This window comes from Sphingomonas sp. NIC1 (genome assembly GCF_001638925.1).
GTDB classification, from domain to species: domain Bacteria; phylum Pseudomonadota; class Alphaproteobacteria; order Sphingomonadales; family Sphingomonadaceae; genus Sphingomonas; species Sphingomonas aquatilis.
The window spans coordinates 3,296,610-3,352,617 of record NZ_CP015521.1 but is presented as its reverse complement, the minus strand read 5'-3'; the positions used below and the strand labels follow the sequence as shown (position 1 = coordinate 3,352,617).

The 56,008-nt window shown below is 67.5% G+C and carries 54 protein-coding genes and 1 tRNA gene (2 of these 55 only partly in view); 17 read left to right on the top strand and 38 right to left on the bottom strand.

Annotation, left to right across the window (positions count from 1 at the left end):
• Together A7E77_RS15660 and A7E77_RS15655 are read left to right on the top strand one after the other, a co-directional pair.
• On the top strand, nt 1-829 hold the 3' portion of the coding sequence (locus A7E77_RS15660) for an MFS transporter (RefSeq protein WP_063689514.1). It extends 680 nt beyond the left edge of the window; the window shows 829 of its 1,509 coding nt (coding positions 681-1,509); the start codon falls outside the window, past its left edge; it ends in the stop codon at nt 827-829.
• A gap of 30 nt (nt 830-859) precedes the next feature.
• Nucleotides 860-1,861, top strand: a complete 1,002-nt coding sequence (locus tag A7E77_RS15655; protein ID WP_063689511.1) for an NAD-dependent epimerase/dehydratase family protein — start codon at nt 860-862, stop codon at nt 1,859-1,861.
• 22 nt (nt 1,862-1,883) lie between these two features.
• On the opposite strand, the gene A7E77_RS15650 is transcribed toward A7E77_RS15655, so the two are convergent.
• Complete coding sequence (locus A7E77_RS15650) at nt 1,884-3,962, bottom strand: malate synthase G (protein WP_063689508.1); 2,079 nt, start codon at nt 3,960-3,962, stop codon at nt 1,884-1,886.
• A 100-nt stretch (nt 3,963-4,062) separates the two neighbouring features.
• Here A7E77_RS15650 and A7E77_RS15645 point away from each other — a divergent pair, with 100 nt between their 5' ends.
• Nucleotides 4,063-4,953, top strand: coding sequence for a LysR family transcriptional regulator (locus A7E77_RS15645; RefSeq protein ID WP_063689505.1), 891 nt, complete (start codon nt 4,063-4,065; stop codon nt 4,951-4,953).
• Between the two features lie 3 nt (nt 4,954-4,956).
• Here A7E77_RS15645 and A7E77_RS15640 read toward each other — a convergent pair whose 3' ends face one another.
• Entirely contained in the window at nt 4,957-6,321 is a 1,365-nt protein-coding gene (locus A7E77_RS15640) for a cryptochrome/photolyase family protein (RefSeq protein ID WP_063689503.1), read from the bottom strand.
• A gap of 83 nt (nt 6,322-6,404) precedes the next feature.
• Here A7E77_RS15640 and A7E77_RS15635 point away from each other — a divergent pair, with 83 nt between their 5' ends.
• Nucleotides 6,405-6,833 (top strand): hypothetical protein, encoded by a 429-nt coding sequence (locus tag A7E77_RS15635; protein ID WP_063689500.1) that lies wholly within the window; start codon nt 6,405-6,407, stop codon nt 6,831-6,833.
• Here the strand turns inward: A7E77_RS15635 and A7E77_RS15630 are convergent.
• Nucleotides 6,817-7,695 (bottom strand): diacylglycerol/lipid kinase family protein, encoded by an 879-nt coding sequence (locus A7E77_RS15630; protein ID WP_063689498.1) that lies wholly within the window; start codon nt 7,693-7,695, stop codon nt 6,817-6,819. The two genes, A7E77_RS15635 and A7E77_RS15630, sit on opposite strands and share 17 nt — an antisense overlap.
• A gap of 90 nt (nt 7,696-7,785) precedes the next feature.
• Between A7E77_RS15630 and hemB the strand changes: the two genes are divergently transcribed.
• The 3 genes from hemB to A7E77_RS15615 are packed head-to-tail and all read left to right on the top strand — an operon-like array spanning nt 7,786 to nt 11,518.
• Nucleotides 7,786-8,778, top strand: coding sequence for a porphobilinogen synthase (gene hemB, locus A7E77_RS15625; RefSeq protein WP_063689495.1), 993 nt, complete (start codon nt 7,786-7,788; stop codon nt 8,776-8,778).
• On the top strand, nt 8,775-9,308 hold the full coding sequence (locus tag A7E77_RS15620; RefSeq protein ID WP_063689493.1) for a GNAT family N-acetyltransferase: 534 nt from the start codon (nt 8,775-8,777) through the stop codon (nt 9,306-9,308). The genes hemB and A7E77_RS15620 overlap by 4 nt, the downstream gene beginning before the upstream one ends.
• On the top strand, nt 9,305-11,518 hold the full coding sequence (locus tag A7E77_RS15615; RefSeq protein WP_063689490.1) for a spermidine synthase: 2,214 nt from the start codon (nt 9,305-9,307) through the stop codon (nt 11,516-11,518). The genes A7E77_RS15620 and A7E77_RS15615 overlap by 4 nt, the downstream gene beginning before the upstream one ends.
• Here the strand turns inward: A7E77_RS15615 and A7E77_RS15610 are convergent.
• A complete protein-coding gene (locus A7E77_RS15610) occupies nt 11,515-12,012 on the bottom strand; it encodes a hypothetical protein (RefSeq protein WP_063689487.1) in 498 nt (165 codons plus the stop codon). The genes A7E77_RS15615 and A7E77_RS15610 overlap by 4 nt on opposite strands.
• A gap of 84 nt (nt 12,013-12,096) precedes the next feature.
• On the opposite strand from A7E77_RS15610, the gene A7E77_RS15605 reads away from it, so the two are divergent.
• Nucleotides 12,097-12,173 (top strand) — tRNA-Arg (locus A7E77_RS15605).
• Between the two features lie 79 nt (nt 12,174-12,252).
• Entirely contained in the window at nt 12,253-13,245 is a 993-nt protein-coding gene (locus A7E77_RS15600) for a bile acid:sodium symporter family protein (RefSeq protein WP_063689484.1), read from the top strand.
• Here the strand turns inward: A7E77_RS15600 and A7E77_RS15595 are convergent.
• From A7E77_RS15595 to A7E77_RS15550, 10 genes are all read right to left on the bottom strand, one after another.
• Nucleotides 13,237-13,971, bottom strand: a complete 735-nt coding sequence (locus A7E77_RS15595; RefSeq protein ID WP_226341898.1) for a 3'(2'),5'-bisphosphate nucleotidase CysQ — start codon at nt 13,969-13,971, stop codon at nt 13,237-13,239. The two genes, A7E77_RS15600 and A7E77_RS15595, sit on opposite strands and share 9 nt — an antisense overlap.
• 2 nt (nt 13,972-13,973) lie before the next feature.
• A complete protein-coding gene (gene cysN, locus A7E77_RS15590; RefSeq protein ID WP_063689479.1) occupies nt 13,974-15,887 on the bottom strand; it encodes a sulfate adenylyltransferase subunit CysN in 1,914 nt (637 codons plus the stop codon).
• Between the two features lie 357 nt (nt 15,888-16,244).
• Nucleotides 16,245-17,144 carry a sulfate adenylyltransferase subunit CysD gene (cysD, locus tag A7E77_RS15585; RefSeq protein ID WP_063689476.1) on the bottom strand — a complete coding sequence of 300 codons (900 nt, stop codon included), beginning with the start codon at nt 17,142-17,144 and terminating at the stop codon, nt 16,245-16,247.
• Between the two features lie 58 nt (nt 17,145-17,202).
• Complete coding sequence (locus A7E77_RS15580; RefSeq protein ID WP_063689472.1) at nt 17,203-17,436, bottom strand: hypothetical protein; 234 nt, start codon at nt 17,434-17,436, stop codon at nt 17,203-17,205.
• A 53-nt stretch (nt 17,437-17,489) separates the two neighbouring features.
• Nucleotides 17,490-18,752 carry an N-succinylarginine dihydrolase gene (locus A7E77_RS15575; RefSeq protein ID WP_063689469.1) on the bottom strand — a complete coding sequence of 421 codons (1,263 nt, stop codon included), beginning with the start codon at nt 18,750-18,752 and terminating at the stop codon, nt 17,490-17,492.
• 2 nt (nt 18,753-18,754) lie between these two features.
• Nucleotides 18,755-19,771, bottom strand: coding sequence for an arginine N-succinyltransferase (locus A7E77_RS15570; RefSeq protein ID WP_063689466.1), 1,017 nt, complete (start codon nt 19,769-19,771; stop codon nt 18,755-18,757).
• Nucleotides 19,768-20,973, bottom strand: a complete 1,206-nt coding sequence (locus A7E77_RS15565) for a hydrolase (RefSeq protein ID WP_192929990.1) — start codon at nt 20,971-20,973, stop codon at nt 19,768-19,770. The genes A7E77_RS15570 and A7E77_RS15565 overlap by 4 nt, the downstream gene beginning before the upstream one ends.
• A gap of 42 nt (nt 20,974-21,015) precedes the next feature.
• Complete coding sequence (locus tag A7E77_RS15560; RefSeq protein WP_063689460.1) at nt 21,016-21,945, bottom strand: YdiY family protein; 930 nt, start codon at nt 21,943-21,945, stop codon at nt 21,016-21,018.
• A 49-nt stretch (nt 21,946-21,994) separates the two neighbouring features.
• Complete coding sequence (locus A7E77_RS15555) at nt 21,995-22,489, bottom strand: RNA pyrophosphohydrolase (RefSeq protein WP_063689457.1); 495 nt, start codon at nt 22,487-22,489, stop codon at nt 21,995-21,997.
• Complete coding sequence (locus A7E77_RS15550; RefSeq protein WP_063689454.1) at nt 22,486-23,508, bottom strand: alpha/beta hydrolase; 1,023 nt, start codon at nt 23,506-23,508, stop codon at nt 22,486-22,488. Before A7E77_RS15550 ends, A7E77_RS15555 begins: the two co-directional genes overlap by 4 nt.
• A gap of 59 nt (nt 23,509-23,567) precedes the next feature.
• Between A7E77_RS15550 and A7E77_RS15545 the strand changes: the two genes are divergently transcribed.
• Entirely contained in the window at nt 23,568-24,476 is a 909-nt protein-coding gene (locus tag A7E77_RS15545) for a histone deacetylase (RefSeq protein ID WP_063689452.1), read from the top strand.
• A 28-nt stretch (nt 24,477-24,504) separates the two neighbouring features.
• Nucleotides 24,505-25,710 (top strand): SAM-dependent methyltransferase, encoded by a 1,206-nt coding sequence (locus A7E77_RS15540; RefSeq protein ID WP_063689449.1) that lies wholly within the window; start codon nt 24,505-24,507, stop codon nt 25,708-25,710.
• 195 nt (nt 25,711-25,905) lie between these two features.
• Here the strand turns inward: A7E77_RS15540 and A7E77_RS15535 are convergent, their stop codons facing one another.
• The 14 genes from A7E77_RS15535 to purF form a co-directional block, all read right to left on the bottom strand.
• A complete protein-coding gene (locus A7E77_RS15535) occupies nt 25,906-26,814 on the bottom strand; it encodes a hemolysin family protein (protein WP_063689446.1) in 909 nt (302 codons plus the stop codon).
• Between the two features lie 11 nt (nt 26,815-26,825).
• Nucleotides 26,826-27,338, bottom strand: coding sequence for an rRNA maturation RNase YbeY (ybeY, locus tag A7E77_RS15530; protein ID WP_063689443.1), 513 nt, complete (start codon nt 27,336-27,338; stop codon nt 26,826-26,828).
• On the bottom strand, nt 27,335-27,745 hold the full coding sequence (locus tag A7E77_RS15525) for a type II toxin-antitoxin system VapC family toxin (protein ID WP_063689440.1): 411 nt from the start codon (nt 27,743-27,745) through the stop codon (nt 27,335-27,337). The genes ybeY and A7E77_RS15525 overlap by 4 nt, the downstream gene beginning before the upstream one ends.
• Nucleotides 27,742-28,029: a CopG family transcriptional regulator gene (locus A7E77_RS15520; RefSeq protein ID WP_063689437.1), complete on the bottom strand. Its 288-nt coding sequence runs from the start codon at nt 28,027-28,029 to the stop codon at nt 27,742-27,744. The genes A7E77_RS15525 and A7E77_RS15520 overlap by 4 nt, the downstream gene beginning before the upstream one ends.
• A gap of 10 nt (nt 28,030-28,039) precedes the next feature.
• On the bottom strand, nt 28,040-29,038 hold the full coding sequence (locus tag A7E77_RS15515) for a PhoH family protein (RefSeq protein ID WP_017978919.1): 999 nt from the start codon (nt 29,036-29,038) through the stop codon (nt 28,040-28,042).
• A 78-nt stretch (nt 29,039-29,116) separates the two neighbouring features.
• Nucleotides 29,117-30,457, bottom strand: a complete 1,341-nt coding sequence (gene miaB / locus A7E77_RS15510) for a tRNA (N6-isopentenyl adenosine(37)-C2)-methylthiotransferase MiaB (RefSeq protein WP_078462319.1) — start codon at nt 30,455-30,457, stop codon at nt 29,117-29,119.
• Between the two features lie 55 nt (nt 30,458-30,512).
• Nucleotides 30,513-31,229, bottom strand: a complete 717-nt coding sequence (locus tag A7E77_RS15505) for a lysophospholipid acyltransferase family protein (RefSeq protein ID WP_063689435.1) — start codon at nt 31,227-31,229, stop codon at nt 30,513-30,515.
• Nucleotides 31,230-31,239: 10 nt separating this feature from the next.
• Nucleotides 31,240-31,662: a Fur family transcriptional regulator gene (locus tag A7E77_RS15500; RefSeq protein WP_017978916.1), complete on the bottom strand. Its 423-nt coding sequence runs from the start codon at nt 31,660-31,662 to the stop codon at nt 31,240-31,242.
• Nucleotides 31,663-31,752: 90 nt separating this feature from the next.
• On the bottom strand, nt 31,753-32,220 hold the full coding sequence (gene rimI / locus A7E77_RS15495; RefSeq protein WP_063689428.1) for a ribosomal protein S18-alanine N-acetyltransferase: 468 nt from the start codon (nt 32,218-32,220) through the stop codon (nt 31,753-31,755).
• On the bottom strand, nt 32,220-32,861 hold the full coding sequence (gene tsaB, locus A7E77_RS15490; RefSeq protein WP_063689426.1) for a tRNA (adenosine(37)-N6)-threonylcarbamoyltransferase complex dimerization subunit type 1 TsaB: 642 nt from the start codon (nt 32,859-32,861) through the stop codon (nt 32,220-32,222). Before tsaB ends, rimI begins: the two co-directional genes overlap by 1 nt.
• 223 nt (nt 32,862-33,084) lie before the next feature.
• The gene (locus A7E77_RS15485; RefSeq protein ID WP_063689425.1) at nt 33,085-33,678 is read right to left on the bottom strand and encodes a malonic semialdehyde reductase; all 594 of its coding nucleotides are present in this window, start codon (nt 33,676-33,678) and stop codon (nt 33,085-33,087) included.
• Entirely contained in the window at nt 33,678-34,256 is a 579-nt protein-coding gene (locus tag A7E77_RS15480) for a NifU family protein (protein ID WP_024310548.1), read from the bottom strand. Before A7E77_RS15480 ends, A7E77_RS15485 begins: the two co-directional genes overlap by 1 nt.
• A gap of 81 nt (nt 34,257-34,337) precedes the next feature.
• Entirely contained in the window at nt 34,338-35,045 is a 708-nt protein-coding gene (locus A7E77_RS15475) for an SDR family NAD(P)-dependent oxidoreductase (RefSeq protein WP_063689423.1), read from the bottom strand.
• Nucleotides 35,045-36,517, bottom strand: coding sequence for an amidophosphoribosyltransferase (gene purF / locus A7E77_RS15470; RefSeq protein ID WP_043059267.1), 1,473 nt, complete (start codon nt 36,515-36,517; stop codon nt 35,045-35,047). The genes A7E77_RS15475 and purF overlap by 1 nt, the downstream gene beginning before the upstream one ends.
• A gap of 131 nt (nt 36,518-36,648) precedes the next feature.
• Here purF and A7E77_RS15465 point away from each other — a divergent pair, with 131 nt between their 5' ends.
• A complete protein-coding gene (locus tag A7E77_RS15465) occupies nt 36,649-36,900 on the top strand; it encodes a hypothetical protein (RefSeq protein WP_063689420.1) in 252 nt (83 codons plus the stop codon).
• Between the two features lie 147 nt (nt 36,901-37,047).
• Here the strand turns inward: A7E77_RS15465 and A7E77_RS15460 are convergent, their stop codons facing one another.
• The 3 genes from A7E77_RS15460 to A7E77_RS15450 form a co-directional block, all read right to left on the bottom strand.
• Entirely contained in the window at nt 37,048-38,352 is a 1,305-nt protein-coding gene (locus tag A7E77_RS15460; protein ID WP_063689417.1) for a cell wall hydrolase, read from the bottom strand.
• 158 nt (nt 38,353-38,510) lie between these two features.
• Nucleotides 38,511-39,431: a cysteine synthase A gene (cysK, locus tag A7E77_RS15455; RefSeq protein ID WP_017978907.1), complete on the bottom strand. Its 921-nt coding sequence runs from the start codon at nt 39,429-39,431 to the stop codon at nt 38,511-38,513.
• On the bottom strand, nt 39,428-40,783 hold the full coding sequence (locus A7E77_RS15450) for an MFS transporter (protein WP_063689414.1): 1,356 nt from the start codon (nt 40,781-40,783) through the stop codon (nt 39,428-39,430). Before A7E77_RS15450 ends, cysK begins: the two co-directional genes overlap by 4 nt.
• A 277-nt stretch (nt 40,784-41,060) precedes the next feature.
• Between A7E77_RS15450 and pdhA the strand changes: the two genes are divergently transcribed.
• Together pdhA and A7E77_RS15440 are read left to right on the top strand one after the other, a co-directional pair.
• On the top strand, nt 41,061-42,101 hold the full coding sequence (gene pdhA, locus A7E77_RS15445; protein ID WP_017978905.1) for a pyruvate dehydrogenase (acetyl-transferring) E1 component subunit alpha: 1,041 nt from the start codon (nt 41,061-41,063) through the stop codon (nt 42,099-42,101).
• A 1-nt stretch (nt 42,102) separates the two neighbouring features.
• Nucleotides 42,103-43,503, top strand: a complete 1,401-nt coding sequence (locus tag A7E77_RS15440) for a pyruvate dehydrogenase complex E1 component subunit beta (RefSeq protein ID WP_043059271.1) — start codon at nt 42,103-42,105, stop codon at nt 43,501-43,503.
• Between the two features lie 42 nt (nt 43,504-43,545).
• Here the strand turns inward: A7E77_RS15440 and A7E77_RS15435 are convergent, their stop codons facing one another.
• From A7E77_RS15435 to A7E77_RS15425, 3 genes are read right to left on the bottom strand one after another with little or no spacing between them, the layout of a single operon-like run.
• Nucleotides 43,546-44,265: a TadE/TadG family type IV pilus assembly protein gene (locus tag A7E77_RS15435; RefSeq protein ID WP_063689411.1), complete on the bottom strand. Its 720-nt coding sequence runs from the start codon at nt 44,263-44,265 to the stop codon at nt 43,546-43,548.
• Nucleotides 44,256-44,885 (bottom strand): TadE/TadG family type IV pilus assembly protein, encoded by a 630-nt coding sequence (locus A7E77_RS15430; protein WP_063689409.1) that lies wholly within the window; start codon nt 44,883-44,885, stop codon nt 44,256-44,258. The genes A7E77_RS15435 and A7E77_RS15430 overlap by 10 nt, the downstream gene beginning before the upstream one ends.
• Nucleotides 44,882-46,858 (bottom strand): TadE/TadG family type IV pilus assembly protein, encoded by a 1,977-nt coding sequence (locus tag A7E77_RS15425; RefSeq protein WP_063689406.1) that lies wholly within the window; start codon nt 46,856-46,858, stop codon nt 44,882-44,884. Before A7E77_RS15425 ends, A7E77_RS15430 begins: the two co-directional genes overlap by 4 nt.
• Before the next feature lie 155 nt (nt 46,859-47,013).
• Here A7E77_RS15425 and A7E77_RS15420 point away from each other — a divergent pair, with 155 nt between their 5' ends.
• On the top strand, nt 47,014-47,670 hold the full coding sequence (locus tag A7E77_RS15420) for a squalene/phytoene synthase family protein (protein ID WP_063689403.1): 657 nt from the start codon (nt 47,014-47,016) through the stop codon (nt 47,668-47,670).
• A gap of 58 nt (nt 47,671-47,728) precedes the next feature.
• A complete protein-coding gene (locus A7E77_RS15415; RefSeq protein WP_063689400.1) occupies nt 47,729-48,199 on the top strand; it encodes an EF-hand domain-containing protein in 471 nt (156 codons plus the stop codon).
• On the opposite strand, the gene trmFO is transcribed toward A7E77_RS15415, so the two are convergent.
• Nucleotides 48,132-49,499: a methylenetetrahydrofolate--tRNA-(uracil(54)-C(5))-methyltransferase (FADH(2)-oxidizing) TrmFO gene (trmFO, locus tag A7E77_RS15410; RefSeq protein ID WP_063689398.1), complete on the bottom strand. Its 1,368-nt coding sequence runs from the start codon at nt 49,497-49,499 to the stop codon at nt 48,132-48,134. The two genes, A7E77_RS15415 and trmFO, sit on opposite strands and share 68 nt — an antisense overlap.
• A gap of 67 nt (nt 49,500-49,566) precedes the next feature.
• Between trmFO and A7E77_RS15405 the strand changes: the two genes are divergently transcribed.
• The gene (locus tag A7E77_RS15405; RefSeq protein WP_063689395.1) at nt 49,567-50,001 is read left to right on the top strand and encodes a DUF488 family protein; all 435 of its coding nucleotides are present in this window, start codon (nt 49,567-49,569) and stop codon (nt 49,999-50,001) included.
• A gap of 2 nt (nt 50,002-50,003) precedes the next feature.
• Here A7E77_RS15405 and A7E77_RS15400 read toward each other — a convergent pair whose 3' ends face one another.
• The 3 genes from A7E77_RS15400 to A7E77_RS15390 all read right to left on the bottom strand — a co-directional run.
• Entirely contained in the window at nt 50,004-51,776 is a 1,773-nt protein-coding gene (locus tag A7E77_RS15400) for a cation:proton antiporter (protein ID WP_063689392.1), read from the bottom strand.
• Nucleotides 51,777-52,153: 377 nt separating this feature from the next.
• Nucleotides 52,154-53,743 carry a long-chain fatty acid--CoA ligase gene (locus A7E77_RS15395; RefSeq protein ID WP_063689389.1) on the bottom strand — a complete coding sequence of 530 codons (1,590 nt, stop codon included), beginning with the start codon at nt 53,741-53,743 and terminating at the stop codon, nt 52,154-52,156.
• A gap of 648 nt (nt 53,744-54,391) precedes the next feature.
• Nucleotides 54,392-56,008: the 3' portion of a lytic transglycosylase domain-containing protein gene (locus tag A7E77_RS15390; RefSeq protein WP_063689386.1), read on the bottom strand. It continues 189 nt past the right edge of the window; the window shows 1,617 of its 1,806 coding nt (coding positions 190-1,806); the start codon falls outside the window, past its right edge; it ends in the stop codon at nt 54,392-54,394.

Sequence of the window (56,008 nt, the reverse complement as noted above, 5' to 3'; positions counted from 1 at the left end):
CACGCTCCGTATCCTCGCCGCGCGCCGCTACGGCACCAGCATCGCCTGGATCGTCGCGGGGGCGATCGTGATCGTCGCCGTCGCCGCGATGCGGCTGGAGAAGGAGGTGTACCTGCTCGGCGCGTTGCTGGCCGGCTATGGTCTCGCCAGCATCGTCGCGATCGCCCGCGCTCGGGCGGGGCATGCGGCGGGCATGCTGGGCCATATCGTTGGCGATTTTGGCGGGATGCCGCTGCTGATGAAGCGACTGGCGGTCGCGCAATTCTTCAGCTGGTCGGCATTGTTCATCATGTGGATCAACACCACGCCGATCGTCGCGGGCGCCTTCTACGGCGCGCCTGACGCGAAGAGCCCGCTGTATCAGGAGGGCGCGAACTGGGTCGACGTGCTGTTCGCAACCTATAACGGCATCGCCGCGGTCGCCGCGCTCACGCTGCTGCCGGTACTGGCCAAGCGGATCGGGCAGGCGAAGACGCACATCATCGGGCTGCTGTGCGGCGCGGCGGGCTTTGCCAGCTTCTTCGTCATCACCGATCCCAAATGGCTGCTCGCCAGCGAGATCGGCATCGGCATCGCCTGGGCGTCGATCCTCGCCATGCCATACGCGATCCTCGCGTCCAGCCTGCCGCAGCGCAAGCTCGGTATCTACATGGGCCTGTTCAACGTCTTCGTCGTCGTGCCGCAGCTGCTGGTCGCGACGGTGATGGGGTCGATCACCAAGCATTTCTTCCCGACAGCGCCGATCTGGACGCTCGCCTTTGCGGCCGGAGCGCTGCTGCTCGCGGCGATCGCGATGACGCGGGTGGAGGCGGCGCGCGTCCCCGGCTAGAGCGGCGGCAGACTGCAAACGGGGACGACGATGCCGACGACATTGGTGACGGGCGTGGCGGGGTTCATCGGCATGAGCACCGCAGACGCCCTAATGGCGCGCGGCACGCGGGTGATCGGCGTGGATTCGATCAACGATTACTACGACCCCGCCCTCAAGCACGCGCGCCTTGCCCGCCTGACCGAACGCTATGGCGACCTGTTCACTTTCCTCCGCCTCGACTTTGCCGATGCCGCGGCGTTGAAGTCCGCGCTGGAACCGCACGATTTCGATCGCATCGTCCACCTCGGCGCCCAGCCGGGGGTGCGCTATTCGATCGAGCATCCCGAGGCCTATGGCCAGTCGAACCTCGTCGGGCATCTCAACCTGCTCGAGGTCGCGCGCCACCGCGGCGTCGCGCATATGGTCTATGCTTCGTCGTCGTCAGTCTACGGCGGCAACACTGCCGTACCGTTCCGCGTCGAGGATCGCGTCGATCGCCCCGTCTCGCTCTATGCCGCCACCAAGCGCGCGAACGAGGTGATGAGCGAAAGCTACGCGCATCTCTATCGGCTCCCGCTCACCGGCCTGCGCTTCTTCACCGTCTATGGTCCATGGGGGCGGCCGGACATGATGATGTGGATCTTCACCCGCGCGATGTTCGCGGGCGAGCCGATCCCGGTGTTCAACGACGGCCAGATGGAGCGTGACTTCACCTTCATCGCGGACATCGTCGCCGGCGTGATCGCGGCGCACGACAATCCACCGCCCGACGACGGGGCGGAGAAAGCCGGCGGCAGCGTCGCGCCGCATCGTCTCTACAATATCGGCAACAACCGGTCGGAGCCGTTGGGCCGCGTGATCGAGGTGCTGGAACGGGCGACGGGCCGCCAGGCGATCCGCCACAATCTGCCGATGCAGCCCGGCGACGTCGTCCGCACCGCGGCGGATATCGACGCGATCGCGGGCGATCTCGGCTACCGGCCGACGACGTCGATCGATGTCGGCGTGCCGGCGTTCGTCGACTGGTATCGCGCCTACCACCGCCTGTAGGCGGCGCCTCTCAGCCGACGCCTCAACCGGCCGCCTTCGCCTCGGCGCGATAGCGGTGAAGCAGCGGTTCGGTGTAGCCGTTCGGCTGCGCGACACCCTCGAACACCAGCGCGCGCGCCGCCTGCCAGGCGAGGCTGTCCGGATGCCCGCTCATCGGCCGATACAGGGGATCGTCGGCATTCTGGGCATCGACCTTCGCCGCCATGCGCGTGAAGGCGGCATCGACCTCGGCCGGCGTCGCGACGCCGTGGAGCAGCCAGTTCGCCATATGCTGCGAGGAGATACGCAGCGTCGCGCGATCCTCCATCAGGCCGATGTCGTGGATGTCCGGCACCTTCGAACAGCCGATGCCCTGATCGATCCAGCGCACGACATAGCCCAATATGCCCTGCGCATTGTTGTCGAGTTCGGCGCGCACCTCGTCCGGCGTCCAGTTCCGTCCCGCCTCGGCGACCGGAATGGTCAGGAGGTCGCGGAGCGGCGCGACCGGCTCGGCGGCGCGCTCGCGTTGGCGGGCGAAGACGTCGACGCGGTGATAGTGCGTCGCGTGCAGCGTCGCCGCGGTGGGCGAGGGGACCCAAGCGGTGTTCGCGCCGGTCTGCGGATGGCCGATCTTCTGATCGAGCATGTCCGCCATCCGATCGGGCGCGGCCCACATGCCCTTGCCGATCTGCGCCTTGCCCGACAGGCCGCAGGCGAGCCCGATCTGCACGTTGCGGTTTTCATAGGCCGCGATCCAGCGGCTCGCCTTCATCTCGCCCTTTGGGATCATCGGACCGGCGTGCATCGATGTGTGCATCTCGTCGCCGGTACGGTCGAGGAAGCCGGTGTTGATGAAGACCAGCCGGTGACGGACGGCGTGGATGCACGCGGCCAGGTTCGTGCTGGTCCGCCGTTCTTCATCCATCAGTCCGACCTTGATCGTGTGCCGATCGAGGCCCAGCAAATCCTCGACCGCGTCGAACAGCGCGTTGGTCAGCGCCGCTTCGTCCGGCCCGTGCATCTTGGGCTTGACGATGTAGATCGATCCGGCGCGGCTGTTGCGACGCTGCCCCCGCACGTCATGCAGCCCGATCAGGCTGGTCACGATCGCGTCGAGGATGCCTTCGGGCGCCTCGCTGCCGTCGGGCAGGCGCACGGCCGGTGTCGTCATCAGATGGCCGACGTTGCGGACGAACAGCAGGCTGCGGCCGGGCAAAGTGATCGTGCCGCCGTCGAGCGCGATATAGGTGCGATCCTCGGCCAGCGTCCGGCTCACCGTCTGCCCGCCCTTGTCGAAGCTCGCCGTCAGGTCGCCGCGCATCAGCCCCAGCCAATTGGCATAGCCTGCGACCTTGTCCGCGGCATCGACCGCCGCAACCGAATCCTCAAGGTCGCAGATCGTCGTCAACGCGGATTCGAGGACGACGTCGGCGATACCCGCGGGATCGTCGCGACCGATCGGGTGGCCGCGATCGACGACCACCTCGATATGCAGGCCGTTGTGCCGGAAGAGCAACGTGTCGCCGGCGTTGCCCACCCGTTGCCCGGGATCGGCGAGCGAGGGCGTGCCGCCGGTCCAATCCGCCCAGCGGCCGTCGGCCAGCGGCACCGCCTCGTCCAGAAACGCCTTGGCCCAAGCGATGACCTGGCTCCCCCGCGCCGCGTCATAGCCGCCGGACGCGGCCGCGCCGGGCAGCGCATCGGTGCCGTACAGCGCATCGTACAGGCTGCCCCAGCGCGCATTGGCGGCATTCAGCAGGAAGCGGGCGTTGAGGATCGGGACGACCAGCTGCGGCCCTGCGCGCTGGGCGATTTCCGGATCGACATTGGCGGGGTCGACCGCAAAGGGGCCCGGCTCGGGCAGCAGATAGCCGATCTCGCGCAGGAATGCCTCATAGGCGGCGGGCTCGAACGCATGGTCGCGATGCCATGCGTCGATCGCTGCCTGAATCCGGTCCCGCGTCGCCAGCAGCGCGCGGTTCTGTGGCGTAAAGCGTTCGAAGATCGCCGCCACGCCCGACCAGAAAACGTCGGGCGCAATACCGGTGCCCGGCAATGCCTCGCGCTCGAGGAAGTCGGCAAGTTCGGGGGCGATGCCAAGGCCGGCGCGCACGATCATGAGGTCATCCTTCGCTATTGTCTTGCCGGCAGTCCTAGACCGATCGCTATCCGTTCGGTAGCAGCAAAGATATTGAAGCAGTTTATCGTAAGAGGAACGAATGGCCTTCGATCCCGATTATGCGCTGTTCGTCGCCGTGGCCGAAGCCGGCAGCCTTTCCGCTGCCGCACGGGCGCTGCGCCTATCGCCCGCGATGGTCTCCAAGCGGCTGCAACGCCTTGAGCAACGGCTCGGCGTCACGCTGGTGCATCGCACCACCCGACGGCTGGCGCTGACGACGGCGGGCGAGCGGTTCCGCGCCGATCTGGGCGACATTCTCGGCGCGCTGGATGCGGCGGAGGCGCGGGTGACCGGTGCCCGCACCGCGCCAGCGGGACCGCTCCACGTGTCGGCGCCGACCTCGTTCGGGCGGCTGCACGTCGCGCCTCACCTCGGCCGGTTCGTGGCCGCCTGCCCGGCGGTCGAGCTGCGCTTCGATCTGGACGACGGCTTCGTCGACCTGTTCGGGGCGCGGGTCGACTGCGCGATCCGCATCGTGGCAGAAGTGCCCGAGACCGTCGTGGCGCACCGGCTCGCGACCAGCCGTCGCATCCTCTGCGCGGCGCCGTCCTATCTCGCCGACATCGGCACGCCTGAACAGGTGGACGACCTGTCCGCGCATCGTTTGCTGGCGGCCGATGGGCAGATGCCTTGGCGTCTCGTCTCCGGCGGACGCGCGACGCTCGTCACCCAACCCAGCTACGTCCGCACCAACTCCAGCGAAATGGTGCGCGAACTCGCGTTGGGCGGCGTCGGTATCGCATTGCGCTCGTTATGGGATGTTGGCGATGACCTCGCCTCGGGCCGACTCGTGCGCGTGCTGCCCGAATGGGAGGGGTCCGCCGACGTCGGTATCTACGCGGTCCACCTGCGCAGCCCCGCGGTCCCGGCCGCCGTCACCGCCTTCATCGATTTCCTGCGCGACACGATCGATCCCGCCGCCTGGGCCTGACGCTCAGCGTAGCGTCTTGGCAGCCGTCAGTGCGCGATCGCGCGCCTCGCGGTGACCGATGATTTTGGGCGGATAGCCCTTAGGCCGGGCGTCGTGCGCATCGGGATCGTGGATCGCGGCATCGGAGAGGTCCGCCAGCTCGGGCACCCATTGCCGGATGTAATCGGCCGCGTCGAACTTCTCCGACTGGCTGAGCGGCGCCATGATCCGCCCGAACATGTTGGCATCGACGCCGGTCCCCGCGATCCACTGCCAATTGACCGCATTATTCCCGTAATCGGCATCGACCAGGCAGTCCCAATACCAGCGCTCGCCCTCACGCCAGTCGAGCAACAGATGTTTGACGAGGAAGCTCGCCGCGATCATCCGCACGCGGTTGTGGATCCAGCCGCTCGTCCAAAGCTGGCGCATACCCGCATCGACGATCGGATAGCCGGTCTGCCCCTGTTGCCACGCCTTCAGGTCGCGTTTTGCCGCTGCGCCCGTCCGCCATGGCATCGCGTCATATTGCCGCCGCCCGTTGACCGTGCCGTAATCGGGCATGGCGAGCAGCACGCCCGCGGTAAAATCGCGCCACGCGATCTCGCGCAGGTACGGCATCGTGTCCGCCTTGCCCCGCAGCGCATGGTACAGCGTCCGCGGCGAAACCTCACCATGATGCAGGTGCGGTGACAGGCGCGACGTGCCCTCTTCCGATGGCAGGTTGCGGCGCCGGTCGTAGTCACCGACCTCTTCGGGCCAGTGTTTCACCTTGGCCAGCGCCTCGGCTTCGCCCGGCACCCAATCCTCGCCGAACCCGCCCGACCAGTCCGGCTTCGACGGCAGCAGAGCCCAATCGGACAGCGTGTCGCTGTTCGGCCAATGGTCTGGCGCCGAGATAGTGCGCGGCATCGGCACGGGCTCGGGGGGCGGCAGATGCTCCTGCAACGCCTTCCAGAACGACGAAAAGACTTTGAAGGGCGTGCCCGACCCGGTGGTCACATCCTCGACGCGCGCCAATCGGTCGCCATCGTGCAGCACCAGGCGGTCGCCCAGCGCCGCCTCAGCGTCGCGCCACCACGGCTCGTAATGCCGCGTGGCGTGGATCTCGTCTGCGCCGGTCTCCTCGCACATTTGGCGCAACACGCTCACCGCATCGCCGCGTCGCAGGATCAGCCGGCTATGCTTTGTCTCCAGGCTCTTGGCCAACGCAGCGAGGCTGTGATGCAGCCACCACCGCTGCGCCCCGCCGATCCGCCATTCGCCCGGCGCGTCGTCATCGAGGATGTAGACCGGAATGACCGGCCCCGCATGGGCAGCGGCGGCGAGGGCGGGCTGGTCGTGCAGGCGCAGGTCCTGCCGCAGCCACAACAGGCTAGGGGCGTTCATCGATCGCTCCAATCGGCGGAACACAGGTTAAGTTCCTGCGCGGGCTTGCCGGGCGCGAAGACCGCCCGCAAAAGTCATGCGTGATGATCCGTCCGCTTACTTTCGCCGTAACACTGGTGCTCGCCGCCTGTTCGCCCTCCGCGCCGGATCCTGCGCCGCCGCGCCTGCCGGTCCCGATCCGCGATAGCGCAACGCTGACGCTGATCCGCGGGCAGGCGCTGGAGCAGTTGGTGCGCGGCAGCGTCCAGACCCGCCCCGGCACCGGCGGTCGCCCTGGCCCGACCGAGCGCTTTGCCGCGACCGGCGATGCCTACACGCTCGCTTACGATCGCCCCGACACGAGCGGCCGCTACCGCATCACGCCCGATCGCGTCTGCCTGCGCTTCGTCGATGAGCGCAGCATCTTCTGCCGCTTCTACCTCCGCGACACGAAGGGCGGCATCGTAATGGCGGAGGACGACCGCGACTATCCGCTCCACACGGCGCCGGTGACGATCACGCGGGCGCCATGACCTCGATCGCCCCCGCTGCGACCCGCGCGGTGATGGGCGTATGCGCCAGCACCTCGCCATCGATCGAAATCGGCAATGATGGGCGCGTATCCACCTTCAGCGCGGTGCCGCGGAAGCTCACCGTATCCTGGTGCCGCGCCTTCAGCCCCAGGAAGCTCGCCGCCCAGTTCTTGACCAGCGTCCGCTTGTAACGCCCCGTCACCGCCTGCACGACGATACGGCCCGACTGCACCGACGCCTCGTCCACCAGCCACGTGCCGCCATGATACGGCCCGTTGCTGATCCGCACCTCGACCACGCGCAGCCGGTGCGTTTCGACGCCGTCGTCGACCGTCAGCATGAACGGCTTGAACCGGACGAACTGCCACGCCGCCCAGCCGAGGTAGCCGATCCGGCCCAGAACCTTTTTGAGGCCGTGCGGCACCGTCTCGGCAATCTGCGGGCTGATCCCCATCGCCGCGCAATTGGCGAAATAATCGTCGTCGATCATGCCGAGGTCGATGCACTTGGGCACGCCCGTGCGGATCACCTCGATCGCGCCTTCGACATCGATCGGCAGGCCCAATGTCCGCGCGAAGCTGTTCGCTGTGCCGAGCGGCAGCACCGCCAGCGTCACCCCCTTGCCGACCAGCAGGTCGACGAGGCCGCTGACCGTCCCATCACCCCCGCCCAGGATCACCAGGTCGGGTTTCTTCGCCAGCGCGCGCTCGACCGTCGCCTCCAGATCGTCGGGATCTTCGACGGCATGGGCGTCGACCGGAAAGTCCAGCCCGTCCATCGCCGCGCAGGCTCGCTGGAAAAGCTTCTGCCCTTTCCGCGACTTGGCATTGACGATCATCGCGGCGGATCGGAATTGCACCATGTCGCAAAATTCCCCAGAACTTCCATGCGGATAAGGATTACGCCTGCGTAACGCTTGCGAGTACGCCTACGATCCCGCAAAGCCAAATCCATGTCCGCATCCTATCCCGCGCTTCGCCTTCGTCGCACCCGTGCGAGCGACTGGAGCCGCCGGCTCCACGCCGAAACCGTCCTGACGCCGGCCGATCTGATCTGGCCGCTGTTCGTGGTCGAAGGGCAGGAGGTGGAGCAGCCGATCGCCAGCCTGCCCGGCGTGTCGCGCTGGTCGGTCGACGGCATCGTCGCGCGCGCGAAGGAGGCGAGGGACTTCGGCATCCCATGCGTCGCGCTCTTCCCCTATACCCCCGCGCACCTCAAGACGGAGGATGGGCGGGAGGCGCTCAACCCCGACAATCTGATGTGCCAGGCCACCCGCGCGATCAAGGAGGCGGTGCCCGAGGTCGGCGTGCTGACCGACGTCGCGCTCGATCCCTATACCAGCCACGGCCATGACGGGCTGGTCGATGCGGCGGGCTATGTCGTCAACGACAGCACGGCTGACCTGCTGGTGCAGCAAGCGGTTAACCAGATGCGGGCCGGTGCGGATATCATCGCACCATCCGACATGATGGACGGCCGTATCGGCATGATCCGCGCGGCTTTGGAGGGTGAGGGTGCCCACAACGTCCAGATCATGAGCTATGCCGCCAAATACGCCAGCGGCTTCTACGGCCCGTTCCGCGACGCGGTCGGCAGCCGCGGCCTGCTGAAGGGCGACAAGAAGACCTACCAGATGGATCATGCGAACGCCGAGGAAGCGCTGCGCGAGGTCGCGCTGGACCTTGCCGAGGGCGCCGACACGGTGATGGTGAAGCCGGGCCTGCCCTATCTCGACATCATCGTCCGCGTGAAGCAGCGCTTCGAGGTGCCGGTCTTCGCCTATCAGGTGTCCGGCGAATATGCGATGATCGAGGCTTCGGTCGCCGCCGGCGCAGGCGATCGCGACGCGCTGGTGCTGGAAACGCTGATGGCCTTCAAGCGCGCCGGCTGTTCGGGCGTCCTGACCTATCATGCGGCGCACGCCGCGCGGTTGCTCGGCGCGTGATCAAGACCGAGCGGCTGACTTTGCGGCCGTGGCGCGAGGAGGATCGCGCGCTGTTCCATCGGCTTGGCAATGATCCGGATACGATGCGCTATCTCGGGCCGTTGCCGTCGCGTGAGGAGGATGATCAGGCCTTCGATCGCCAGCAAGCGTTCTTCGCGACGGGCGGCACCTGTGGCTGGCTGGTCGAGCGCCGCGCCGACCGCCGGCCGATTGGCATGTGCGGCACGAAGCCGGCGCGTCCGGGCTTGCCGATCGCGGGCGAGATGGAGATCGGCTGGCGGTTCGAACCCGATTATCGTGGTCAGGGCTATGCGCTGGAAGCCGCGCAGGCGAGCCTGATCTATGCTTGGGAGAAGACCGGCGCTCCTCGCGTCGTTGCGATCACCGTGCAAGACAATATCCCCAGCCGCCGCCTGATGGAGCGGCTTGGAATGCGTCACGTCATGCAGGCGGATTTTGACCATCCCTTCCTCCCGGAAGACAGCCCGCTGCGCCGGCACGTCCTCTATCGGATCGACCGTCCCGCGTGAGTGACGCTGAAAGTACTGCCATCGGCCGTAGCGGCCGCCTGCTGTTCGTCGCGACGATCCTGACGGGATCGTTCCTGCTGTTCCTAGTCCAGCCCATGGTGGCGCGCATGGCGTTGCCGCGGCTGGGCGGGGCGCCGGCGGTGTGGAATTCGGCGATGCTCGTCTACCAGACGCTGCTGCTCGCCGGCTATGCCTATGCCCATGCGCTGGGGCGCATCCGGCCGATGGCGCAGGCGGCGGTGCATCTTGGCGTGCTGCTCCTCGCGGGGGCGTGGCTGCCGATCGGGCTGGCGCTGGGGGCGGGGCCTGCCGGCGTGTCGCTGGCGGTCTGGGTGCCGTGGCTGCTCGGCGCGTCGATCGGGCCGCTGTTCTTCGCCGTTTCCGCCCAGGCGCCGCTGGTGCAACGCTGGTTCAGCATGGCGAGCCGGGGAGGCGATCCCTATGCGCTCTACGCCGCCTCGAACCTCGGCAGCTTCGCCGGCCTGATCGCCTATCCGCTCGTCGTCGAGCCGCTGCTGACGCTGCGCACGCAGAGCCTCGTCTGGAGCGCGGGCTACGTCCTGCTGATCGCGCTCGTCGTCGGCTGTGCCTGGCATCTGCCGCGTGGGGAAGGCAAAGCCGCGGCGCGCCCGACCAGCGAACCCGCGACCCGCCGCCGTATCGCCCACTGGATCGCGCTCGCGCTGGTGCCCTCGGGGCTGATGCTCGCGACGTCGACCTATATCACAACCGATATCGTCGCGATGCCGCTGCTGTGGGTCCTGCCGCTCGGCCTGTATCTGCTGAGCTTTTCCGTCGCCTTCGCCACCGACCGGTTCCTCGCCGACCTTCTGACGCGGATCGCGCCGATCACCATCTTGCTGTTCGGCGGTGTGATGGTCGGCGGGTTCAACGAATCGCCGTTGGTCAATCTCGCCATCGCGCTGACCCTGCTGTTCATGGCCTCGGTCGCGCTGCACACGCAGCTCTATCGCCTGCGCCCCGCGCCCGATCGTCTGACCGGCTTCTACCTCGCCATGGCGGTGGGCGGTGCATTGGGCGGCGTGTTCGCGGCCTTGATCGCGCCGGTCGTGTTCGACTGGACGTACGAATATCCCATCCTGATCTTCGCCGCCGGGCTGCTGGTGCCGCAACTGTACCTGACGCGCGGCATCCGGTCGCTGTGGACCACGCCGCGGCGTCGCCTCTTGGCCTATGCGGTCGTCACTGTCCTGCTCGCGATATTGGCGGGTTTGACCTTCCGCGGCCCGGGCGATCTGTTCGGCGATGGCCATCAGGGGCTGACCTTCATCGTCATCGCGCTGATCGGCGTGATCGCGATCGGCGCCCGTCCGGCCTATGCGCTCACCCTCGTCGTGGCGCTGGTGATCTTCGGCGGCTGGCGTGCGGTCGAATTGTCGCTGGAACAGGGTGCGCGCACCCGCAGCTATTTCGGCGTCTATACCGTCCGCGACCGCCCCGGCGTGCGCGAGCTCGACCATGGCACGACCGTCCACGGCATCCAGTTCATCGGCAATCCGATCCTCGAACGTCTGCCGACCACCTATTATGCGCCGCCCTCCGGCATCGGCCGCGCGATGAGCGCGCTCGGTCCGCTGTATGGACCGCGCGCGCGCGTCGGTGTCGTCGGGCTCGGGACGGGTACGCTCGCCTGCTACGCGCAGCCCGGCCAGCGCTGGCGCTTCTATGAGATCGATCCCGTCGTCGTGCATATCGCGCGCGACACCGGCCAGTTCACCTATTTGCGCAACTGCCTGCCCAACCCCACGATTCGCATCGGCGACGCACGCCTCAGCCTGGAGCAGGACGCACCCGACAGCCTCGATCTGCTCGCGCTCGACGCCTTTTCCTCGGATGCGATCCCCGCGCATCTGATGACGCGCGAAGCGTTCCGCGCCTACGCCCGCGTGCTCCAGCCCAAGGGGCTGTTGCTCGTCCACATCTCGAACCGGTTCCTCGATCTCGAACCCGTCGTCGCGGCGCTGGCGCGGGACGGCGGCTGGCATGCGGCGAAGCTCTTCTATCAGCCGCCCCGCTACACAGCGATCGCTTCGGCCAGCCAGTGGATCGCGCTGTCTCGCGACCCCGCGACGCTAGCCGCTCTCGCGAAACGGGGCGGCCAGTGGCAACCGCTGACACCGCGCGCCGGCCTCACCCCATGGACCGACGATTATTCGACGATCCTGCCGCTGCTGAAATGGGGGCCTTAGGCGGCGGGAAGCGACGCCTGGATGCGGTCGATCGTCGCGGCCTGCTTGGCAGCCTCCGCCGCAATGCGCTCGCGGATCGTGCCGAGCGTAGGATAGGCCGGCTCCAGCTTTGCCGCGCGATCGGCGGCGATCACGTCGATATCGCTCAACAGCGACGACGTCTGCGCCCGCCAGTCGTCGAGCTGGGCGAGCGCGGTCTGCGCATCCAGCCACGCATCGCTCCCCACGGCCTTGCCCTTGGCCTTCGCCGCGGCGGCATCCGCCTTGGCGGCGTCGCCGGCAAAGCCTTTGGCCAAGCGGTCGAGCTTAACGCCGAACTCGGCGATCTTCGCATCCAGCGCCGGATCGGGCTTCGCCTTGACCACCGGCACCTCGGGCTCCGCAAAGCCCAACTTCTCCACCGCCCGCGGCGCCAGCGAGGGATAGCGGGTCGTGTCGCGCGAACAGGCCGACAGAGAGGCGAGGGCAACGGCGAGCGACAGAGCGACTTTCATGGGGCTCGGCTGTAGGGGGTGCAAGAAAATGGCGCAACGCACTTGCGCGTTTCGAAGCGTCTGCTATCAGCGCGCCTCCAATGCGCGCCCGTAGCTCAGCTGGATAGAGCATCAGACTACGAATCTGAGGGTCGGACGTTCGAATCGTTCCGGGCGCGCCAGGATTTCCCCCGCTCACATCACTGATGTGGCGGGGGTTATCGTTTGTGGCGCAGCGAAACGCGCTTTAGGGCGACCGGCATGATCCGCCGTATCCTCAGCTTTGTCGAACCCTTCATCCTTATGCTGCTCGGCACCGTCGTGCTGGCCAGCGTGCTGCCCGCGCGCGGCGAATGGGCGCGTGTGGCGGGGATCGTCGCGGATGCGGGGATCGTGCTGCTGTTCTTCCTGCACGGCGCCAAGCTGTCGCGCGAGGCGATCTGGCAGGGCGCGCGCAACTGGCGGCTGCACTTGGCCGTCCTCGCAACGACCTTTGCGGTGTTTCCGCTCCTGGGGCTGGCATTCGGACGGTTGCCCGGCCTCGCCGCACCGGTCGCGGCGGGCATGGTGTTCCTGACGCTGCTGCCCTCGACCGTACAATCCTCGATCGCCTTCACCGCCATTGCGCGCGGCAATGTCGCCGCGGCCGTGTGCAGCGCGTCCTTTTCCAACCTGATCGGCATCGTGCTGACGCCCGCGCTAGTCGCGCTGACCATGAGCGGCGTCGGCGGACAGGCCGGGATCAGCCTTGCCGCCGTCGAATCGATCGTGCTGCAATTGCTGGTGCCGTTCGTCGCAGGGCATCTGCTGCGCCCGTGGATCGGCGGCTTCATCGGACGGCATAAGGGACTGGTCGGCATCGTCGATCGCGGCTCGATCCTGCTCGTCGTCTACACCGCCTTCGGTGCCGCGGTGGTCGAGGGGCTGTGGCATCGCGTTTCTGCGGCCGACCTCGCCCTGATCGCCGCCGCCTGCGTCGCGCTGCTGGCGATCGTCCTGGTCCTCACCTGGCTCGCCGGCCGCGCGCTGGGCTTCACGCGCGAAGACCAGATCGTGCTGCTGTTCTGCGGTTCGAAGAAGAGCCTCGCATCGGGCGTGCCGATGGCGGGCGTCTTGTTCCCGGCGGCGCAGGTCGGCGCAGTGCTGCTGCCCGTGATGCTGTTCCACCAGATCCAGCTGATCGCCTGCGCGATCATCGCCCGCCGCTATGCCAATGCCGCAAGCCTCGCCGAGGCCGAAGCCGTCTCAGCGTAGCGCGGCGACCGCCGCCAGCACCTGATCGGCGAGTTCGGGCCGACAGATCAGCAGGTCGGGCAGCAGCGGGTTTTCGCAATTATAGACTAGCGGGCTGCCGTCGATCCGCGAGGCGTGCAGCCCCGCCGCCAGCGCCACCGCGGCGGGCGCGCAATTGTCCCACTCATATTGCCCGCCGTCGTGCAGGTAGATGTCGGCGCGTCCATCGACCACCGCCATCGCCTTGACGCCCGCCGATCCCATGCCCACCCGCGTCGTCGCCAGCGCCACGCCGACGCGCTCGACCATGTCGGTCGCCCGCGTGCGGCTCACCACCATCCGCGGCGGCGCGCCGCAGACGATCGCGCGCGAGCACGCCTCGGCGGTCGTATAGACGCGCCCCGTCGCCGGCACCGCCACCGCGCCCACCGCCGGCCGGCCAGCGACCGCCAGGCCGATATGCACCGCCCAATCGTCCAGCCCCTCGGCATAGTCGCGCGTGCCGTCCAGCGGATCGACGATCCACACCCGCTCCGCCGCGCACCGCGCCCGATCGTCGAGCGATTCTTCGGACAGGATGAAATCGTCCGGTCGCGCCGCGCGCAGCCGATCGAGGATCAGCGCATTGGCCTCTGCATCGCCGGCATCGCCCAGCGCCTTGCCCTGCGCACCGCCGCGCGCGCGGATGGCGAGCAGCAGCGCGCCCGCCTCTTGCGCAACGCTGCGGGCGAGGTCGACGTCGGACAAGGTCACAATTCGAAGCTCCACACGCCCAGCACATGCTCGACGATCCGTTCGGCGGCATTCTCGGCGCTCTCGCGCGTCGTGTCGATACGAATATCGGGAGCATCCGGCGCCTCGTAGGGGCTCGAAATGCCGGTAAAATGGGCGATCTCGCCGCGCCGCGCCTTGGCGTACAGGCCCTTCACGTCGCGCGCCTCCGCCTCGGCCAGCGGCGTATCGACGAAAATCTCGACGAACTCGCCCGGCGGCAGCATCCCGCGCACCATCTGCCGCTCGGCACGGAACGGCGAGATGAAGGCGGTCAGCACGATCAGTCCCGCATCGGTCATCAGCTTGGCGACCTCGCCGACGCGGCGGATATTCTCGATCCGGTCGGCGTCGCTGAAGCCCAAATCGCGGTTCAGGCCATGGCGCACATTGTCGCCATCGAGCAGGAAGCTGTGCCGCCCCAGCGCATGCAGCTTCTTTTCGACCAGATTGGCGATCGTCGACTTGCCCGATCCCGACAGGCCGGTGAACCACAGCAGCCGCGGCGACTGTCCCTTCTGCCGCGCATGCGCCTCACGCGTGATATCCACCGACTGCCAATGCACGTTCTGCGCCCGGCGCAGCGCATGGTGGATCAGCCCGGCCGCGACCGTCGCGTTGGTTTCGCGATCGATCAGGATGAAGCCGCCGAGCGCCGCGCTCTGCGCATAGGGCTCGAACACGATGCCCTCGTCGGTGAACACCTCGGCGACGCCGATGTCGTTGAGTTCCAGCGTCTTCGCGGACAGATGCGCCTGCGTGTTGACGTCGACGACATATCCCGGCGCCTGTACGCTCGCGCCCACCGTCCGTGGGCCGATCTTCAGCCAATAGCCGCGGCCCGGCACCAGTGTCGTGTCGGACAGCCAGACGATCGTCGCCTCGAACTGGTTCGCCGCTTCGGGCGGTGCATCGGCAGCCGCGATCACGTCGCCGCGCGAACAATCCACCTCGTCGGCCAGCACCACAGTTACCGCTTCGCCGGCCTGAGCCGTCTGACGGTCGCCATCGAACGTCACGATCCGCGCGACCTGCGTCGTTTTGCCCGAGGGGACGATCCGCACCGTATCGCCCACCGCGACGCGACCGCCGGCGATCGTCCCGGCAAAGCCACGGAAATCGAGGTCGGGCCGGTTGACCCATTGCACCGGCAGCCGGAACGGGCCCGCCGCGGCGCGATCGGCATCGACCGGGATCGCCTCCAGATGCGGCAGCAGCGCCGGGCCGCTATACCACGGCATGGCATCCGACCGGGTCGTGATATTGGCGCCGGTCAGCCCCGACAGCGGAATGGCGGTGAACGCGTCGATTCCGATCCCGCGTGCGAAGTCGGCATAGTCCGCCACGATCGCGTCGAACGTCGCCTGATCATGGCCGACCAGATCCATCTTGTTCACCGCCAGCACGATCTGGCGGATGCCGATCAGGTGCGCCAGGAACGAATGCCGCCGGGTCTGCGTCAGCACGCCCTTGCGCGCATCGATCAGGATCACCGCGCAATCGGCGGTCGATGCGCCCGTCACCATGTTGCGCGTATATTGTTCGTGGCCCGGCGTATCGGCGACGATGAACTTGCGCTTCTCGGTCGCGAAGAAGCGATAGGCGACGTCGATCGTGATGCCCTGTTCGCGCTCGGCGGCAAGCCCGTCGACCAGCAGCGCGAAGTCGATATTCTGCCCCTGCGTACCGACGCGTTTGCTGTCCGCTTCCAGCTGGCTCAGCTGATCCTCGAAAATCGTCTTCGAATCGTACAACAGCCGCCCGATCAGCGTCGACTTGCCGTCATCCACCGATCCGCAGGTGATGAAGCGCAGCATCGACTTGGTCTGATGCGTGTCGAGATAGGCGTGGATATCCGCCGCAATCAGCGCATCCGGTGTATAAGCGGTCATGCGAACACATCCTCCCTCGCGCAGCGGGGGAGCGGGACCGCCCGCCAAAGGCGGGTGGTGGAGGGGGCATCGCCACACACGCGCGCCTCGCCGTATCCTCCCCCTCCGTCACGGCTCCGCCGCGCCACCTCCCCCTGGCGGGGGAGGACCGGTGAGAGTGCGAGCATCGGAAATATCCTGCCTGTAGACATGGTCACGCCGCAAAATCCTCCCTCGCGTCAGCGGGGGAGGGGGACCGCCGCGAAGCGGTGGTGGAGGGGGCGCTTCCGCGTACGCCGAAGCCGCCGCTTATCTCCCCCGGCGTCCGCTTCGCTGCTACCTCCTCCAAGCGGGGGAGGAATGTCGTGACGGCGGCCATCAGAAATACCCCTCGCGCTTCTTCTTCTCCATGCTCGCGGCCTGATCGTGGTCGATCGCGCGCGCCTGGCGTTCGCTGGTGGTGGTCAGCAGCATTTCCTGGATCACCTGCGGCAGCGTCGCCGCCTCGCTCTCCACCGCGCCGGTCAGCGGATAGCAGCCCAAGGTGCGGAAGCGGATCGATCGCTCGACCGGGACTTCGCCGGGCGCGAGGCGAAAGCGATCGTCGTCCACCATCAGCAGCATGCCGTCGCGCTCCACCGTTGGACGCGAGGCGGCAAAATAGAGTGGTACGATCTCGATCCCTTCGCGCAGGATATATTGCCAGATGTCGAGCTCGGTCCAGTTGGACAGCGGGAAGACGCGGATGCTCTCGCCGCGATGGATGCGGGCATTGTACAGATTCCACAGCTCGGGCCGCTGCGCCTTGGGATCCCAGCCCTGGCTCGCCGAGCGGAAGGAAAAGATGCGCTCCTTCGCGCGCGACTTTTCCTCGTCGCGCCGCGCCCCGCCGAAGGCGACGTCATAGCCGCCCGCCTTCAGCGCCTGCTTCAACCCTTCGGTCTTCCACAGATCGGTATGCCGGCTGCCATGGTCGAACGGGTTGATCCCCGCGGCCTCCGCCTCCGGGTTCTTGTGGACGATCAGCTCCATCCCGGCATCCGCGGCCGCCTTGTCGCGCAGCGCGTACATCGCGCGGAACTTCCACGTCGTATCGACATGCAGCAGCGGGAAGGGCGGACGCGCCGGAAAGAACGCCTTCTTGGCGAGATGCAGCATCACCGCCGAATCCTTGCCGACCGAATACAGCATCACCGGCCGCTCCGCCTCGGCGACGACCTCGCGCATGATGTGGATGCTTTCGGCTTCCAGCCGCTGCAAATGGGTAAGCCCGCTCATGGGGCTTTCAGATAAGCCTCCGCTCGCGCGATGCGACCAACTTATCCTTGGGGCGCCCCTATTCCGGCTGGCCCCACTCCTCGCGCCGCCGCTCGACCGAATCGATCAGCACCCCACCGACCATGAACACCGCGATCGGACAGCAGCAGAACAGCATCCAGCCCTGCCAACCGGGATATTGCTGCAGGTAATGCATGCCGCGCTCCACCGCCCCCATGGCGAGGCCGTAGATGATGACGAACGCCTCGAACTTGGTCTTGATGGTGAAGAGGCGTCTGATGCGGGTCCACATGTCGAAAGGTTAAGCAAGCCCTGCGCCAACGGCGGATTTCCGTCGATCGCGGGTTAAGAGCCGTGGTTAACCGTAAGGTAACCCGACAGGTCGAGCGCCTCCAGCAGCCGTTCGTGCGCGCTTTCGACGTCCCGTACCAGCGCCGCATTCCCCAGCGCCGCCGGATCGATCGCCTCGGGCCACCAGCGCCGCACCACCGCTTCGATCGCATCCAGCTTTGCCGCATCGACCAGGAAGCGCGGATCGACCGTCGCCGGGTCGGCGACCACGCGCAACCGCAGGCATGCCGGCCCGCCGCCGTTCGCCATCGATTGCGTGACATCCACCGTCTCGACCCGGCGGATCGGCCCGTTGCCGGCCTGATGCCGCTGCAGCCAGCCCCAGACCGCGGCATTGGCGCGTGCTTCCATCGGCACGACCAGCGTCGGCCCGTCCGCCGTCGTGACGAGCTGGGCGTTGAACAGATAGGAGGCGATCGCATCGGCCAGGCTCACCTCGCTGGCCGGCACCTCGACGATCTCCACCTCGGGCAGCAGGCGGCGCAGGTCGGCGTAAAAGCTGTCTTTGTCGGCAAAGGCCAGCTCGTGCGCGAACAGTACACGTTCGTTGGCGACCGCGACGACGTCGTTGTGGAACGCGCCCGCTGCCACCGCCTCCGCCGATTGTTGCACGAACAGCGTCCGCTCGGGCGACAGGCCGTGCGCGCGCGCGATCGCCTCGCTCGCCGTCGGATGCTGGCGCGCAGGGAAGGGACCGCCGGGCACCGTATAGACGAACACCTCGACGCCCGGCGCATCATGGCTCGCGCACAGCCGCATATGGTTGGCCGCGCCCTCGTCGCCGAACGGCGCGGGCACGGGCCCATGCACCGCAAAGGCGTCATGCGCGAAGGCGGTGCGCAGCTGTGCCAGCGTCTCGGGCCATTCATGGCTGCGATGCGGCATCGTCATCAGATTGGCGACCGACAGATGGCAGCGCCCGTCCGCCGTATCGGGCGCAGCCGAAACGGTCGCCGCATTGGCCGCCCACATCGCCGACGCCGACATCGCCTGCGCCTGCAACACGGCGGGGGCGCTCGCATAATCGGTCGACAGGCTCGCCAGCCAGCGATGGTCCGGCCGGCGATGCGGCAGCAGCACGCCCTGGCGCAGGCCCAGCATCAGATTGCGCCGCATCTTGTCGAGGCCCTGCAAGGCCGCCGCGCGCGGCTGCGACACCTGACCAGCATGCGCGGTCGCGGCGAGATTGCCTGCCGACAGGCCGGCATAATTGTGGCTCGGCCCGACGATCCCGTCGAAGTTGATTTCAGTCAGCATGTTCACCACCGCGATGCGAACAGGACGCGATCGTCGGGCTGCACGCCCAGCACCTTGGCGCAATCGGACGACAGCACCACGCCGTCGCCAACTAGACGGACATGCCCGAAGGCGCAGCGGAAGTCCTGCAGCCGTCCCGCGGCGACCAGCGCTTCGTCGCCGCCATCGTCGTCGATTGCGATCACCGGACAGTCGCGCGCGCTCTCGATCGTGCGCACCCGGTCGGTCCGCGCCGTCATCGTCGGTCCGCCATCGAAGATGTCGATGTAGTTTTCATAGTGAAAACCCTCATTCTCCAGCATCCGCATCGCCGCCCGGCCGCTCGGATGCGGCAGGCCGATCACCGCGCGCGCCGCTTCGGAAAGCATCGCGGTATAGATCGGATGCTTGGGCATCAGATCAGCGATGAACTGGTGACCGTGCGTCGCGTTGAACTGGTCGGCGTCCTGGAAATTCATGCCGAAGAAGCGCCCCGCCAGACCGTCCCAGAACGGGGATCCCCCCGCCTCGTCGATGATCCCGCGCAATTCGGCGAGGATACGATCGGCGAAGCGCGCCCGGTGCGCGCGGATGAACAGATAGCGGCTGCGCGCCAGCAGCAGGCCGAGCCCGCCCGCGCGCTCCCCCGGATGCAGGAACAGCCCGCCAACCTCGCACGCGCCCTCCAGATCGGTGGTCAGCGCCAGCATTTCCGCGCGAAACGTGCGCTGCAGCTCCTTGCTGTGCTGCGTCAGTGTGCCCAGGCGATAGCTGTAGAAGGGGTGTTTCTGGCCCACCTGCGTGAACAACTGACAGGTGCCGCGGACCTCGCCCGTCTCGCCATTCTCGAGCATCAGCACGAACAGCTCGTCGGTGATCGCCCCCTCGTCGCGCGCGAACGCCTCGTCGCTGCGATCCAGCTTCGTGCGCAGTGCCTTGCGGTCGGGCGGCAGGTTGGTGAACCCCCCGCCGGTCAGCTTCGCCATTTCATAGAGATGCTGCAAGTCGTCGGCGCGTGCGGCCCGAATGCGAAAGGTCATGGCCGTCCCCGCTGTACGATACGACTGATGGTGAGCGCCGACAGTGCCGCGCGCTCGGCGAGGCTGTCGACGATCATGAATTCGTCCGTCGAATGGATCGCGCCGCCGCGCACGCCCATCGTGTCGACCACCGGGACGCCGGCCGCGGCAATGTTATTGCCGTCGCACACGCCCCCGGTCGCGCGCCAGCCGATGCTAAGGCCCAGGTCCGCGCCCGCTTCCGCGACGCAGGCGAACAGGCGTTCGGCACCGGGGTCGATCGGTTTGGGCGGGCGATTGAAGCGGCCATGCACCTCGATCCGTACGTCATGTGCCGCCGCAACGGCAGAAACGCTGTCGTCGATCGCCGCCTGGGCCCGTGCGATCGCATCCGCGGCGGCGGGCCGGAAGTTGACGCGCAGGATGGCGAGGTCGGGCACCACGTTGTTCGGCCCACCGCCATCGATCCGTGCCGGATTGACCGACAGGCCCGGTCCGCCCGCCTCCGCCAGTCGTACCGCCAGCGCGGCGGCGGCGACGATCGCGTTGCGCCCCTCTTCGGGATTGCGCCCCGCATGCGCACTCCGCCCGCGGATCACGATCGAAAAGTTGCCCGTGCCGCCCCGCGCGCCGGCCAGTGTCCCATCGGCGAGCGCCGGCTCGTAGGTCAGCGCCGCGACCGCCCCTCGTGCCGCCGTCGCGAGCAAGCCGGCGGACGAGAGCGACCCCGTTTCCTCGTCCGAATTGATAACGACGTCATAGCCGAAGCCCTCGGCGCCCTCTGCCTCCACGGCGGTCAGCGCGGCGAGCATCACGGCAAGCCCGCCCTTCATATCCGCCGTACCCGGCCCGTTGATCGTGCCGTCGTCGCGGTGGGTCAGGGTCTGGAACGGATGATCGACGGGATAGACCGTATCCATATGCCCGGTGAACAGCATGCGAACCGGCGCCTCGGGCCGGACCCGCAGGTGCAGGTGATGGCCGTGCGCCAGCGCGGCGACCGAGCCGTCCGCCGCCACCGCGTCGACCGGCTCCGGCTCGACCATCACGATCTCGCCGGGCAGCACTGCAAAGGCATCGGCAAGCAGCACGGCCATCTGCCCGACGCCGGCCAGGTTGCGCGTGCCGCTATTCACCGCCGCCCAGCGCTCGACCTGCGCCAGCATCGCCGCCTGATCGATCCGCTCGACCAAGGCGCGTTCGTCGTTCGACATCCCTCTCATACCCGGGAGGCTAGTCGAATATGGTCTCCGATGAAACCAGGTTCAGAAGGTATAGACCAGCGACGCCCGGCCGATCGTGTCGGTATTCTTGGACTTCACCGGCGGCTCGCTTTCATATTGGACATTATACGAAAACGCAGCGGACAGCGGCCCGATCAGCTTCGCATTCAGCGCGCTTGTGCCGCTCAGCGTTGAATTGGCGCTCTGCACATAGGCGGAGGCGTTCTGCGTCACCGACAGGCCGGGCAGCACGCGCCAGTTGAACGCCAGCGTCCCGCGCGCGGCAATATTGCTCTGGCGGGTTTCGTCGGTGAAATGCGTCTGCCGGAACGCTGGCCCAAGCTCGACGTCGAGCCGCACTTTGGGGCTCTTGATCGCGCTATAGCCCGCACCCGCCGACGCCGAATAGCGGTTGTAATAGCCCAGGAACCGATCCGATTCATATTGCGCGGCGCCATAGGCATACAGGCGGTCGTTGATCTTGTAGTTCGGTTCGTAGCTCGCGAGGTAATGTTCGCGCGTCGTGATGTTGGCGTTTTCCTGATAATCCGCCTGCACGTGGAACTTGTGGCGCCATTGCAGCCCCTCGCGCGTCAGGTCGAGGATCGCCGACCCACCCTTGCTGTCGGTATTGCCGGTGGTGATGTAACCGCCCAGCTCCGCCCGGCCACTCCACAGGTCGAACATGCTCGCCTGCCTGATCGTGGTCTGCCGCGCCTGCGCCCGATCGTTGCGCCACTTCTGCGCGATGGCGAGCACCGCATCGGCGCTCGCCGGATCGGCCAGCCGCGCATATTTGACCACGACCGACACGTCGCCGTCGTTGCCTCTTTCGATCGCGGCATCCAGCATCGATCGGATCGCCGCGGGGATCGGCACCTTGGGATCGTCCGGCTGGCCGCCATCGGCGACCGGCGCATTGGCGATCAGCAGGGGGGCAAGACACAGCGAGAGGAGCAAGGTAGCGCGCACATCCGGCGCTCTAGCCGTTCGTCGCGCGCCTGACACCCCCCAACGCAGGTCAGCGTGGGCCCGCTGCGGCGAGATGAGGCGCGAACGCGGCGAGCACGTCCTCGTACAGCGCGCGCTTGAACGGCACGATCATCGTCGGCAGGTCGGCGGGGTCGCTCCATCGCCAGGCGCGAAACTCCTGATGCTCGGTCGCGATATCGATGTCACGGTCCTCGCCCAGGAAGCGGAACAGGAACCAGCGCTGCCGCTGCCCGCGCCACTTGCCCTTCCACACCTTGCCGATCATGTCGGTCGGCAGGTCGTACAGAAAGTCCCGCGGCGCCTCGACGATCAGCTCGACATGCTGCGGCGCGACGCCGGTTTCCTCGCCCAGTTCGCGCACCGCGGCGTCATAGGCCTCTTCGCCCGGATCGATCCCGCCCTGCGGCATCTGCCACGCCTCCAGCGTCGTATCGATCCGCTGCCCGACGAAGACCCTGCCGTCGCGGTTCAGCAGCATCACGCCGGCACAGGGGCGATAGGGCAGGGTGGTGGGATCGGTCATCGTGCGGCCTCCTGTCCTGCGGCCTGCGCCATAACGCGCGCCGCCTCCGCCTCGACGATCACGTCCTTCAACGCCGCCAGATAGCCGGCAACGTCCCCCTGGCTCGACGGGATCGCCTTGCGCAGCGTGATGAAGCCATGGACGGTCCCCACCGCCTCGCGGAACACCACCGGTATGCCCGCCTGTACCAACGCGGCGGCATAGGCCCGGCCCTGATCGCGGATCGGGTCCAGGCTGGCGGTAACGATCACCGCGGGTGGCAGGCCCTCCAGCCGGCCGAGCAGCGGCGATCCCCGGCTATGCGCGATATCGGCCGCATAGGCATCGACGAACCACAGCATCGTATCGCGCGTCAGCAGATAGCCGTCGGCAAACTGATCGAACGACGGATAGGGCCGCGACGAATCGGCCGCCGGATAGATCGGCGCCTGGACGATCACCGGCACTGCCGCCGGCCGATCGCGCAGGTCCATCGCCGCGACGATCGTCAGCGTGCCCCCCGCGCTGTCGCCGCACAGGATCAGCCCCGTAACGCTGCGCCCCAGTTCCGCCGGGCTCTCCGCCACCCAACGCGCTGCCGCCTCGCAATCGTCGGGCGCGGCGGGCCAGCGATGTTCGGGGGCCAGCCGATAGTCGACCGAGACGACCGGTACGTCGAGCACGCGCGCCATCTCGGCGCAGAAGCCCGCATGCGTGTCGATATTACCGATCACGAAGCCGCCACCATGGTAGAAGACCAGCACCGGCCCCGGCTGGCGCGTCTCGCGTGCGTCGAACAGCCGCGCCGGGATGGTGCCGCCGGGGCCGGGGATCGACAGGTCACGGATCACCGCCAACTCGCCCACCGGCAGATCGGCGACGTCCTTCATCGCCGTGAACACCTGCCGAGCTGCCTCGGGCGTCATCTGGTGCGTGCGCGGCCCCGGCATCGCGTTCAGATAGTCCAGGAACCCGCGCACGTCCGGCCGGACGTAGGGAGTGGGGTCGGCGGGAGTAGGGTCGGCGGTCGCTTCGGTCATTCGGCTCTCTCCGGCGGGCACCGCTTGGGGCGGCGCTCGATCGCTCCTACCTAGGCAGCGTGATCGCCGTCGTCCATCATCCCGCCTATGTCGCGCCCGCACCGGCGCGCTCCACCTACCGCTGGAACAAGAACGGCCTGATCCGCGACCTGCTGCGCGAGGCGGGCGATCGCGTGACGTGGCATGAACCCGAAGCGATGCCCCGCCGCTGGCTGGAGGCGGTCCACGATCCCGAATATGTTGCCGAGGTGCTGGAAGGGCGCGTCCCCGCGCCCAAGGCCCGCCGCATCGGCTTTCCGATCACCCCCGAAGTTGCGGCGCGTGCGGCGGCGGTCCCCGGCGGCACCTGGCTCGCCGCGCAGCTTGCGCTCCGCCATGGCTTTGCCGCCAATACCGCGGGCGGCAGCCATCATGCGCTCGCCGATACCGGTGCCGGCTATTGCGTGTTCAACGACCTCGCGCTCGCCGCCGTGCGTCTGATCGACGAGGGCACGGTCGATCGCCTCGTCGTGGTCGACTGCGACGTCCATCAGGGCGACGGCACCGCGGCCTTGCTCGCCGGGCGACCGGGGATCGCCACCTATTCCATCCATGCCGAAAAGAATTTCCCCGCCCGAAAGGCGCGCTCGACGCTCGACGTGCCGCTCGCCGATGGCGTGGATGACGCCGGCTATCTCGCCACGCTGGAGGCGACGCTCGCGCCCTTCTTGGCCGAGCACCGGCCCCAACTGATCCTGTACCAGGCGGGCGTCGATCCCTTCGTCGGCGACCGGCTCGGGCGCCTGTCGCTCAGCCTCGATGGGCTGGTCGCACGCGAACGGCTGATCGCCCGCCTTGCGGACGGCGTGCCGCTCGCGAGCACCGTCGGTGGCGGCTATGGCGACGACGCGCTGGAGATCGCCCACCGCCACGTCACCGCGATCCTGACCCTAGGTGAAGCGATGGCGCGCGACGCGGCGATCGCCTGACCCCTTTCCACTGCGGCCAAGCTGCGGCATGAGCGCGCCCGACATGCCCGGGGACACATTTCAGCAACGCCTTTTCGCGCCCGCATTTCACCGCTTTCTCGACCGGATTGACACCGGGCTGGTGCGCGGCGGGATCGAGGCGCGGCTGCCCGATGGCACGCATCGGCTGCTCGGCGGGCGTAAGCCGGGGCCGGTGCCGCTCGTCACCATTCACCGTTGGCGCGCGCTCGTGCGCCTCGCCACCGGCGGTTCGGTGGGCTGGTATGAAGCCTGGGCGGACGGCGACTGGTCCAGCCCCGATCCGGTGCCGCTGTTCGACCTTTTCATGCGCAACCGCGTGCCCCTCGCCAACGTCGCGCGCGCCGGCGGTATCCCCAAGCTGTTGCTGCGCGGCTGGCACGCGCTGCGCCGCAACGATCGCAAGGGCTCGCGCCGCAACATCGCCGACCATTACGACCTCGGCAACGACTTCTACCGCGAATGGCTCGACCCCAGCCTCACCTATTCCAGCGGCATCTACGGTTCGGGCGATACGCTGGAGCTAGCCCAGCGCCGCAAGCTCACGGCGATCCTCGACCGCACCGGCACCGCACCCGGCGACACCATTTTGGAAATCGGCTGCGGCTGGGGATCGTTCGCGGCTACGGCGTCGGCGGCGGGCCGCAGCGTCCACGGCCTCACCCTGTCCACCGAACAGAAGGCTGAGGTGGATGCCCGCGGGCTTCCCGGCGTCACCGTCTCGCTCACCGACTATCGCGACGTCACCGGCAGCTATGACGCGGTCGCCAGCATCGAGATGGTCGAGGCGGTGGGTCAGGCCTATTGGCCCGCCTATTGCGACACGCTCGCCCGCGTCCTGAAGCCCGGTGGCCGCGCCGCGATCCAATATATCAGCATCGCCGACGACGTGTTCGAACGCTACGCCTCCAGCGTCGATTTCATCCAGCGCTACGTCTTCCCCGGCGGCATGCTGCTGTCGGACAGTCGCTTTCGCGCCCTGTGCGAAGCGCGCGGCCTCGTCTGGACCGATCACCACGCCTTCGGCCTCGATTATGCGCAGACGCTGCGCCACTGGCGCGAACGGTTCGACAATGCCGACAAGGCGGGGCGCCTGCCCGAACGGCTCGATGCCCGCTTCCGCGACCTGTGGCGCTATTACCTGATGTATTGCGAAGGCGGCTTCCGCGGCGGCGGCATCGACGTCGCGCAGGTCACACTGGTCAAGCAGGGCTAGGCCGCGCGAGGCAAAGTCCTCCCCCGCCAGGGGGAGGTGGCATGCCGCAGGCATGACGGAGGGGGAGGTCAGGGCATCGCCCTGTTACGAAGGATCTGCTGTCCGCCCCCTGTCACCGCCTCCTCCCCCTGGCAGGGTAGGAATAATGCACTGTCCGGACTGTCGATCAGCCCGACCCAAAGCTCGGGCCACCCCTCAGGCGTCTTCCACCTCGCGCGCCACTGGCGGATGCAGCCGTAGGCGATGGATACGCCGCTCGTCCGAATCGAGCACTTCGAACTTCCAGCCCGACGGGTGATCCACGCACTCGCCGACGTGCGGCACATGCCCCGCCAGCACCGCCGCAAGGCCGCCCAGCGTATCGACGTCGCTCTCGGCTTCTCCCAGGCGAGGGTCGATCAGCTCGGCCGCATCTTCCAGCTCGGCGCGGGCATCCGCGTCCCACGCGCCGCCGTCGATCGGCACCAGCAGCGCGCTCGGCGCCTCGTCATGCTCGTCCTCGATCTCGCCGACGATCTCCTCGATCAGATCCTCGATCGTCACCAGGCCCTCCGTGCCCGAATATTCGTCGAGCACGATGGCGAGGTGGACATGCCGCTGGCGCATGTCGGCGAGCAGGTCCAGCGCGCCGCGGCTCATCGGCACGTACAGCGGCTCGCGGATCAGTCCGGCGATGCTCGTCGGATGGTCGGCGCCGGTCGCCAGGATGTTGAACACATCCTTGATGTGGACCATGCCGATGATCGTATCCAGCTGCCCGCGATAGACGGGCAGGCGGCTGTGCCCCGCCTCCGCGAAGATCTGCACCAGATGCGCGAAGGTCGTATTTTCCTCGACCGCGATGATGTCCGCACGCGGCACGCCGACATCGCCCGCGTCGCGCTCGCCGAAATGCAGCAGGTTGCGCACCATCTGCCGTTCCAGCGGCGTCAGGTCGCCCTTGGCGTCGGGGCCGGGATCGTCCTCATGCCGGTCGATCGCCTCTTCCAGCTGGTCGCGGAGCGATTCCTCCTGGCCGCCGCCGAAGATCAGCGTGCGCAGCCCGCGCCAGATACTCGATTCGTTGGAGTCGCCGTAACCGGCGCTACTTCGGTCCTCTGCCATGGCAGTCTGTGTCAGTCCTCACGCACGAGATAAGGGTCCGCGATGCCGAGCGTGGCCAGAGCCTGACGCTCGATCTCCTCCATCGCCTCGGCCTCGTCGTCCCCCATGTGGTCATAGCCTAGCAGATGCAGCGTGCCATGTACCAGCAGGTGCGTGGCATGTTCTTCCACGCTAACGCCCTTTTCGGCTGCCTCGCGTTCGCATACCCCATGCGCAAGCACGATATCGCCCAGCAACAGCTCGCCATCGTCGCTATTCTGGCTGACCGTATCGATTAGATCCGGCTGCACCATCGGAAAGGACAGGACATTGGTCGGCTTGTCCTTCTGCCGATACTGACGGTTGAGCGCGTGGACTTCGTCGTCGGACGTCAGGCGGACGCTGATCTCGACGGTCGCGGGCGTGGTGAGCAATTCGCCATGCGGCGTCCGCTCGATCGCCGCGCGCGCGGCTCGGACGGCGAGCCTATCCCAATCAGTGGAGTCGGGCCAGGGCATCTCATGGGTGAGTTCGACATGGATCATTCGAGCATTGCGTCCTTCAGATCGGTCTGCGCGAAATCCTGCCCTTTGAACAGGATGATCGCGTCATGCCGGCGGGTACAGGCATAGGAAAAGCAATCGCCCATGTTTAGCGCCGCGGGATGCATACCCTTCCCGAAGCGTTGATGGGCGTCGAGTGCGAGATCGGCTTCCTCGCTGGCGATCGGAACGACCTGCAATTGCGCGTCGCGCACGAAGTCAGCAACCAGCGTTCTCGCCTCGGCGAGATCGACGCCGCGAACGCGAACCACGGCGCGGACGGCTTCCCAGAGCGCGACGGCGGAGGTCAGGCGGTCGGTTTCCCAATCCATCCGGCGCGAAAAATGCCACGCTTCCGGCTCGCGCGCGATCATTGCGACGATCGCGGAGGCATCGACGAACAGTGTCACTCGTCGTTGAGCGAATCGTAGAAGCGCTTGTCGGCTTTCAGGCCGGACGGCAATGGCAGGGGGTGATCGATCCAGTATCGGCGCAGCCATTCCGGGTGCGGAGACGTGAGCGCGTGGCGGGCTGCATAATCTTCGATCGCCAGCGCCACGATCTCGTGCATGGCCGTCCCCCTTTCGTCAGCGAGACGCGCAATTGCCCGAACGAGATCCTCATCTTCGATCAGGAACGGCGCGGACAGCGCCTGTGCCTCGGCACGCGTCAGCGGGGGATTGGGGGCGTTCATCTCGACCGTCTCAGCTGTTCGCCCCCTCATACGCCTCGACGATCCGCCCGACAATTGGATGGCGGACAACGTCGGCGCTGCTGAAGCGCGTCATCGAGATACCCTCGACGCCCTCCAGCCGCATCGTCGCATCGGCCAGGCCGCTCGCCGCGACGCCGCCGGGCAGGTCGGTCTGGTTGGGATCGCCGCAGATCACCATCCGGCTGTTCTGGCCGAAGCGGGTCAGGAACATCTTCATCTGCGCGGGCGTCGTGTTCTGCGCTTCGTCGAGGATGACGAAGGCATCGGCGAGTGTGCGGCCGCGCATGAAGGCGATGGGCGCGATCTCGATCTCGCCACTCGCGATCCGCCGCTCCACCTGCTCGGCGGGCAGGCAATCGTGCAGCGCATCGTAGAGCGGTCGCAGATACGGATCGACCTTGTCCTTCATGTCGCCGGGCAGGAAGCCCAGCTTCTCGCCCGCCTCCACCGCAGGGCGCGACAGGATCAGCCGCTGAACGCTGCCGGTGATCAGCTGCGACACCGCCTGCGCGACCGCGATATAGGTCTTGCCCGTACCCGCGGGCCCCAGCGCGAAGATCATGTCGTGCGTGCTCAATTCGCGCATGTAATGCGCCTGCGCCGGGGTGCGCGGCACGATCGTCTTCTTGCGCGTGCGGATCATGATCGACGGGATCGCGCTGCGTTCGGTGCTGACGATGCCGTCAAGCGTCGGTTCGGCGGCCATCGCGATCGACGCATCGACCAGGCCGGTGTCGATTTCCTCGCCGCGCTGGATGCGCTGGTACAGGTCCTGCAACACGTCGCGCGCCAGCGCGACATTTTCAGCCGCGCCCTCCAGCCCGACGCGGTTGCCGCGTGCGGTGATATAGACACCCAGCCGGTTTTCGAGCGCCACTAGATTTTGGTCATATTGGCCGAACAGTGTGGCGAGCAGCTGCGGCTTGTCGAACAACACCTCCGCCCGGCTGCGTTCACCGGAGCGGGCGGGGACGGGCTTGCGACTCATGCAATCCTTTCGTGCCGAAATGGCATGCACCGAATGTGGGATGCCCGCGCGCGAAAGGGAAGCGGCAAACGTGCCGATCTACGCGGCCTGCTTCACCCGCACCGCGCCTGCCATCGAGACCGGGCCGGCGGACAGCAGCTCGACCGTCACGATGTCCCCGATCGCCGCGTCGGTCATCATATGCACCGATTGCAGCCAAGGTGACTTGCCGAGCATCTGGCCGGGCAGCTTGGCCTTGCGCTCGATGAGGACCTCGCACGTCCGGCCGACGCTGGCCTGATTGAACGCCTGCTGGTCGCGGCCCAGCGCGGCTTGCAGGCGCTGCAGCCGTTCGTCCATCACCTCCGGCGGCACGGCGCCGGCCATGTCGGCGGCGGGGGTGCCGGGGCGGGGGCTGTATTTGAACGAATAGGCCTGCGCGTAGCCCACCGCATCGACCAGCGCGAGCGTCTCGGCGAACTCCGCCTCGGTCTCACCCGGAAAGCCGACGATGAAGTCGCCCGACAGCGCGATGTCGGGGCGCACGGCGCGCACGCGGTCGAGCAGGCGCAGGTAGCTGTCGGAATCGTGGCTGCGGTTCATCGCCTTCAGCACGCGGTCGCTGCCCGCCTGCACCGGCAGGTGCAGGAAGGGCATCAGGCTCTCGACGTCGCCGTGGGCGTCGATCAGGCCCTGCGCCATGTCGTTGGGATGGCTGGTCGTGTAGCGGATCCGCGCGACGCCAGGAATGCGGTCGAGCACGCGGATCAGGTCGTGCAGGCCTCGCCCGTCGTCGTCCCAGGCGTTGACGTTCTGACCCAGCAGCGTGATCTCGCACGCGCCGGCATCGACCAGCGCCTTCGCCTCGTCGACGATCGCCGCGAACGGACGGCTCACCTCGGCACCGCGCGTATAGGGCACGACGCAATAGGTGCAGAATTTGTCGCAGCCTTCTTGCACCGTCAGGAACGCCGACGGCCCGACGCGGCGGCGCGCGGGCAGGGCGCCGAACTTCGACAGCAACGGCATGTCGGTATCGAGACCCGGCGCGCCGCTCGCCGCCTGGGCGACGAGGCCCGGCAGGTTATGATACGCCTGCGGTCCCACCACGACGTCGACGTTCGCACGGCGGACGATCTCTTCGCCCTCCGCCTGCGCGACGCAGCCGGCGACGGCGATCATCGGCGCGGCCCGCTCGGCGAGCCGCGCGTCCTTGCGCAGCCGGCCGATGTCCGAATAGACCTTCTCGGTCGCCTTTTCGCGGATATGGCAGGTGTTGAGCACGACCAGGTCGGCGTCCGCCGCGTCGACCGCGGCGGTCATGCCTTCCGCGGTCATCAGTTCGGCCATGCGCTCACCGTCATAGACGTTCATCTGGCAACCGAACGACTTGACGTGGAAGGTCTTGGGCGCAGGCTTGGGGCTATCGGCGGGGGTCATGGCCGCGGGCCATACAGGAATGGGCTCGGCGTCGCTAGCGCCCTCCGCTTGACGGTCAGGCCGCGCTGATCGCTTCCCGCGCCCGCGCAGCGATCGCCTTGCGGCCGCCGATCTCGGCCGGGTCGAAGGCATCGAGCATATGCAGCGTCACCGGAAACGTACCGCGCCGCCGCAGCACGCGCAGTGCATGCACCTGTCCCGGCTCATCGCCGACCCACGCAAGCTCGGCGGTCGCCGGGCCGTAGTCGACCCGCACCGGTTGCACGCGGCCGCCCGGCGGCGGCGGATCGAGCGCGGCGAGCAGCGCCGCCTTGAACGGCAGCAGCGTCGTGCCGTCGCTGGTCGTACCTTCGGGAAAGATCGTCACCGCCCAGCCTTCGGCCAGCGCATCGCGCAGCCGTGCGATCTGCGCCGACACATGCAACCGGTCCTCGCGCGTCACGAAGATCGTGCGGTTCAGCGTACACAGCCAGCCGACCAGCGGCGCCGCGCGCAGTTCCGCCTTGGCGACAAAGGCGCTGCCGGTCGCGCCGGCGATGGCGAGAATGTCGATCCAGCTCAAATGGTTGGCCAGGAACACGACGTCGCGCTTCAGCGGCCGGCCGATCACGCGCACGCGCGCACCGACGATCCACGCGACGCTGCCCAGGAACAGCCGCGGCCAGGGCGAGGGCAGGCGAACCGCCCGCCACAGGCCGTGGATGCAGAGCGCACCGATCAGGGCGATCACCAGCGCCGCCAACCGGATCGCGAGGCGCAGGTTGGCGATCACGCGCCCGCGCTTACGCCTTGCGATCGAGGCTGACGCCGTACAATTCCATGCGATGGTCGACCAGGCGGAAGCCCAGCTTCTCGGCGATCGCCTTTTGCAGCTGCTCCAGTTCCGGATCGACGAATTCGATGACCTTGCCCGTCTCGACGTCGATCAGGTGATCGTGGTGTGCTTCCGGTGACGGTTCGTAGCGCGCGCGGCCGTCACCGAAGTCGTGGCGATCCAGGATGCCGGCCTCTTCGAACAGGCGCACCGTGCGGTAGACGGTGGCGATCGAAATGCCCGGATCGATCAGCGAGGCGCGCTCATACACCTTTTCGACGTCGGGATGGTCTTCGGCTTCCGACAGGACGCGCGCGATGACGCGACGCTGTTCGGTGATGCGCAGGCCCTTCTGATTGCACAGGGCTTCGAGGTCGATCTTGCGAGGCATGAGCACCGTGTAGAACAGTGCGCTTGTTGCGAAAAGCGAAACCGACTCGCAACAGTGATCGAGTGCTACGATCGGTCGAGCCCGGTCGCGTTACACCGCCCGCCGATACGTATGCGCGTCGAACGCCTCGCCGCCGCGCCCGCGATAATAGCCGCGCCGCTCGCCCACCTTGGCAAAGCCCTGCTCGGTATACAGCGCTACCGCGGGATTGTTCGCGCGCACCTCCAGATGCAGGTCCGCGATGCCGCTCATCTGCGCCTCGGCGATCACCGCGCGGAGCAGGGCGGTGCCGATGCCCCGCCGACGAAAGGCGGGATCGACCGCGAGCAGCAGCAGTTCCGCCTCGTCCATCACGCTGCGCACCATCGCGAATCCGGCGGGGCGATCGTCGACCAGCGCCAGTGTCAGCCGCACGCCCGGCATCGCGAGCACGCCCAGGCACTGGTTGCGCGTCCACGCCTCGCCATAGCGTGGGTCGAAGGCGGCGGTCATCAGCGCGTCGACCGTCGCGACGTCGCGCGGGTCGCCGGTGCGTAGCAGGATCTGGTGCGTCGCCATCAGGCCGCCGGCTCCGGCACGCGGCCGCCGGGCAGTTTGGCATCGGGCGCACGGCCGTAGACCGGACGCGCGGGCAGCGTTTTCAACGCCTCGGGCAGCAGCAGCGCGTCGCGCGCATCGGGCAAAGCGGGCTGGCCGGCGAGGTCGGGGGCGACCTGTTGCAGCCAGCGCACGCCGTTACCGATCGGATAACGCTCGCCCAAGGCGGCGATCGCCGCTTCCGGCTTCAGCGAGGCGAGCGTATCGAGCGGCACCGGTCCGGCCGCAAAGCTCTGCACGAACACCTCGCCATGCCCGCCCTCCAGCATCGCGGCGACCTGACCCTCGCGCCCGCCGGCAAAGGCGGCCGCGGCGAGCAGCGACAGACTGGAATAGCCGGCAACGGTGCTGCCCCAGCCGAGCGCCAGCGCCCGGGCCGCTGCGATGCCGACGCGCAGGCCGGTAAAGCTGCCGGGGCCGACGTCGACCAGGATATGCCCGGCGCGTCCGCCATCGGGCAAGGCGGCAATCATCGGCAGTAGCTGTTCGGCATGGCCGCGCCCGACCTCGCGATGCTCGGCGGCGATGACCTGCCCGCCTTCGATCAGAGCGATCGAGCAGGCGGCGGTGGCGGTGTCGATGACAAGAGTGCGGGCAGTCATGATGAAGCGCCTGCTTTGCGGCAGCCCGCGCGCCGGGGCAAGATGCGAGTGGCGGTTAGCACTTGTCACACGTCACCCCGGACTTGGTCCGGGGTCCACTCTGCGGCGAGGGGAACGGCAAGAGGCTCCAGCTCCACCCCCGCGGGATGGTGGACCCCGGACCAAGTCCGGGGTGACGACGGATATGCGGAAGGACGCTCACAATCCCCGATCGGCGACGGACTTACGCGACCGTGTTGAATTTCTCAAACGCCGGCCGCGGCGAGCGCGGGTGCAGGCTGGCAGGGTCGCCATAGCCCAATGTCGCGATGAAGTTGCTGCGCACGCCCGGCTGGTCGGCGAAGAACGCCTTGTCCACCGCGCCTTGGTCGAAGCCCGACATCGGTCCGGTATCCAGCCCCAGCGCCCGTGCCGCCAGGATAAGATACCCGCCCTGCAACGACGAATTGCGGAACGCAGACGCGACGCGCAATTCGGTATTGCCGTCGAACCACGACTTGGCGTCGGTGTGCGGGAATAGCTCGGGCAGATGCTCGTGGAACTCGACGTCCATGCCGATGATGACGGTGACGGGCGCTTTCAGGATCTTGTCGCGATTGCCCTCCGATGCGCAGGCGGCGAGCTTCGCCTTGGCCTCGTCGCTGACGCACCACAGCAGCCGCGCGGGCAGCTGGTTGGCGGAGGTCGGACCCCATTTCATCAGGTCCCAGATCTGGCGCAGCTGCTCGTTGCTCACCGGGCGATCGGTATAGCCGGTGAAGGTGCGTGCGGTCCGGAACAGCGTGTCCAGCGCGGCATCGGGCAGGGGATCGGCCATCAGACGGCCCTCACTTCGGTGACTTCGGGAACATAATATTTTAGCAGCTGCTCGATGCCGTTCTTCAGCGTCGCGCTCGACGACGGGCAGCCGGCGCAGGCGCCCTGCATGCGCAGGTACACCTTGCCCTTGTCGAAACCGCGATAGACGATGTCGCCACCGTCGTTCGCCACGGCCGGGCGCACGCGCGTGTCGATCAGCTCGCGGATCTGCGCAACGATCTCGGCATCGGCGGGATCGTCGGTCGTCACCTCGTCGCTGTCGCCCGCCGGCACGCTGAAGCCCGCGCTGCCCTGGCGGAACAGCGGCATGTTGGCGGCGAAATGGTCGAGCAGGATCGCCAGCACGTCGGGCTTCAGGCCGACCCAGTCGACGCCCGGCGCCGCCGTCACCGACACGAAGTCGCGGCCGAAGAACACGCCGGTCACATCGCCCAGCGCGAACAGCATCTCGGCAAGCGGGCTTGCCTCCGCTTCCTCGGGCGTCGCGAAATCGCGCGTGCCCGCGTCCATGACGATGCGGCCCGGCAGGAACTTGAGGGTCGCCGGATTGGGTGTGGCTTCGGTCTCGATCAGCATGGGGCCCATGTGGACCGCGTGCGGCTGCGGATCAAGCACAGCCGCAGAAAGGCTTTGTTTCCCGTCGCGAAGCGGGGCGCCTCAGCCCACCCGCTCGCGATGCCCCGCCGGGAAGCCCGCGATCGCCAGCGCCGCGATCCGCTCCGCCACCACTTCCGGCGGCTTCACCGACTCCGGCGCCTCGCCCGGATAGGCGCGCGCGCGCATTTTGGTCCGCGTCGCGCCGGGATCGAGGATCGCCGTTCGGATGCCGCTGATCTCGCTCGTCTCGTCGCCATAGGCCCCGATCAACGTCTCGAACGCCGCCTTGGATGCGCCATAGGCCCCCCAATAGGCGCGCGCGTTGCGCCCGACGCTGGAGGTGACGCCGATCACCTTGGCCGCCGGCGCCTTGCGCAGCATCGCGTCGAACGCCTGGATCATGGCGACCTGCGCACTGACGTTCAGCGTCAGCACCTGCGCGAATTCCTTGGGGTCGATCGCCGGCACCGCCGCCAGCGTGCCGAGCATGCCGGCGTTCAGAATCAGCACGTCCAGCGACTGCCAGCGTTCGCCGACCGCGCTCGCCAGCCGGGCGATGCTGTCGGTCTGCGTCATGTCGAGCGGGGCGATCGTCGCCGATCCGCCCGCGTCGAAGATCGTTTCCTCAACCGCCTCCAGGTCTTTCGCCGTCCGCGCGGTCAGCACGACATGCGCGCCCGCCGCCGCCAGCGCGATCGCGGTCGCGGCGCCGATGCCGCGGCTGGCGCCGGTGACGAGCGCCAGCTGGTTGTCGAGTGGCTTCGCCATCAGTTTACCCGCTCTTCCAGCATCGCGAACTGGTCGACGTCGGCGACATCGTCGTGATCGGTCAGCGTCGTCGGATAGTCGCCGGTGAAGCAGGCATCGCAATATTTCGGCAGACGCGACGCGCGCTGTTCCTCGCCCAGCGCCTTGTACAGGCCGTCGATCGACACGAAGGCGAGGGTGTCGGCATGGATGAAGTCAGTCATCCCGCCGACGTCATGCTTGGCCGCGAGAAGCTTCGCCCGCTCCGGCGTGTCGACACCATAGAAGCAGCTGTGCCGCGTCGGGGGCGAGGCGATACGCATGTGCACCTCAGCCGCGCCGGCATCGCGCATCATCTGCACGATCTTCAGGCTGGTCGTGCCGCGGACGATCGAATCGTCGATCAGCACGATGCGCTTTCCCTTGATCAGCGCGCGATTGGCATTGTGCTTCAGCTTCACGCCCAGATGGCGCACCTTGTCGCCCGGCTGGATGAAGGTGCGGCCGACATAATGCGAACGGATGATGCCCAGCTCGAACGGAATGCCCGATTCCTGCGCATAGCCGATCGCGGCGGGCACACCCGAATCGGGCACCGGGATGACGAGGTCGGCCTCTACCGGCGCCTCGATCGCCAGCTGCGCGCCGATCGCCTTGCGCACCGAATAGACCGATTGGTCGCCCGCAATCGAATCGGGGCGGCTGAAATACACCCATTCGAAGATGCACGGCCGCGGCGCCACCGCTTCGAACGGCTTGATCGATCGGATGTCCGTGCCCTGCACGATTACCAGCTCGCCCGGCTCGACCTGCCGTTCGAAGGTCGCGCCGCATACGTCGAGCGCCACGGTTTCGGACGCGAAGATCACCGCACCGTCCAGGCGTCCCATCACCAGCGGCCGGATGCCAAGCGGATCGCGGCAGGCAATCATGCCCTCGGGCGTCATCACGACCAGGCTATAGGCGCCCTCGACCTGCTTCAGCGCGTCGATGAAGCGGTCGAGCAGCGTGCGGTAGTTCGATGTCGCGACGAGGTGGATGATCGTCTCGGTGTCGCTGGTCGACTGGAAGATCGATCCGCGCCGCACCAATTCGCGGCGCAGCTTCATTGCGTTGGAAATATTGCCATTGTGCGCGACCGCAAAGCCACCGGTCGACAGGTCGGCGTACAGCGGCTGGACGTTGCGCAGCGCCGTCTCACCGGTCGTCGAATAGCGGACGTGGCCAACCGCGGTGGTACCGGGTAGCGCGCGGATCACGTCGTCGCGATCGAAATTGCCCGCGACATGGCCCATCGCGCGATGCGTGTGGAACAGCGTACCGTCGAAGCTGCTGATCCCGGCGGCTTCCTGACCGCGGTGCTGCAGGGCGTGCAGCCCCAGCGCGACCAGCGCGGCGGCACTATCGCTGCCGGACACGCCGAACACGCCGCATTCCTCGCGCAGCGTATCGCCGTCTTCGGTCGTGGTTTCGAACGGATTGGTAGTCAGCATGGGGAGGGGGCTCACATGACGGCGGGTGGCCATATAGGAGCGCAATCCGGCTTTGTCGCGCATTTGTCATGACCGATCGAACCGTTTCCCCCGTCCGCTCGTTGTGGCGCTTTCGGGAGCGGAGTCGGACGATGGCGAAGGATCACGGCGCACAGATCAAGGACGACGGCCTGTACGAAGAGCTGCGCAAACAGGGCAATTCGAAGGAAAAGGCCGCGCGCATCGCCAACGCCGAGGCGAACGGATCGCTCGATCAAAAGGCGACGCACCTCGAAGATCGCACCAAGGCCGACCTGATGAAGGAAGCGCGCGAGATCGGCATCGAAGGCCGATCGAAGATGGACAAGCCCGCGCTGATAAAGGCGATCCGCGGGCATAAGTGAGGGGAGCGCGCCTCACCACTCCCCGTCACCCCGGACTTGTTCCGGGGTCCACTCCGCGGCTGGGGGGATAGCAAGAGGCTCTAGCCGACCCTCGGCGGCCCGGTGGACCCCGGGCCAAGTCCGGGGTGACGGCGCGTTTGCGGATGCCTACCGGCCGCCCGACACGGCATCACCCTTGCGCCGCACGCCGCCTAGGTCCTCCGGCCCCTTCAAGGCTGGAACAGGCACCGTCGTCGCCGCAGTCACCGGCACGGCGCTCAGCAACACCTGCTGCTTCATACACTGCCGCCGGTCCGCGCGTTTGGTCAGCGCACAATTCCACAACGGTCGCTCAATCCCCGCATCCCGATCGCGCCAGTAACTGAACGCCATCGCCGCCACTTGCTCGGTCGTCAGCGGCGTCGCGGCGGGCGTCGCGGCGGCTTCGGTCCAGCCCGAAAAACGGCAGGTCTTGCGCTCCCCGCAGGCCTTCATCGCCACCGCGGGATACAGGTCCGGCATCACGCCCTTGGGCAGCGTCGCAAGGATCGTCTCGTTCGTCCCGTCTACCGCCGGCGCTGCGACCGTCGCGGCCGCACCATCGTCGCCCAGCATGCCCAACGCCTCCGCCGCATCGAGCAGCGCGGTATCCGCCTCGGCGAGCGCCGCGCCGGTCTTGTGCGCATCGGACACAGGGGCGAGTTGGGCGATCACCGGTTCCGCCGAACTCACCTGCCGGTTGAACGCGGGCGGCGTGCCCCACCAGCCCGTCCAGCGGAAGAACAGATGGCTGTGCACCGCGACCACCTTGTCCAGGCTCGCCTGCCAATAGGGGACGACCCAGTCGGTGTGGTAATGGGTCGCATAGCCGACCGGCCGATAGACCGCGCCCGACAAGGCCGCGTCCGCCACGGCACGCGCGCGGCGCCACTGGTCGGCGGTCGGGGTCCAGCGGCTGAGCGCATGGTCGCAGGCGAAGCTGAACTGGCAGCCCGTGCTACGCTCCTGCCCTTCGAAGATCACGCCGCAGATCGTCTTCGGAAACGCCGGATGCCGCAGCCGGTTGAGCACCACCTGCGCGACCGCACGCTCGCCCTCGGCATCGTCGCCCGCCTCGTACAGCACCCCTGCCGCCATGCAGTCGAGCGCCCGCGCCCGGTCTTCCGCGCCCCCGGCGAAGCGGAACGGCCGCGCGGCGGGATTGGGCAGGGTGGAGAAGGGGATGGCGTCATTGTACGCCTTGGCATCCTCGGCCGACAGGTCGACGAACGCGACCGGCTCGACGTCCGGCACTTCGGCGGCAGGCACGACGTGGCGCGGGGGAAGCCGGACCGCCTTATGCGCCTTCGGGATCGTCGGCGGGTGCGCCACCACCCACGCCGGCACGCCGATCGCGAGCAAGGCGGTGACGGCCAGCACGGGGCGCAGCCAAAGGGGGTAGGGGGCCGCGCCGCCGTGATTCGCCGAAGTCATTACGGCTGTGTGTGGTTGCGATTGCCGCATTAGGCAATCCGGCTCCCCCTTGTCCGTCATCCCCGCGAAGGCGGAAATCCAGACACGCTACCGTGGCGGATCGAGCCGACAGGGCAGCCAGTCTGGATCCCCGCCTGCGCGGGAATGACGGGGAGAGCTTACTGCTCCGGCAGGAAGTCCGGCACCGACAGATAGCGCTCGCCCGTGTCGTAATTGAACCCGAGCACACGCACGTTATCCGGCAGGTCCGGCAGCTTCTGCAGGATCGCCGCCAGCGTCGCGCCCGACGAAATTCCGACCAGAATGCCCTCTTCGCGCGCCGAGCGTCGCGCCATGTCCTTGGCGACCGCGGCATCCACCTCGATCACCCCGTCCAACGCCTGGGTATGCAGGTTGCGTGGGATGAAGCCCGCCCCGATCCCCTGGATGGGGTGCGGCCCGGGCTGGCCGCCTGCGATCACCGGCGACGCCGCCGGCTCGACCGCGAAGACCTTCAGGTTCGGCCATGCCTTCTTCAGCGTCTCGGCAACGCCGGTGATATGGCCGCCGGTGCCGACGCCGGTGATGATGACGTCGATCGGCGAATCGCGGAAGTCGTTCAGGATTTCCTGCGCCGTCGTGCGGACATGCACATCGACGTTGGCGCCGTTTTCGAACTGCTGCGGCATCCACGCACCCGGCGTCGCATGCACCAGCTCGATCGCGCGCTCGATCGCGCCCTTCATGCCCTTTTCACGCGGGGTGAGGTCGAAGGTCGCGCCATAGGCGAGCATCAGCCGCCGCCGCTCCAGCGACATCGATTCGGGCATGACGAGGATCAGCTTGTAGCCCTTCACCGCCGCGACCATGGCGAGGCCGACGCCGGTGTTGCCGCTGGTCGGTTCGATGATCGTGCCGCCGGGCTTCAGGTCGCCGTTCGCCTCCGCCGCCTCGACCATGGCGAGCGCGATCCGGTCCTTGATCGATCCGCCGGGGTTCGACCGTTCCGATTTGATCCAGACCTCCGAATCGGGGAACAGCTTCGACACGCGGATGTGCGGCGTGTTGCCGATCGTTTCCAGGATGGTGTTGGCCTTCATGGCTTGGCGTCTCCGTGGCTAGGTTCGGTTTGCAGGATCTCTGGCGGGTCAAAGGTTCGCGCGGCGCCGAGTTCCGGAAACAGCCGCGCCCACAGCAAGGTCACACCGATCGCTCCCAGCCCGCCGAACACGACTGCGCCCACCGGGCCGAGCAGCGAGGCCATCACCCCGCTCTCGAATTCGCCCAGTTCGTTGGACGCCGAGATGGTCAGCTGCGACACCGCGCTCACCCGCCCACGCATCGCATCGGGGGTGTGGAGCTGGATCAGCGACTGGCGGACGTACACCGACACCATGTCCGCCCCGCCCGCGACGATCAGCGCGACGAGGCTGAGCAGGAACGCCGGATGGACGAACACCGCGACGCTGCCGAGCTGAACCGTCCGCGTCGCCAGCCCAAGCGCGCCGGTGACATGGCTCGCGATGCCGAAGGTCAGGATGGACAGACCGAACACGACGACCGCGACGAGCATCTTGACGCCGACATTGGTGCTCATCGGCTTGAACGAGAACCAGATCGCGGTGGTCGCCGCACCGATCCCCATGCCAGCGGCCAGCACGCCCAGCCCCTGCGACCCGACATGCAGGATGTCGCGTGCATAGACGGGCAGAAGCGAGGTCGCACCGGCGAGCAGCACCGCGAACAGGTCGAGCGTGATCGCCGCCTGTACCAGCCGGTTGCGGCGGACGTAGGAAAAGCCCTCGGCGATTCGCGCCAGCGGCCGGTGGTCGGGCTGCGACGGCGGCTGCGGCACCGGGCCGATCAGGAACATGAAGGTCAGCGCGATCGCGAACAGCGCGGTGGCGACGCCGTATGCGACCTCCGGGTGGATGGCGTAGAGCAGCCCGCCGACGCTGGGCCCGGCGATCGTGCCCACCTGCCACGCGATCGAACTGACCGCGATCGCGGTCGGCAGGCTCTCACGCGGCACCAGATTGGGCGCCAGCGCCGAATAGGCGGGACCCGAAAACGCCCGCGCCACGCCGAACGCCACCGCCGCGGCGAACAGCGCGATCAGCGTCAGGCGCCCCGACCAGGTCAGAAACCACAGCATCCCCGCCGTCGCGACCAGCAGCGCGGTCGTGCTGCGCACGATCCAGCGCCGGTCGACACTGTCGGCGACCAGACCCGTGACCGGGGTCAGCAGGAACAGCGGCACGAATTGCGCAAAGCCGATCATGCCCAGCATGAACGCCGCCTGCCGCACGTCCATCGTCACACGCGCGAGGTTGTAGACCTGCCAGCCGATGACGATCGACATGGCCGACACGGCGATCGTCCCGCTGAACCGCGACAGCCAATAGGCGCGGAAGTTGGCGATGCGGAACGGATGGACGGGGCGCGTGCTCATGTCCGACGAGCTTTGGCGCGGGCCGAGGGGAAGGGCAACATAGTTGCGCTTTCCCCGTCCAACATCGTCATTCCCGCGAAGGCGGGAATCCAGACGCGCAGGTCTTCGCAAGGGTCGCGTCGTCAGAGGTTCTGGATTCCCGCCTTCGCGGGAATGACGACCGAAGGGAACCCCACCAGAAACGCTACGTCACAGCCATCTTACCCCAGGGAATTGATGTTCCCCGTGAACCCGGCCTATAGGCTCGGTCACATCCCCAGGACCGTTGAGGTAATACGTGGCCAAATCGCCTGCTCCTCCCGCCGTACCGCTCAGCAATCGCGAGCGTCCCGCCGATCCCAAGCCGTTCGAGGCGACGAAGGAGCAACTGCTCGACTTCTACAAGCAGATGCTGCTGATCCGTCGGTTCGAGGAAAAGGCGGGCCAGCTCTATGGCTTGGGCTTCATCGGCGGCTTCTGCCACCTGTACATCGGCCAGGAAGCGGTCGCGGTCGGCCTGCAGTCGGCGCTGGACGGCGACAAGGATTCGGTGATCACCGGCTATCGCGACCACGGCCACATGCTCGCCTATGGCATCGACCCCAAGGTCATCATGGCCGAACTGACCGGCCGCGCGGCCGGCATCAGCCGCGGCAAGGGCGGCTCGATGCACATGTTCTCGACCGAACATAAGTTCTACGGCGGCCACGGCATCGTCGGCGCGCAGGTGTCGCTCGGCACCGGTCTCGCCTTCGGCCATAAATATTCGAACGACGGCGGCGTCTGCCTCGCCTATTTCGGTGACGGTGCGGCCAACCAGGGCCAGGTCTACGAAAGCTTCAACATGGCGGAGCTGTGGAAGCTCCCGATCATCTTCGTGATCGAGAACAACCAATACGCCATGGGCACGAGCGTCAACCGCGCCTCGTCGGAAGACCAGCTGTATCGTCGCGGCGAAAGCTTCCGCATCCCCGGCATCCAGGTCGACGGCATGGACGTGCTCGCCTGCCGCGGTGCCGCCGAGGAGGCGCTCGCCTGGGTGCGCGCGGGCAAGGGTCCGGTCATCCTCGAGATGAAGACCTATCGCTACCGCGGCCACTCGATGTCCGACCCCGCCAAGTACCGCAGCCGCGAGGAAGTGCAGGGCGTCCGCGACAAGTCCGACCCCATCGACCACGTCAAGAAGCTGCTTGAGGGCCACGGTGTGACCGAGGCCGATCTCAAGACGCTCGAACAGGATATCCGCAAGATCGTGAACGAAGCCGCCGATTTCGCCGAAAGCACGCCCGAGCCCGAAGAGGCCGAGCTGTATACCGACGTGCTGGTGGAGACGTACTGAGATGGCGATCGAGATTAAGATGCCCGCGCTGTCCCCCACCATGGAGGAGGGCACGCTCGCCAAGTGGCTCGTCAAGGAAGGCGACACGGTGAAGTCCGGCGACATCATGGCCGAGATCGAAACCGACAAGGCGACGATGGAGTTCGAAGCCGTCGACGAAGGCACGATCGGCAAGATCGTCGTCGCCGAGGGCACCGATAACGTGAAGGTCGGCGAAGTCATCGCCGTGCTGCTCGAAGACGGCGAGAGCGCCGATTCGGTCGCGACGACGAAGAGCGACAGCCCCAAGGCGGACGAGAAGCCCGCCGATAAGGTCGAAGATTCCGCGCACCCCGCGCAGGAGAAGGTCGAGACCGGCACGCGGCAGATGTTCGAAGCGGCCGAGAACGAGGGCAAGCAGGACCCGGCGATCCCCGAAGGCACCGAGATGGTGAAGACCACCGTCCGCGAAGCACTGCGCGACGCGATGGCCGAGGAAATGCGCCGCGACGAGCGCGTCTTCGTGATGGGCGAGGAAGTCGCGCAGTACCAGGGCGCGTACAAGGTGACGCAGGGCCTACTCGACGAATTCGGCGACAAGCGTGTCATCGACACGCCGATCACCGAATATGGCTTTGCCGGCGTCGGCACCGGCGCGGCGATGGGCGGCCTGCGTCCGATCATCGAATTCATGACGTTCAACTTCGCCATGCAGGCGATCGACCACATCATCAATTCGGCGGCCAAGACCAACTACATGTCCGGTGGCCAGATGCGCTGCCCGATCGTGTTCCGCGGCCCCAACGGTGCGGCGAGTCGCGTCGGCGCGCAGCACAGCCAGAACTACGGTCCGTGGTACGCATCCGTCCCCGGCCTGATCGTCATCGCGCCCTATGACGCGGCCGACGCCAAGGGCCTGCTGAAGGCTGCGATCCGCAGCGAAGACCCCGTTGTCTTCCTCGAAAACGAGCTGATGTACGGCCGCTCGTTCGACGTGCCGAAGCTCGACGATCACGTCCTGCCGATCGGCAAGGCGCGGATCATGCGCGAAGGCAAGCATGTCACGCTCGTCAGCTATTCGATCGGCGTCGGCCTGGCGCTCGAAGCCGCCGAGACGCTGGCGAAGGACGGCGTCGAGGCGGAGGTCATCGACCTGCGCACGCTGCGTCCGCTCGACACCAAGACGGTGCTGAAGAGCCTCGCCAAGACCAACCGCCTCGTCGTGGTCGAGGAAGGCTGGCCGACCTGCTCGATCGCCAGCGAGATCGCCGCGGTGGTGATGGAACAGGGCTTCGACGACCTCGACGCGCCGGTGCTGCGCGTCACCAACGAGGACGTGCCGCTGCCCTATGCCGCGAACCTCGAGAAGAAGGCGCTGATCGACGCCGCGAAGATCGTCGCGACCGTCAAGAAGATCGTCTGACGACGGCGGGGAGGGGGCGGCGCTGCCGTCCCCTTCGACCGCTTATGCCGCGAACAGGTCGCAGGTCGACGGCTGGGCCGAATTGAGCGGATTGTAGATCTGCCGGAAGTCGCGATTGTTGCGCACGATCATCGACGCGACGTAATGCATGCGGAACGGCTTCGCGAGCCACGCGCTGACCAGCGGCTGATACTGGTAATTCACCTCAACGAAGATCACGCCCGTATCGGCGGGCGCGCTGACCATACGGCCGGGATCGCCCATGCCGTTGGGGGCCAAGGTGCCGGCATCCGTCGACGTCGCGGTCGACCCGGCGGTCGCCGACGTCGTGCCATAGCTCGACTCGTAGCCTGCACCGCGCTTCATCCCCATGCATCGCTGCCAGTGAATGCGCTGCACCCGCGCGCTGTCATAGCTTTGCTGGATATATTCCAGGCTGGAGATCGTGACCCGGCCGTACGTCCCGAGCTTCAGCGGCGCACCCTGCAACCGTGCCGCCTGCAGCACGTCATTCATGTCGCCGTCGCGCATCTGTTCGATGTTGTTCGCCCCCATCTGCCCCATGCGCGAGGCATTGTCGGCGAGGGCGAGCGTGATCTGGCTGATCCGCATATGCGTCAGCGCCTGATTGCCCATCTCCGCGCCGTACAGGCCGAGCGCCAGCACGACCGGCCCGGCGAAGGCGAATTCGATCATCGCGACGCCGCGGCGGTTTCGCGCCAGCCGCCGCCACAGGGGCCGGGGCGGGGGTATCAATTGCATAGACGGTTCACCGTCGGCGCCGCCTGCGTCGCATAGGGCTGGTTCTTGAGCAGCGTCTCGGCGGTCACCGTCTGATACGGCGAAGCCCCGATCAGCGGCGCGACCGGAAAGATTCGCGGATAAGTGATACGGATCCGATACAGCGTCACGTCGTTCGCGCCGCCCTGGCCGGTGGTGCCCGGCTCCGCATCCCAGCTGCCGTTGCCATTGATGTCGCGATAGCATTCGCCCGGATCGCGCTGGTTGTTGCCGTTGGTATCCTCGAACGGTTCGGGGCCCACGGCGCCGAACGTCGCGTAGCTGAGTCGCGTCGAGCAATAGGTGCCCGGCATCGGCGTGGTGGCGCAGGACGCGGTCGGCATCGCCATGACGCCCGTCATCATCTGCAGCACGCGTGCGTCAATGGTCGCGGTCTGCTGCGCGCCGCCCTGAATCCCCGAATCGCGCGCCGCCTTCTGGATCGCACCGTACAGCAGCTGCTTGACGTACATCTGGTACAGCATGTCGCCGAGGCCCATCATCATCAGCGCCATCACCGGAAAGATGATCGCGAACTCGACGAGGGTGACGCCGCGCTGGTCGCGACCCAGCCGCAACAGCAGCCCGCGGCCGATCCTCATTTCGACACCCGCAGCAGCGCCACTTGGTTCGCGATCCGACGGAAGGCCGCATCCAGCGACGCATTGTCGCTGGCGTAGAAGGCCTGGCCGGGCGAGGCGCATTGCGTCAGTTGCGGCGTCAGCGTCTGGCCGAAACCGATGACGAACACGGTGATGTTGCGCGCCTTGGCCGCGGTGCATTCCGCAAGGAAGCGCGCGTTGTGGTACGCGGTCAGGTTGCCGGTATCGCCGTTGGCGACGCGCCCGTCATACGCCTCCAGCCCGTACATGCCATAGATCGCGGCGTTGGGCGCCATGTCGCCGTCGGTCATGAAGACGATGTAGCGGTTGGGCGTCTGCCGGCCCGCCGCGGCTGCGGTGTCGGACGCGAACAGGCCGGTCGGGGATAGTAAGCGCGTGCCCCAGATCATGCCGGTATCGTGATACGTGCCGCCCTGTGCCTTGAAGTCATCTGCATTGACGTAATTGGACACGTCGGTGCGGGTCATCGGCCCCAGCCGCCGCACGGGTTTGCCGCACGAGACATAGGCGGCGCGCAGGTTCGCCGGATAGGCGAGCGACGTCCACCCTACGGTCGCCGATGTCGTCGTGGTCGAATAATCGCCGTACAGGAAGGGCGAGGACGGCGTGTTGGGCTTGATGACATTGCCCGAATAGGCGTTGGAATTGTTGCGGTAATAGGTGACCTCCGGCCACATCGGCCGCCAGCGGGTCGCATCGCTCGTCGGCAGCGCATCGGGATCGAGATCGGGCGGCAGATTGTTCTGGTCGAACGTCGTCGCGCCGCTAGTGGTGTCGCGCTCCTCCAGGCACCCCTGCCATTTCGCCGTCGCACCCGAAACCTTGCTGGGATCGACCACGGCGTTGCCCAGCTTGAATTGGCTGAGGTCGAGCGTGACGGGCATGTATTGCCACGACGGCTTCTTGGGGACGGTGGTCGTGTTGCAGGTGCCGCCGTTCGAACTATTCCAGTCGGTCGTGACATATTCCGCGGTGCCGTCGGTCCGGAACGTGTAGCGCGTGCTCCCGTCGGAGTTCGTTTGCAGCGCCGGCGTGCGACCGGTCGCGCGCTTGTCGCAGGTGGACCGCGACGTGTTCGTCGTGGTGCTGACGCGCGTGTTGGTCCAGCCGGAATAATAGGAATAGGTCCAGCCACCGTTGTCGTTGTCATCCTCCCCGACGATCTTCCGCGACTGGTAGGTCCAGTTGTCGACGATCGCGCTCGACGGCAGCGCGAAGCCGGCGTTGACTGTCGAGGTGTAGGTGACGAACCCGTATCGTACGCGGGTCGAACTGTCCTTGTTCGCCTCCATCGTGTCGAAGAAGCTGAGCACGGCAGAGCGCAGGCCGGAAATCTTCGATCCGGTCGCCTCGACCGCATAATAGCCGGTCGTGCCGTCGGGGCGGGTGTAGGTGCTGGTCTGGTTCGTGCAGCTGTTGGCGGGCGTGCAGGCCATCGACCCGGTCGTGTCGAGCACGAACATGACGTCCGAATCGGCGACGTCGAAGCGCGCCTCGCACGTCACCGTCATCGTCCGCGCCGACATGCCGAACATCTTCATCACCGTCGTCGGCACCCGGACGGAGGCGGTGCCGGCGACCTGATTGTCGCTCGTCTTGGTCGGCGTGAAGGGCACGGTCGCGCTGGTATAGGCCGGCGTCCCCATGATCCCGCTGGGGAAGTTGTTGGCGAAGAACGTCTTCGCCGTCGCCGCCGCCGTCGGGTCCAGCGTGGTGCTGCTGCTGTCGGCCATCGCCTTGCGACCGGCCAGCGCACCCGCATCGCACGCCTGCTGCAACCGCACCTTCACCAGATACATGCGCCCGAAATCGACCGCCGATCCGGTGAGTGCGGACATCGGGATCAGGAAAGCGGCGAGCATCGCGAGCGTATTGCCGCCCTTCGCTCGGGCGAAGCGGGACAGGAACGAAGGCTGGCCGTGGGTATCCGTCAGTTGCCGATCGATCGTCACGCCGCGCGAGCCCTGTCCATAATCGACTGATATTCTAAGCGCTTAATGCTGACGATTACGTAAATGCCGTGTCCGGTCCGGTCCTATCGCTCCATCCGCCCGACGCGGTCGCGGGGCTTGCAAGTCATGATGCGGACGGGCAGCGATCCGCCACCATGGCCGATTCCTCCGCTGCCCCACCGCCCGATCGCGAACTGATGCTCGCCGCCGCCCCGCAGGCAGCGCGGGATGCGCTGCGCACGCTGTTCGACCTTGACGATCGGCTCGCGGGGATCGTCCGGACGACCCGCGAACCGATGGTCGGCCAGATGCGTCTCGTCTGGTGGCACGATGAGCTGGAGCGGCTCGACACCGCGGCGCCCCCGGCCGAACCGCTGCTCCAGGATGTTGCACGCCTGCTGCTGCCGCGGGGCGTGAGCGGCGCGGCACTCGCTGCGATGACCGACGGCTGGGAAGAGCTGGTCGTCACCGATCCGCTGGATGGCGACGCGCTCGCGCGGCATGCCGATTCGCGCGGGGGCACGTTGTTCGCGCTGGCAGGACGATTGCTGGGCGCCGAGCCGGCTGCGCTGCCGATCGCGGGGCAGGGCTGGGCCTATGCCGATCTCGCGCGTCATCTCACCGTCGCCCCGCTCGCCGATCAAGCGTCGGCGCAGGCCCGCGCCACGCTTTCGCAAGCCTTCACCGCAACATGGCCGGCGCCCGCGCGTGCCGTCGGCGTGCTCGCGCTGCTAGCCTGGCTCGATCTGGAGGGTGGCACGCCGCTCGCCAAGGCGTGGCGCGTCGCGCGCTTCCGCTTCACGGGGAGATAGCGGCATTGCCTGCGCTACATCGCATGATAGCCTCCCGCCGCAATCGGGAGGGCGGGCGATGTGGCGATATCTGGCGGGTGGCGGAGCGCTGGCAGCGGCGGTCGGGGCAGGGGTGCTAATCGCCGGGCATCGCGGTCAGCCCGACCTGCTACCCGCGCAACCGCTCGTCCCGCAGGCCGCAGCGCAGACCACCGCCGGCGCCGAAGACGCGCCCGTTCCGGAAGCCGCACCCGCCACGCGCGAACAGAAACGCTTCAACCGCTACGACAAGGATCGCGACGGACGCATCACCCGCGACGAATATCTCGCCGCCCGCCGCAAGGCCTTCGCCAAGCTCGACACCAACGGCGACGGCCGGCTCAGCTTCGACGAATGGGCGATTAAGTCGACGGCCAAATTCACCGCCGCCGACAAGGACGCCTCCGGCGCGATGACCGCAGCCGAATTCGCCACCACCGCCGTCAAGCGGAAGGCACCGTCTCGCGCGAAATGTCCGCCGCCGCAGCAGGCTCCGTCGGAAGAGAGCTGAGCCACGGTTCGAACGCGGCGCGCGCGCGGTCGGTGTACATCCGCTTGCGATCCGCCTTCTTGGTGCGGCCGGGGATCGGCGGCATCAGCCCGAAATTGACGTTCATCGGCTGATACGTCTCCGCCTCCGCACCGCCGGTGATATGCCCCAGCAGCGCGCCGAGCGCGGTCGTCACCGGCGGGGGGCTGAGCGTCTCGCCCCGCAGTTCGGCCGCGGCGAAGCGTCCGGCGAGCAGGCCGATCGCCGCGCTCTCGATATAGCCCTCGCACCCCGTAATCTGCCCGGCGAAGCGCAGGTTCGGCCGATTCTTCAGCCGCAGCGTCTCGTCCAGCAGTTCGGGCGATCGGATGAAGGTGTTGCGATGCAGGCCGCCCAGCCGCGCGAACTCGGCATTCTGCAAGCCCGGGATCGTCCGGAACAATCGCACCTGCTCGGCATGCTTCAGCTTGGTCTGGAAGCCGACGATGTTCCACAGCGTGCCCTGGCGATTGTCCTGGCGCAGCTGGACGACGGCATAGGGCCAGCGCCCGGTGCGCGGATTGTCGAGGCCCACCGGCTTCATCGGCCCATAGCGCAGCGTATCGATCCCGCGCTCCGCCATCACCTCGATCGGCATGCAGCCATCGAAATAGGGCGTGTCCTTCTCCCATTCCTTGAACTCGGTCTTCTCGCCCGCCAGCAGCGCGGCGTGGAAGGCCAGATACTGCTCCTTGTCCATCGGGCAGTTGATGTAGTCCGCCTCGCCCTTGTCCCAGCGTGACGCCTTCCACGCGATATCCATGTCGATCGTGTCGAAATGGACGATCGGGGCGAGCGCGTCGAAGAACGCCAGCGCCTCCGATCCCGTCGCGCCGCCGATCTCCTGCGCCAGAGACGCCGCGGTCAGCGGCCCGGTCGCCAGGATCGCCGGCCCATCCGGCAAGGCATCGACCCGCTCGCGCACCAATGTCACGTTGGGATGGCTGGCGAGCGCCTGCGTCACCCCGTCCGAATAGCCGTCTCGATCCACCGCCAGCGCCGACCCCGCCGGCACGCGATGCGCGTCCGCCTGCGCCATGATCAGCGATCCCAGCCGCCGCATTTCCTGATGCAGCAGCCCCACCGCATTCGCCTCGGCATCGTCAGACCGGAAGCTGTTCGAACAGACGAGTTCGGCCAGGCCATCGGTCTGGTGCGCCGGCGTGCGCTCGCCGCTGCCGCGCATCTCGGACAGGCGCACGCGAAACCCCGCCTCGGCCAGCTGCCACGCCGCTTCCGATCCGGCGAGCCCGCCGCCGACGATATGGATGTCATGAGTCATGCGCCATGCCTCTAGGCCGCAGCGGGCAGGGGGGCAACGCGCGAGGGGCCCCATGCGTTGTCTCGCCATGACGACCATCTACACGATCGGCTACGAAGCGACGACCATGGCCGACTTCCTCGCCGCGCTCACCAAGGCGGGGGTCAAGCGCGTCATCGACGTCCGCGCATTGCCGCTATCGCGCCGCCCCGGCTTCTCCAAATCCTCGCTCGCCGCCAGCCTGAAAGAGGCCGGAATCGACTACGTCCATCTGAAAGCGCTCGGCACCCCCAAGCGCGGCCGCGACGCCGCGAAGAAAGGCGATGTCGCAACCCTAACCGCCGTCTACGACGACCAGCTCGCGCTCCCCGAGGCCCAGGCGGCGGCAGCCCAGATGCTCGACCTCGCGCAGGACACACCCAGCGCCCTCCTCTGCTACGAACGCGAACCGACCCACTGCCACCGCACGTTGCTGCTCGACGCAGTGGGCGAGGGGGTAGAGGTGGTCGATTTGTACGCCTGAGGCTATGTCGCCTCGCGCAGCCGCTTCACCCGCCGGATGCGCGGTTCGCGGTCGATCTCCGCTTCGGCCTTGATCGACTGGCGCAGTTCGTCGCGCTTTTCGTGGATCGAGGCGATCACCGGCCCCATCGCGACGCCCAGATCGACCAATACCGCTTCCGACAATTGGAGCGAGCTTTCCAGCGTTTCCGGCACCGCATCGGTCACGCCCGCGCGATACAGTTCGGCGGCATGCTGCGGATCGCGCGCGCGAGCGATGATCGGCAGCTCGGGCGCCAGTCCGCGCATCCGCCGCGCCAGCCGCACGGTCAGCACCGGATCGTCCATCGTCAGGATGAGCGCGCGCGCGCCGGCGAGGTCGAGCCGGTCGATCAGCTCGGCCCGCGCCACGTCGCCGAACAGCACCGGATGGCCGGCCCGCCGCGCATCGGCGACATTGTCGATGTCCGCATCCACCGCGAGATAGCGCTGGCCGTGGATCTTCAGCATGTCCGCGACCATCCGCCCGACGCGCCCGAAGCCGATCACGACCGTCCCCGGCCCCTCGCCATCGTCGATCGGCCCTGCGTCGATCGGCGCGCGATCGATGCCGCGCGACAGCCGCTGGCCGGCCTTGGCGAGCAAGGGCGTGATCGTCAGGCCGATCGCGGTCACGGTCTGCCAGAAGGCGGCGGTGGACGGCAGGATCAGCTGCGCCTGCGCCGCGGTGGCGAGCACGATCAGCGTCGTTTCCGACGGGCTGCCCATCAGCAGCCCCGTCTCGGCGGCGATCCCGCGCCCGGTTTGCGCGACCCGCAGCAGCAGGAAGGTGACGACCGCCTTCACCCCCACCACCGCCACGACGGCGGTCAGCAGCGCGGGCCAATTGTCGAGCACTTCGCGCAAATTGACGCTCATGCCTACCGTGATCAGGAACACGCCGAGGGCCAGTCCCTTGAAGGGCGCGGTCATCACCTCGACCTCGGTGTGGTATTCCGTCTCAGCGATCAGCAGCCCGGCGAGAAGCGCGCCGACGATCGGCGACAGGCCCGCCGCGGTCGTCGCGACGCTCGCGACGATGACGACCAGTAGCGACGCTGCGAGGAACAGCTCCGGGCTCTTCGTCCGCGCCGCCTGCGCGAACAGGCGCGGTAGCACCAGCCGCCCGCCCAGATACATCACCACCACCGTCGCCGCCCCGCGCAGCGCGACGCCGGCGATGCCGACCCAGCCTTCGTCGCTCGCGGTCGGCGCCATCGCGCCGAGGGCAAAGATGATCGGGACCAACGCCAGATCCTCGAACAACAGCATCGCGAACGCGCCGCGCCCGACCGGGCTCGTCGTGCCCACCAGCGGCAGCACGAGCGCGGTCGACGACAGCGCCAGCGCGAGGCCCAGCCCCGCCGCGCCCGCCCAATCCTGCCCCAGCAGATGCACCGCGATCGCGATCAGCACCGCCGATCCGATCAGCTCCGCCGGCCCGGTGCCGAACACCTGCGCGCGCATCGCCCACAGCCGCTTGAACGACAGCTCCAGCCCGATCGAGAACAGCAGCAGGATAATGCCGAATTCCGCGAACGGCTCGATCGAATGCGGATTGGATATGGTGAGATAATAAAGCCACGGCGCCTGCGTGGTCAGCTGCCCCAGTCCGAACGGCCCGACCAGCATCCCCACCAGAATGAAGCCGATGACGGGGCTGACCCGAAATCGCGCAAAGGCGGGGATCACAAGCCCCGCCGCCCCCAGGATCACCAGCGCGTCGCTGAACCCCGCATTATCCAGTCCGATCGCCATGGAGGCGACTGTAGGGACCGTGGGCCATTTGTCAGCCCCCGGATGGCGTTTCTACCATCCGGCAACATATCGTCATTCTGGCGCTGCGCCCCTCCGTCATTCCCGCGCGGCGCGCCCCTCCCAAGAAAGCCGTCATTCCCGCGCAGGCGGGAATCCAGACTGGCTGGCCGTGCGGCTCCATCGCCAACGTCAGAGGTTATGGATTCCCGCCTCCGCGGGAATGACGGTTTGGGGGGGAGGGCAGGAGGCCACTCCCCCTCATTCGTCATCCCGGCGAACGCCGGGATCCATGGACACGATGACGCCGGGGTAGCGCGCATCGTCGGCCGCCCAGCTCCATCGATCCCGGCATTCGCCGGGATGACGGGGAGGGCGTCTCACGCCGCCAGCTTGAAATCCTTGAACTGCTCCCGCAGCGCCGTCTTCAGCAGCTTGCCCGTCGCCGTGTGCGGCAGGCTGTCGACGAACACCACCGCATCGGGCAGCCACCATTTCGCCACCGCGCCCTTCAGATGCTCGAGGATCTCGCGCTCGCTCACCTGGCTCTCCGGCTTGCGGACCACGACCAACAACGGGCGTTCGTCCCATTTGGGATGCGCGATACCGATCGCCGCCGCCTCGGCGACGCCGGGACAACCGACCGCGGCATTTTCCAGCTCGACCGAGCTGATCCACTCGCCGCCCGACTTGATCACGTCCTTCGACCGGTCGGTGATCTGCATCGTGCCGTCCGGATGCAGCACCGCGACGTCGCCGGTGTCGAACCAGCCGTCCGCGTCGATCGCATCCGCCTCCGCGCCATAATAGCGTTTCACCACCCACGGCCCGCGAATGTGCAGCCGTCCCGCGCTGGTGCCGTCGCGCGGCAAATGCCGCCCCTCGTCGTCGATCACCGCCAGTTCGACGCCATAGGGGATGCGCCCCTGCTTGGTCAGTACGTCCAGCTTGGCATCCTCCGACCAGTCGTCCCAGTCGGGCGGCGGCGCCGCGGCGGTCGCGACGGGCGACGTTTCGGTCATGCCCCACAGATGCTTGACGTCGACGCCCATGCCCATCAGCCGCGCGATCATCGCGCGCGGCGCCGCGGACCCGCCGATCGTCGCCATGCGCAGATGGCGCGGGGTCTCGCCGGTCGCATCGGCATAAGCGAACATCGCCAGCCACACCGTCGGCACGCCCGACGATATCGTCACGCGCTCCTCGTTCATCAGCCCGCACAGTACTTTGGGGTCGTTGACCGCGGAGAAGACCAGCTTCGTCCCCGCCATCGGCGCCGCGAACGGCGTGCCCCAGGCGGCGGCATGGAACAGCGGCACCACCGGCAGCAGCACATCGGCCGACGACAATCCCAACACCGCCGGCGACGAGGCCAGCATCGCATGCAGCACGGTCGAGCGATGTTCGTACAGCACGCCCTTGGGGTTACCCGTCGTACCGCTGGTATAGCAGAGCATGCATGGATCGCGCTCCGACCCGGCCACCCAGGCATAGTCGTCGTCTTCCGCGGCGATCAGCGCGGCGAAACTGTCCGGACCGTCGCCATCCATCACCACATAATGTTCGATGGTTGGCCATTGCCCGCGCAGCCGGTCGACGATCGGCTGAAACGCGCGATCGTAGAACAGCACGCGGTCCTCGGCATGGTTGGCGATATAGACCAGCTGGTCGTCGAACAGCCGCGGGTTGATCGTATGGACCACGCCGCCCATGCCGATCGTGCCGTACCAGGCGATCAGGTGGTGTGCATGGTTCATCGCCAGCGTCGCGATCCGGTCGCCCGCGCGCATGCCCAGCCGTTCCAAAGCCCGCGCCAACCGCCGCGAATCGTGCGCGACGCTCTGCCAGTCGGTCCGCGTCTGGCTGCCGTCCGCCCAATGCGTCACGATCTCGGGCGTGGGATGTTCGCGCGCCGCATGATCCAGCAGCGTCGATACCCTGAGTTCGAAATCCTGCATGCCGCCCAGCATCCGTGGCTCCTCTCAGTCCGTGCACATCCGTGCGCCTCTTGCCGAAGCGGACCATACCCGAGACAGGAGCGAGGGCAAGATGGCCGATGTGACGAAGAATTGCCGGCGGCGGGTGGGGGAGGCTGGCAGGGGCGGCTGATTGCCACGCCTCTCCGTCACCCCGGACTTGATCCGGGGTCCCGCTAAGACCGTTTTTCAAAGCGGGATGCCCGCCTAGGCAGAGGTGACGGGGCATAGCCGCGGCCAAGGCATCGCAAGTCTGACCCGGTCCGGGGGACCGTACGGCATCAGTCGAATGGAGGGACGGGAACGACATACTCCCTAACCGAGCGCACCGCGTACCGCCCCCTCCGTCACCGCTTCGCGGCGCCACCTCCCCCTGGCGGGGGAGGACTTGGAGGAGCTTGATTCTCAGGGACCACCGCCGATCGCGATGACACACGCCCGGTTACCGTCATCGTCGATCAGCCGAAGGTCGCGAAGGGGGCAATTCCTCCCCCGCTAGGGGGAGGGGGACCGTTCGGCGCCAGCCGAATGGTGGAGGGGGAGGGCACGGCACGCGCCCTTACTGAACGCACCGCTCACCGCCCCCTCCGTCACCGCTAACGCGGCGCCACCTCCCCCTTGCGGGGGAGGATTTGGACGACCCTAATTCCCCGACACCGTCGTCGACTGCGGCGACACGCGCCCGTTCACCGCGATCGCCGTCGCGGGCCGCGCGTTCATCCGCACCGCCGCGGCGCCCGGCAGGCCGGGGAAGCGCGGCCACATGCCCTGCGCCAGCGCAGACCGGCTCGCCGACGCCTTGCGACCGCCCTGCGCCTCATACATCCAGTAATTGCGCAGCACCGTGGTCACGTATCCGCGCGTCTCCCAATAGGGGATGCTCTCGATATACAGCAGCGGATCGCCATTATCGTGGACGATCGCATTCCAGTCGCCCACCGGGCGCGGGCCCGCGTTATAGGCGGCGATCACCTTGGGTAGCAGCCCGCCCGTCACGCCCGCCATGTCGCGCAGCCGCTCCAGATGGCGTTGGCCGATGTCCATGTTCGTCGCCGGCTTGGTCAGCGCGCTCTTGTCGACGGTATAGCCGCTCTCGCGCATGTAATCGGTCGCGGCGGCCGGCATGATCTGCATCAGGCCATAGGCGCCGGCGGGGCTGACGACCTTGTTGCGAAAGCCGCTTTCCTCCAGCGTATGGGCATAGACCAGCGCCTTGTCGACGCGCCAGCCGCTCGTCGGCGTCCAGTTCGGCGTCGGATAGCGTGCCTCGGCGGCGGCGACGACGCCCTGCGGGCAGTTATGCGCCAGCCATACGGTGGTCGCGGGCAGGCTCAGCGCTTCCGCCACGCGGACCAGGCTGCCGAACTCGGACGGATCGCCGATCCGCGCCTGCTGGCGCACGACGCTGTCGGCCAGATCGGTCTCACCGATCTCGGTCAGCGCGGCGGCGACGCGGAGGTTGGGCCGCTTGTCGAGCCGCGCCCAGTCGGCGGCGACCACCTGCGTCTGCGGCCGGCCCTTGTCGCGGATCAACAGCGCCTGCCGCGCCAGCTGGCCGTAGAAGCTCTCGGAATATTGCGCGGCATTCTGCAGGCGCGGCTGCACCTTGTCGGGCCGTCCGCACACCATGTCCGCGCGCGACGCCCAATAGAGCGCGGCGGCACGCAGGTCGACGTCGGTGGCACGCGCGGCGACGCCTTCGAAGCCGGTGCCGGCCGCGGCGCAGTCGTTCTGCCGCCACGCGGACAGCGCCCCCGTCCAGCGACCCTGCACCGCCCAGTCGCCCACGCCGTTCGCGGCCTTCGCCGCCATCGCCCGCGTGTTCAGGTCGTCGCCGGTCAGGAAATACATCCAGGCGATCTTCGCCTGCCATTCGGTCTGCGCCTCGGGCGTCAGGCCCGGGGTCGATTCGAGCAGCACCTGCGCCTCGGCGCCCTGATCGCCCTTGATGTAGGGCTGCATCTTCACCGCCAGCTCGGCGGCGATTTCGTCGCTGCGGGTCGTCTTGGCGCGGACGCGGCGCGGCGCGCCATCCTGCCAGATGAGTCGTTGCGCGACGGGCAGCGGCGGGAGTTCGCTCGCGCCGCGTACCTTGGCCAGTCGGGCCAGATCGGCAGCCTCGGGCAGCTCGGGCGCTTCGTTGAGCAGCGCGACCAGCGGCTCCAGTTCTACCTTGGGCGATCCCTTGGCGGTATAGAGTTCGGCGCGGGCGATAGCGTGCAGCGGACCCGGCTTCATCGCGTCGAGGCCCATCTGCGC

What these genes read in the sequence shown, in the direction of transcription:
- A7E77_RS15655 (WP_063689511.1), top strand. Translation starts at nt 860, where the DNA reads ATGCCGACGACATTGGTGACGGGCGTGGCGGGGTTCATCGGCATGAGC.
- A7E77_RS15650 (WP_063689508.1), bottom strand. Translation starts at nt 3,962, where the DNA reads ATGATCGTGCGCGCCGGCCTTGGCATCGCCCCCGAACTTGCCGACTTC.
- A7E77_RS15645 (WP_063689505.1), top strand. Translation starts at nt 4,063, where the DNA reads ATGGCCTTCGATCCCGATTATGCGCTGTTCGTCGCCGTGGCCGAAGCC.
- A7E77_RS15640 (WP_063689503.1), bottom strand. Translation starts at nt 6,321, where the DNA reads ATGAACGCCCCTAGCCTGTTGTGGCTGCGGCAGGACCTGCGCCTGCAC.
- A7E77_RS15635 (WP_063689500.1), top strand. Translation starts at nt 6,405, where the DNA reads ATGATCCGTCCGCTTACTTTCGCCGTAACACTGGTGCTCGCCGCCTGT.
- A7E77_RS15630 (WP_063689498.1), bottom strand. Translation starts at nt 7,695, where the DNA reads ATGGTGCAATTCCGATCCGCCGCGATGATCGTCAATGCCAAGTCGCGG.
- hemB (WP_063689495.1), top strand. Translation starts at nt 7,786, where the DNA reads ATGTCCGCATCCTATCCCGCGCTTCGCCTTCGTCGCACCCGTGCGAGC.
- A7E77_RS15610 (WP_063689487.1), bottom strand. Translation starts at nt 12,012, where the DNA reads ATGAAAGTCGCTCTGTCGCTCGCCGTTGCCCTCGCCTCTCTGTCGGCC.
- A7E77_RS15600 (WP_063689484.1), top strand. Translation starts at nt 12,253, where the DNA reads ATGATCCGCCGTATCCTCAGCTTTGTCGAACCCTTCATCCTTATGCTG.
- cysN (WP_063689479.1), bottom strand. Translation starts at nt 15,887, where the DNA reads ATGACCGCTTATACACCGGATGCGCTGATTGCGGCGGATATCCACGCC.
- cysD (WP_063689476.1), bottom strand. Translation starts at nt 17,144, where the DNA reads ATGAGCGGGCTTACCCATTTGCAGCGGCTGGAAGCCGAAAGCATCCAC.
- A7E77_RS15580 (WP_063689472.1), bottom strand. Translation starts at nt 17,436, where the DNA reads ATGTGGACCCGCATCAGACGCCTCTTCACCATCAAGACCAAGTTCGAG.
- A7E77_RS15575 (WP_063689469.1), bottom strand. Translation starts at nt 18,752, where the DNA reads ATGCTGACTGAAATCAACTTCGACGGGATCGTCGGGCCGAGCCACAAT.
- A7E77_RS15570 (WP_063689466.1), bottom strand. Translation starts at nt 19,771, where the DNA reads ATGACCTTTCGCATTCGGGCCGCACGCGCCGACGACTTGCAGCATCTC.
- A7E77_RS15565 (WP_192929990.1), bottom strand. Translation starts at nt 20,973, where the DNA reads ATGAGAGGGATGTCGAACGACGAACGCGCCTTGGTCGAGCGGATCGAT.
- A7E77_RS15555 (WP_063689457.1), bottom strand. Translation starts at nt 22,489, where the DNA reads ATGACCGATCCCACCACCCTGCCCTATCGCCCCTGTGCCGGCGTGATG.
- A7E77_RS15550 (WP_063689454.1), bottom strand. Translation starts at nt 23,508, where the DNA reads ATGACCGAAGCGACCGCCGACCCTACTCCCGCCGACCCCACTCCCTAC.
- A7E77_RS15540 (WP_063689449.1), top strand. Translation starts at nt 24,505, where the DNA reads ATGAGCGCGCCCGACATGCCCGGGGACACATTTCAGCAACGCCTTTTC.
- A7E77_RS15535 (WP_063689446.1), bottom strand. Translation starts at nt 26,814, where the DNA reads ATGGCAGAGGACCGAAGTAGCGCCGGTTACGGCGACTCCAACGAATCG.
- ybeY (WP_063689443.1), bottom strand. Translation starts at nt 27,338, where the DNA reads ATGATCCATGTCGAACTCACCCATGAGATGCCCTGGCCCGACTCCACT.
- A7E77_RS15520 (WP_063689437.1), bottom strand. Translation starts at nt 28,029, where the DNA reads ATGAACGCCCCCAATCCCCCGCTGACGCGTGCCGAGGCACAGGCGCTG.
- A7E77_RS15515 (WP_017978919.1), bottom strand. Translation starts at nt 29,038, where the DNA reads ATGAGTCGCAAGCCCGTCCCCGCCCGCTCCGGTGAACGCAGCCGGGCG.
- miaB (WP_078462319.1), bottom strand. Translation starts at nt 30,457, where the DNA reads ATGACCCCCGCCGATAGCCCCAAGCCTGCGCCCAAGACCTTCCACGTC.
- A7E77_RS15500 (WP_017978916.1), bottom strand. Translation starts at nt 31,662, where the DNA reads ATGCCTCGCAAGATCGACCTCGAAGCCCTGTGCAATCAGAAGGGCCTG.
- rimI (WP_063689428.1), bottom strand. Translation starts at nt 32,220, where the DNA reads ATGGCGACGCACCAGATCCTGCTACGCACCGGCGACCCGCGCGACGTC.
- tsaB (WP_063689426.1), bottom strand. Translation starts at nt 32,861, where the DNA reads ATGACTGCCCGCACTCTTGTCATCGACACCGCCACCGCCGCCTGCTCG.
- A7E77_RS15485 (WP_063689425.1), bottom strand. Translation starts at nt 33,678, where the DNA reads ATGGCCGATCCCCTGCCCGATGCCGCGCTGGACACGCTGTTCCGGACC.
- A7E77_RS15480 (WP_024310548.1), bottom strand. Translation starts at nt 34,256, where the DNA reads ATGCTGATCGAGACCGAAGCCACACCCAATCCGGCGACCCTCAAGTTC.
- A7E77_RS15475 (WP_063689423.1), bottom strand. Translation starts at nt 35,045, where the DNA reads ATGGCGAAGCCACTCGACAACCAGCTGGCGCTCGTCACCGGCGCCAGC.
- purF (WP_043059267.1), bottom strand. Translation starts at nt 36,517, where the DNA reads ATGCTGACTACCAATCCGTTCGAAACCACGACCGAAGACGGCGATACG.
- A7E77_RS15465 (WP_063689420.1), top strand. Translation starts at nt 36,649, where the DNA reads ATGGCGAAGGATCACGGCGCACAGATCAAGGACGACGGCCTGTACGAA.
- A7E77_RS15460 (WP_063689417.1), bottom strand. Translation starts at nt 38,352, where the DNA reads ATGACTTCGGCGAATCACGGCGGCGCGGCCCCCTACCCCCTTTGGCTG.
- cysK (WP_017978907.1), bottom strand. Translation starts at nt 39,431, where the DNA reads ATGAAGGCCAACACCATCCTGGAAACGATCGGCAACACGCCGCACATC.
- A7E77_RS15450 (WP_063689414.1), bottom strand. Translation starts at nt 40,783, where the DNA reads ATGAGCACGCGCCCCGTCCATCCGTTCCGCATCGCCAACTTCCGCGCC.
- A7E77_RS15440 (WP_043059271.1), top strand. Translation starts at nt 42,103, where the DNA reads ATGGCGATCGAGATTAAGATGCCCGCGCTGTCCCCCACCATGGAGGAG.
- A7E77_RS15435 (WP_063689411.1), bottom strand. Translation starts at nt 44,265, where the DNA reads ATGCAATTGATACCCCCGCCCCGGCCCCTGTGGCGGCGGCTGGCGCGA.
- A7E77_RS15430 (WP_063689409.1), bottom strand. Translation starts at nt 44,885, where the DNA reads ATGAGGATCGGCCGCGGGCTGCTGTTGCGGCTGGGTCGCGACCAGCGC.
- A7E77_RS15420 (WP_063689403.1), top strand. Translation starts at nt 47,014, where the DNA reads ATGGCCGATTCCTCCGCTGCCCCACCGCCCGATCGCGAACTGATGCTC.
- A7E77_RS15415 (WP_063689400.1), top strand. Translation starts at nt 47,729, where the DNA reads ATGTGGCGATATCTGGCGGGTGGCGGAGCGCTGGCAGCGGCGGTCGGG.
- trmFO (WP_063689398.1), bottom strand. Translation starts at nt 49,499, where the DNA reads ATGACTCATGACATCCATATCGTCGGCGGCGGGCTCGCCGGATCGGAA.
- A7E77_RS15405 (WP_063689395.1), top strand. Translation starts at nt 49,567, where the DNA reads ATGACGACCATCTACACGATCGGCTACGAAGCGACGACCATGGCCGAC.
- A7E77_RS15400 (WP_063689392.1), bottom strand. Translation starts at nt 51,776, where the DNA reads ATGGCGATCGGACTGGATAATGCGGGGTTCAGCGACGCGCTGGTGATC.
- A7E77_RS15395 (WP_063689389.1), bottom strand. Translation starts at nt 53,743, where the DNA reads ATGCTGGGCGGCATGCAGGATTTCGAACTCAGGGTATCGACGCTGCTG.